Origin of the sequence: Rhizobium sp. Root1203 (assembly GCF_001424945.1) — a bacterium.
GTDB lineage: Bacteria > Pseudomonadota > Alphaproteobacteria > Rhizobiales > Rhizobiaceae > Rhizobium.
In genome coordinates, this window is record NZ_LMCW01000017.1 from 54,405 (window position 1) to 112,075 (window position 57,671).

Here is a 57,671-nt window from a genome sequence, read left to right on the forward strand (position 1 = left end):
CGTCTTCGTCGCGATGCTGACACGTTGCCAGCTTCCCGGCTTTCGGCGAAGGATGGAGCATAGGCCGGCGCCAAACGGTCATTGCCTAAAAATCTGCTGAATGCCAGCGGGGATCCTATTTCGACAAACGGCCTTCAAGATGCGCCGATGTAAAATCGTCGATCAGGACTTCGACGTCGACTGTCCAGCCTGTTGGGTTGCCAATTGCCAGAACCGTTCCTTCCCAGCCGCCTTCTGGCGCCTTTCGCAGCTCGTACTTGAGCGGCTCGATGCCTGCCCCCGGATTCGTCAGTCGAAGCATCACCGAACGCGGTCCTATCGGTCCGAAATCAGCCCCCATGACGACGACATACGCGCGGAACACCCCGACGGAATCGCGACCAAGCTCCAGTTGCGCCATGAGCTTGTCTGAATGGAGATGAAGAGACATTGCTGGTTCATCCACGGCCGCCTCGGCAGGTCCGGCAAAGCGCCAGAGGGACGCTGCGCCGACGATGGCGATCGCCAATGCAATCTCGCAGGCAATGCTGCGTCGAAGACGCGTGCGAGCGGTCCGGCTCCCCGCAAGCGCCGGCTTCGTGAGCCAGAAGCGATTGTATCCTACGAGGATGCAGAGGACCCCAACGAGCGCGATTTTGACAGCCAGGACCTGACCGTAGAGCGAAGAAAGCATCTGCGAAATTTCGGGCAGCTCGATTAATGCAAGAGCTGCGCCTGCTGCAAGCATGAGAACGAACGGTACCGGAATCGCGCGCGAGAAGCCCAGGAGGGCGCGCTTTCTGACTCGTGTTCTGCTGAGCTGCCACAATGGCATCAGACTGCCGATCCAGAAGAGCATGGCCGCTCCATGAAGGAAAATGCATGTTCTGGCCAGCCAGCGCGGTTCGACGACGTTGCAGTGACCCGTGAACGTAAAGGCCGTTGAAGCGGCCACCGTCGCCAGTACTGCGGCGATGAGATTGCCTCTACGGTTTTCAGCGAGAGGAAGCGATACAAGGACGATAGACAGAAAGCCGAGGCCCGCCGCAATCAACGCGTTGCCGTGCGCGGCGTCTTTGAGGGGTTCAATCCCCCGGAACGCGAGACCCATGCCCGTTTCGTCCAGACCCTGCAGGTAAAGGCCTGTCACGAGAAGAAGGCCGCCGGGAACCAGCGTCCCGAAGGATCGTAGAGGCCCTTCGCGGCCAGGATCGAGCCAACGATGGAACAGCGCTCCCCCAACGAGAACCGCCAGGTAGAGTATCGTCACGATATGGACGAGCCATATGGCGACGTTCAGACCGGACGTTGCGGCTTCGCGGACATCAGGCGACGCAGGCGATGCCGCGCCGACATGAAAAACGAGCGAACCGCCGACCGGATGTCCGTCTTCGGACTCGACGCGGTAACTCACGATCACCGAGCCTTTGCCAACTGGATCTTTAAGATGGAATGTTACTGCCCTGCCGGTGGTGTCCGCGATCAGATTCTGACTGGCGCCATCCGCGTTTCTGGCTGCAGCCCTGATCACTCTGACAGGCTCGTTGAACTGTAGCCTGACGACGGAAGGAGACGTCTTGACGGTCTCATCGCTGGCCGGCGAAGAACTGACAAGAACGGCATGGGCATGCGCGCTAACTGGGACGAGAATGCTTATTGCGATGACAAGCAGGAGGCTTGCAGGCAGAAGGAGCAACGTCGCCCAGTTTTGAAGCTTGGAGCACATGGGCGACTACTCGCATTTAAGAGCGGGGCTGCTCGATCACGTCAAAGTAGGGGGCAGGGGTCTCATAGTCATCGGATGTCTTGCCCGCTGCAGGGATTTCGATCCAGCGTTCGGAAGCCCCGTCGGTGCATTCCTGAACGACCGGAACGTAGATCCGCGTTCCTGCGGGAATCTCCTTAGCGACGGTCCCACGGAAGATGAATTCGTCATATTCGTCGTCGGCGAGGCTGCCGCCGGTCCACACGATCTCGGTGACGCCTTCCTTCACGGGCTTTCCGTAAAGATCGTAGCTCTTTTCATATGCCGACTTGACCTTCTCTTCGCTCCAGCCGGGTTTCGGCATCGGTTTCGCCGAGAGGAGACCCTCGGGTACCTTCACACGGACCTTGATCGTCGGCTTGCCTTCGCAACCATGTCCAATGCGAACGACGGCCTTGTAGGCCTTGCCGGAAATACCTTGGTTCTGCTCCAGTGTTGCGTGAGCATGTGCGGCGCCGACAGCAAATAGGCCTGCCACGACCGCCAGTGAGACTTGCTTGATCATGAGTTTTCTCCGTCGCGGGCTGGCGCACATTTCCGGCGCCGCCCGCTACGAGTTTAGTTACTGGGCGAGTTGTGCGAGATCGACGTCAAGCCGCTTGCGCACCATGTTCGGAACCTTGGCCGTCTTGATGGCCTCGAGGTTTGCAGGCGCGTCGCCAACTTGGATCAAGGCGACCATGCCCATGCCAGCGTGCGGCGTGCATTTCACGACGTAGGCGCCAGGCACGTCGAACTTTGCCTGGTACTGTTCGCTGGCCTTCGATTTGAACTCGGGAGCGCCGTCCGGAATGAGACCCTTGAACGTTTCGACGTTATGGCTCTTGTCCGTCGGAACGAAGGTGATCGTATCGCCGGGAGCGATCTTCACGAAACTAGGTTCGAATACCATTGCGCCGGCAGTGCCCTTGTTGAGCATCTGAACCTGGTGGTCAGCAGCCATCAACGGCGCCGTCGAAGCAATCAAGGCTGCCGTTGCAGCAATCAGACCGTACTTCAAACGCATTTGCATATCTCCTGTTCTTCGAGGCCGACTTGGCCTCTGGGACGCTTTCTAAGACATGCGATGGATGCGTTCTTTGACGCTCGTCAAACTGGGAAAAATGAAAGCTTCCGGATCAACGCTCGTCGAGGAGCTCGCGAACTTTCGAAGCAAGTTCTCGGGCCGTGTATGGCTTGCGAAGCCACTGCGAGCCAATGATCCCATCGGTTTCGGTCAGCCCTGGTTCCGAGTAGCCGGACGTAAAGAGAACGGACATGTCAGGACGAAGGTTGCGGGCCTCGCGGGCCAGTTCGTCGCCCGTCATTCCGCCGGGCATCACGATGTCGGTGAAGAGAAGTGCGATTTTGTCGTCGGCCCTTAGGACTTCCATCGCACGGCGTCCGCTATCCGCCTCGAGAACCGAATATCCCATCGAGGACAACCTTGCTACGGCGACGCGCCGGACGCGAGGATCGTCCTCGACGACCAAAACCAGTTCGTCGCCCTGAGGAAGGGGGCTTTCAACCGGCTCCGGCCCCTGTTGGACCTCCTGGGATCCGGAACTGCCGATGGCAGGCAGATAGATCCGGATCGTGCTCCCACGCCCAGTTTCGCTGTATAGCTGGAGGTGTCCACCGGACTGCTTTACGAAGCCATAGACCATACTGAGGCCAAGTCCGGTACCAGCGCCCACGTCCTTTGTCGTGAAAAATGGTTCTATCGCGCGTTTTTGCACTTCTTCGGACATGCCAGCGCCAGTGTCGGTCATCGAGATCAGAACGAAATTGCCGCTGCGGACTTCCGGGTACATCTTGGCGTAGTCGGCATCCAGATGCACTCGCGAGATTTCCGTCGTGAGACTTCCGCCCCTCGGCATTGCGTCTCGGGCGTTCAGCGCGATGTTCAAGATGGCGTTCTGAAGTTGCGAGCTGTCCACGAGCACGTTCAGGCCCGCGCCGGCAATCACAGTCGAGAGCTTGATGTTCTCGCCCAGCGTTCGCCTCAGGAGATCCGAAAAGCCGGAAACCAGCTGTCCGAGATCCGCGGGTTTTGGGCTTAATGGCTGCCGCCGTCCGAACGCCAGCAACTGCCCGGTGAGTTTCGCGCCGTCTGCGGCGGCGTCCTGTGCCTCTTTCAAGAGGCCCCTAAGCTGTCCCTGCGGCAGCTTGTCCTCAATCATTTCCAGATTGCCGCTGATCACCGTGAGCAGATTGTTGAAGTCGTGAGCGATCCCCCCGGTCAATTGGCCGACCGCCTCCATCTTTTGAGATTGGCGAAGGTCTTCCTCGATTCTGACCTTGCTGGTGAGGTCGCGCACGAACCCTGTGAAGATTCGCTCTCCATTGGCCGTCGCCTCGCCTACATGGAGCTCCATCGGGAAATGGGAGCCGTCGGCACGCTTGCCCGTTACGACGCGGCCGTAGCCGATGATACGCTTTTCACCAGTCTTGAGATAGTGATCGATATAGCCGTCGTGAGAGTCCCGGTAGGGATTGGGCATCAAGTTGCTCACGTTTCGTCCGCAGATCTGCTCGGACGACATGCCGAACAGTTTCTCGGCCGCCTTGCTGAAAGAAAGCACCATCCCGCTGTCGTCGATGACAACCATGGCATCGGGGACCGTGTCCAGGATCGAACTTAGATGGGCTTCCCGCGCGTTGACCGCTTCCTGGGCGCGTCTGAGAGCGCTGACATCGCTGTTTGTCTGGATGACGGCCAGATCTCCGTCGGTGAGGTTGACCAAGACGCAGCGCGTCGCGACGTGGATGAGATGTCCGCTCTTATGGCGGTCAATGATCTCGCCCTGCCAGAAGCCATGAGACTTGAGTTGGGCATGAATAGTGTCCGCAGGTTCTGGAAACTGCGTCTCGAGGAGCTCGTATACTTTCTCGCCGACAGCTTCCTCCCTCGTCCAGCCATACATGTTCTCGCACCCGATAGACCAATGGGTGATGGTGCCTTCAGAGCGATGTATAATTATGTCCGCCCCGTCGAGCACGTGCACCAGGGCATCCAGTTCCTTAGGTGATGCGGTGCGCGGCGATATCAGGCGATGGGGCATGGCTTACCTGGGTCTCTCTGCATTAGTGGAGCCTGACCCTATGGCAGGTTTTGTCCGAGAAATCATCAGCGTTCCCCGACAACTGCATCAGACGATTGAGGTTCACAATTCTCAGGTCATGTCGTCCTTCCGGGACGACGACATTCCGCGACGCAAGCTTTGTGATGGTTCTTGAGACGGTTTCGATGGTGATGCCAAGATAGTCCGCGATGTCCTGTCGGCTCATGGGGACCCGCAGCAAGCCCTGGCGCATCTGAGCGTCAGGACGGGAGGCAAGCTTCACGATGAAGCTGCAGAGCCGTTCCTCCGCGTTCAACTTGGACAACAGCACCATCTGGTCGTTGGCGGCCGCTGTTTCCTGACATAGCAGGTTGATGTAGACGGGACGGAGTAACTCCGATCGTGCGACTTCCTCGTGGAAGCTCTTTCGCGATACCCGTCGGATCTTGCAGTCGCTCACCGCCTCGGCTGTGAAGAGGAACGCATCCTGAAGCGACGCGCCTATGAGATCGCCGGCAAAGTGGAAAGCGGTGATTACACGACGGCCTTCGCCGATGATGCGATGCAGACGGACCACGCCTTCGACGACCTGAAACAGATGGCTGGCAGTGTCACCCTCCCAGCAGATCGCCTTCCCAGCTGCGATCGCTTCTGTCGCGGAGGTCAGAAAAAGAGACGAGAGCATGACATCGTGCGTTGGTCCTGCAGGCTCGAAGGCGGCGTTGTTCTGCATCAGCACGGCAGTATTCCCTCTTGTTTGGTGAGGGCACTAGATCGTCGCTACGTCACACAGAAATGATCGGACGGTTTCAAAAGGTGAAACTTTGTAACAGATTGTAATAGCGGCGGGCTTCGACCGAAACTGCGGTGTCGTTGATCTAAATCAAGGAGCCTCTCCCGCGCCCGTGACAGTCCTTCCCCAAAGTACGAGAGAGCCGGCCGCGACGCGGTCGACTGCGCACTGGGGACGACGTCATGAAGTATGCAACTGAAACGATGGTGGTCGCGGTGGGGGCATTCCTAGCCTTGCTGGGTGCTGCCTTCGCCCACGACCATCTATTTGCGATCCATATGAGCATTCTTTGCTTCTGCCTTCTCGCGGGCACCGTGCTGCTGATGAGAAACATGGATTTCTCGCCGGCAGGACGGATGCCGACGATAGAAGCGTCGGGCTATTTCGACGAAGTCATTCGCTACGGCCTTATTGCAACAGTCTTCTGGGGCGTGGTTGGCTTTCTTGTTGGAGTGGTCGTCGCTCTCCAGTTGGCCTTCCCCGATCTGAATCTGGCGCCGTACCTCAATTTTGGACGCCTGCGTCCGGTCCACACGTCTGCGGTCATCTTCGCCTTCGGCGGCAACGCCTTGATCATGACATCCTTCTACGTCGTCCAGCGTACCTGTCACGCGCGCCTGTTCGGCGGCAGCTTGGCCTGGTTCGTGTTCTGGGGTTATCAGCTCTTCATCGTCATGGCGGCGACAGGCTACGTGCTCGGGATCACGCAGGCACGTGAATACGCGGAGCCAGAATGGTACGTCGACATCTGGCTGACTGCCGTGTGGGTCGCCTACCTGGTCGTTTACCTCGGAACCATTCTGAAGCGCAGGGAACCACACATCTATGTCGCAAACTGGTTCTATCTGGGCTTCATCGTAACGATCGCGATGCTGCACGTGGTGAACAACCTCGCGGTACCCGCATCGGTTCTCGGCACCAAGAGCTACTCGGCGTTCTCGGGCGTGCAGGACGCATTGACGCAATGGTGGTACGGCCACAACGCCGTCGGCTTCTTCCTGACGGCCGGCTTTCTGGGGATGATGTATTACTTCGTCCCGAAGCAGGCCAACCGCCCCGTCTACTCCTACCGCCTGTCGATCATTCACTTCTGGGCCCTGATCTTCATGTATATCTGGGCAGGCCCACACCACCTTCACTACACGGCGTTGCCTGATTGGGCGCAAACGCTCGGCATGGTGTTTTCAATCATGCTCTGGATGCCGTCTTGGGGCGGCATGATCAACGGCCTGATGACCCTGTCGGGTGCATGGGACAAGATCCGCACCGATCCGATCATCCGCATGATGATCGTTGCCATCGCCTTTTACGGAATGTCGACCTTCGAGGGGCCGATGATGTCGATCAAGACCGTCAATTCACTCAGCCACTACACTGAGTGGACGATTGGCCATGTGCACTCCGGCGCTCTCGGCTGGGTCGGAATGATCACCTTCGGCGCCATCTACTATCTGACGCCAAAGCTCTGGGGACGCGAGCGTCTCTATAGCCTACGCATGGTCAACTGGCACTTCTGGCTCGCCACCCTCGGTATCGTGATCTACGCCGCCGTTCTTTGGGTCGCCGGCATCCAGCAGGGACTGATGTGGCGCGAGTACAATTCGCAGGGCTTCCTCGTCTACTCGTTCGCCGAGACCGTCGCTGCAATGTTCCCGTACTACGTACTTCGGGCCGTTGGCGGAGCGCTGTATCTGGCGGGCGGCGTCGTCATGGCATGGAACGTCTTCATGACGATCCGCGGCCATGTCAGGACCGAGGCAGCTATTCCGACAGCTTACGTGCCCCAGGCACAGCCTGCCGAGTGAGGTGAGAAATGGCATCGATATTAGACAAACACCAAATCCTCGAGAAGAACGCCACGCTCCTGTTGGTTGGGTCGCTTCTCGTGGTCAGCATCGGCGGCATCGTTGAGATCGCGCCCCTGTTCTATCTTCAGAACACCATCGAGAAGGTGGAGGGGATGCGTCCCTACACGCCCTTGGAACTGGCAGGACGCAACATCTACATCCGCGAGGGCTGCTATCTCTGCCACAGCCAGATGATCCGACCGTTCCGTGACGAAGTGGAACGATACGGCCATTACTCGCTGGCGGCCGAATCTATGTACGACCACCCCTTCCAGTGGGGCTCCAAGCGCACCGGTCCAGATCTGGCACGCGTTGGGGGACGTTACTCCAATGAGTGGCACGTTCAGCACCTCGCCGATCCGAGAGCCGTGGTGCCGGAATCGATCATGCCGAAGTACGCCTTCCTCAAGGAGCAGGATGTCACCGTCAAGAATGTTGGGATGGACCTCAAAGCCAACGCGGACGTCGGCGTGCCCTATACCGAGGCCATGCTCGCCAATGCGGAGGCGGACATGAAGGCCCAGGCCGATCCAAACGCCGACACGACCGAGCTTCTGGCTCGGTACCCGAAGGCGAGGGTCGGCGACTTTGACGGCGATCCGTCCAGGCTCACCGAAATGGACGCGCTTGTGTCCTACCTGCAGATGCTCGGAACGTTGGTCGACTTCTCGACCTACGACGACGCGACCGGCTACCGATGAGGTGATCCAAGTGGAAACTTACACAGCAATGCGGCACTTCGCCGACAGTTGGGGCCTGGTGGCCATGGCAGCTTTCTTCGCAGGCGTCGTGGTCTTCACCCTGCGTCCCGGCAGCAAGCAGATGGCACAAGAGGCCGCCGATATTCCCTTGAAGGATGACTGAAATGTCGGAAAAGCATATCGATGAAGTCAGCGGCGTCGAGACCACCGGTCACGAATGGGACGGCATTCGCGAACTGAACAACCCGATGCCACGGTGGTGGGTGTGGACGTTCTACGCGACGATCCTCTGGGCGGTCGGCTACGCCCTGGCCTACCCGGCGATCCCGCTGATAACCTCCACCACCAAGGGACTTCTTGGCTTCTCCAGCCGTGCTGAGTTGCAACAGGATCTTGAACTGGCCAAGGCTGGCCAGATCAAGTTTCATGACATGATCGCTGCGAAGACGGTGCAGGAAATCGACGCCGACCCCGCCCTTCGTGAATTTGCGATTGCAGGGGGCGCATCGGCATTCAAGGTCAACTGCGCGCCTTGCCATGGTTCCGGCGCGAGCGGAGGCCCCGGCTTTCCCAACTTGAACGACGACGATTGGCTGTGGGGCGGCGATCTGGATTCCATCCACACAACGATCTCGCACGGTATTCGCTTCGACACGGACCCCGACACCCACGTCTCCGAAATGCCGGCGTTTGCCGAAATGCTGGACCGCGCCCAGATCGGGCAGGTGGCAGCGTACGTCTGGGGAATGACCAACACGCCGAGCGACTCAGCGCGCGCCGGGTCGGGCAAGCAGATCTTTCTCGACAACTGTGCGGCCTGCCATGGCGAGGATGGCAGGGGCAAGGTCGACATGGGAGCCCCAAATCTCGCCGACGCAATCTGGCTGAAGGGCAGGGGGGAGGACGCGATTGCACGACAGGTCGGCGCGCCGAAGCACGGCATGATGCCGGGGTGGTCAGCGCGACTGGGTGACACGACCGTGAAGGAACTGACCGTGTTCGTCCATTCGCTCGGCGGTGGAACCTAGGAGACTTGAAGATGACGTCACACGACCACAATCCGCTACTCGGCCTTTATGGCACTCCACGCGCAGCGATTCATACACGCATCTCGGCTCGGGCAAAGTCGACGCAACCGCCGTGCGAACAAGAGGATCCAGAAAAGATCGGAAGTTCGATTATCAATCTGACCTGTCTCAAAGATCACAAGACCACAAGCCGCTAGTTTGGCACCGGCCCGGGAGCGCTCCTTAGGGCCGCGACTCATCTGAGTTGCGGCCTTTTTCGCAGTTTGGAAGCCAAGTCGACGACAGTTGCAAGGCACAGTCGCTGCTCAGTTGAGACGATCGAGTTAACGCTGGGGCAACCGAACCAAATATCGCACGCACATAACCAGTATCACGAGGGAAAACCCGCAAAACACCGCGCCTTCTGACAAGCGGTAGCCAAGCACACCGACCGTACCGCCGACGAGAAATGATCCTATCGTGGCGCCGTGCAGCTTAAGGCGGTCCCGAATATGCTTGGCGGCATGTGTATCATTTGTATCCAGCATCTGGGCCATTCCGACTCCAATATCGGTTGCGATGCCCGATACGTGCGTCGTCCTCACCTTGCTGCCGGATATTCTCGTGGACGCCGCGTTCTGAATGCCCATAGCGAAACTTATGACACCTACAATTCTGACGCCGCTGACATGAGTAACCGAGATCAGTGACCAGACGCCGATCGCCATAAGCAATGCTGCCTCGGTTAGAAGCGTAATCGCATAAATGGCCCCGAGATGCCGACGCTTGCCGAACTGGATAAACAATGACGCCGAAAATGCTCCTGCCATGAACATCGCAACAATGACAAGAAACGCTACCGCAAGATCGAAGTCTCCTATCGAAACGTAGTCGGAAACCAACGATACGTTACCGGTCATATTCGCCGAAAAGTAGCCGAAACCGAGGTAGCCGGCGCTGTTGACGCCTCCCGCAACAAAGGCCAGCGACGAGGCGAGGAAAATGTCCGTGGACAAGGTGCGGCTCTCGCCTTCTTTTACCAGCATGGCGTCGTTCTCATTGAACAACGATCTGAACAGATTCTAGGTGCACGGTCGAGTGGGTGAGACCTGCTGCCCCTAAATTGGGAGTTTGAAATTCACCTCCAATTTGACTTGCCTCAAAGAACCCTGCTCGCAGGCTGCTAAACTCGCGCCGGTCTAGTGGAGGTCAAATCGCGCAACATCTCCCCAATCCGACTCAAAGAAGAGAAGCCAAAGAGCCGCCATGCATTTGTCGCCTAGCTCCTCAAAGGCCGCGTCTCCTGTCCTGGGCGCGGCCTCTTTTTTGGCCGAACGTCCGTTCTTGATCTGCGTCAAGGAGCGGCGACCGGGAAGGTGCAAGAACGGGCGTGTGAAAATCGGATAAGCCCCATGAACCTCTACACAGCGCCTGATCCCCAGAACGTCGAGCGCCTCAATGTCGAGCCCGTCAACGCTCGCCGCAACCGCCAGCCGCTCTATGCAGCCCGGAAGAAGGTGTTCCCGAAGCGTGCCCAAGGTCGCTTTCGACAGTTCAAATGGATGGTGATGCTGGTGACCCTCGGCATCTACTATCTTGCGCCCTGGATCCGCTGGGACCGTGGTCCCTACGCGCCCGATCAGGCCATTCTCGTAGACCTGTCCTCCCGGAGGTTCTTCTTTTTCTTCATCGAGATCTGGCCACAGGAATTCTACTATATAGCCGGCCTTCTCGTGATGGCGGGGTTCGGCCTGTTTCTGGTGACGTCAGCGGTTGGTCGCGCGTGGTGCGGATACGCCTGTCCGCAGACCGTCTGGGTGGATCTCTTTTTGGTGGTCGAACGAGCCATCGAAGGCGACCGAAACGCCAGAATGAGGCTTGACGCCGGGCATTGGAATTTCGACAAGGTCCGCAAACGCGTGACCAAGCATGTGATCTGGCTGCTGATCGGGGTAGCCACCGGCGGGGCTTGGGTCTTCTATTTCGCAAACGCTCCAGAGTTAGTGATTTCGCTGTTGACCGGGCAGGCCGGAGCAATCGCCTACACCACTGTCGCGACACTCACCGCCACGACCTACGTACTGGGAGGCCTCATGCGCGAGCAGGTTTGCACCTACATGTGTCCCTGGCCACGAATCCAGGGCGCAATGCTGGACGAGAGCTCACTCGTCGTGACCTACAATGACTGGCGTGGTGAACCCCGCTCGCGTCACGCGAAGAAGGCCCAGGCTCAAGGCATCGCCCTCGGAGATTGCGTCGATTGCAACGCCTGCGTTGCGGTGTGCCCGATGGGTATCGACATCCGCGACGGACAGCAGATGGAGTGCATTACCTGTGCGCTTTGCATCGATGCCTGCGATGGGGTCATGGACAAACTCGGCAAGCCACGTGGCCTGATAGCGTATGCCACGCTGAGCGAGTACTCGAGCAATATGGCACTGGCGACAGACGCGGGGCGTACCCCGGTCCAGCCCGGCAATGTACGGCGAGAGGACGGGACGTTCGTTGATGCGGTTCGTCACTTCAATTGGCGCATCATTTTTCGACCAAGAGTCGTCTTCTATGCTGTCGTGTGGACGTTGATCGGCATTGCAATGCTCGTACATCTGGCCTTGCGCGATCGCCTCGAACTCAACGTCGTGCACGACCGCAATCCGCAATACGTGCTGGAAAGCGACGGTTCCATCCGTAATGGCTACACCCTTCGCATTCTCAATATGGTGCCGAGGCCCAGAAGGTTGGAAATCAGCCTTTCGGGCCTCGAAGACGCGACAATGCGTATCCCCGAGTTCAGCAAGGAAGACGCGCGCAGCTTCACGATGGACGTCCAACCGGACGTCGCCACCGCGCTGAAAGTCTTCGTTACCCGCAAGCAGACGGGCGCCCCGGTCAACGAATTCCTGTTCGTCATCGACGATTCCGGCCATTCGGATCGAGCAACTTACCGCGCCGCATTCAACGCCCCAGGAGAGGCCAAATGACCGTACGCGCTCAAGGATTCACTGGCCGTCACATGCTCCTCGCGACGTCGGCCTTCTTCGGGGTCGTGATAGCGGTCAACGTCACGATGGCCTGGTACGCGTCGTCGAGTTGGAGTGGTCTCGTCGTAGCAAACACTTACGTTGCCAGCCAGGAATTCAATCGGAAGGCCGAAGCAATGCGGGCGATGGCAGCGTCGGGCATTATCGGGGAGCTCTCGTTGAAGGATGGCGCAATTCATTACAGCATCCGCAACAAGGATCGGTCACCTACGATGGTTGACGAGGTGATCGCGAATTTCAAGCGACCCGTTGGCGACCACGAGGACTTCCAGGTCATGTTCAGGAAAACAGGCGAAGGTCTGTTCGAAGCCAATCACCGGCTCGCGTCGGGCGACTGGATCGTAGAAGTGATCTCGCGCAGGGGCGATAGGATCGTCATGCACGAAGCTGCTCGCATCGATACGGCGGGGTTCGGCCAATGACCTGCTGCGACATGAATACCGAGAGCGTGCTCGCAATGAGCACTACGTCCTTCAGTGCCCAGGAGATTGCGCTTGCCAGCCATCCGCTGGGCGACGGTCTTCAACAGCTCGATATCAGCGTGCCCGACGTGCACTGCGGAGGATGCATTTCGGCAATCGAGAAGGCGCTATACGCGCTGCCTTATGTAGCCAAGGCAAGGGTCAACCTTACGTCCCGACGCGTGACATGCGTCTATTCTCAGGATTTTGAAAATCGGACAACGGATCCGACCGGAATTATCAGCGCGATCACCGCGGCAGGATACCGGGCCCACCTGTTTACCCCGCTGGCTTCCGAGAACGATGTCACCAGAAACCAGCTTCTGCTTGCTGTCGGTGTCTCCGGGTTTGCGGCTACCAACATCATGCTCCTGTCGGTGTCGGTCTGGTCTGGAGCGGACGCCGCGACGCGCGACATGTTCCACTGGATCTCTGCGATGATCGCCGCACCCGCCCTGGTTTACGCGGGTCGTTTCTTCTTTCGGTCTGCCTGGAATGCGCTCAAGCATGGCCGCACCAACATGGACGTCCCGATCTCCCTGGCGGTGACGCTTTCCTATGCCGTATCGCTTTGGGAAACCATTCATCATGGGGAACATGCCTGGTTCGATGCATCGGTCTCTTTGCTGTTTTTTCTTCTGATTGGCAGAACGCTTGATCATATGATGCGAGAAAAGGCGCGAGCAGCAATCAATGGGCTGGCTCGGCTCGCGCCCCGAGGCGCCCTTCTCGCGATGCCCGACGGTTCGCGCCGTTATGTTGCGCTGGAGGAGATCTCGGTTGGGGATGAAATCGCGATCGCCGCCGGCGAACGCATTCCCGTAGACGGCGCCGTTGTCAGCGGGGAGAGCGACCTGGATCTTTCGATCGTTACAGGCGAAAGCAGTCCCGTTGCGGTGTTCAAGGGAAGCCAGGTCAGCTCGGGCGGGATGAACCTGACGGGTTCCCTGGTAGTCACGGCAACCAAGCTTGCGAAGAACTCGCTTCTGGCGGAGATCATCAGCCTCATGGAGGCGGCGGAAGGGGGACGGGCACGCTACCGTCGCATCGCCGACCGCGCCGCCTCCCTCTATTCGCCCGCAGTTCATCTCCTTGCGTTGGCTTCGTTTCTTGCCTGGGGCTTCATCGGCGGGGACTGGAAGCATGCAATGCTGGTCGCGGTGGCCGTCTTGATCATCACATGCCCATGCGCTCTCGGTCTTGCCGTCCCCGTGGTGCAGGTCGTCGCCGCAGGCGAACTGTTCCGAAAAGGCGTGATGGTAAAGGACGGTTCGGCCCTGGAGCGGCTAGCGGAGGTCGATACCGTCGCTTTCGATAAAACTGGAACGTTGACGATCGGAGTTCCAAAACTCGTCGCGACTGACACTCCGGACGAGGCAGCGCTTGCGATAGCCGTGGGACTGGCCGCCCATTCCCGACATCCGCTGTCGCAGGCACTGGTTCGAAGCATCCGCGCGGCGCCTGTGACATTCGACCGCGTGATCGAAATTCCAGGCGGCGGGCTTGAGTGTTCACATGGCGACACGACCTATCGACTGGGCAATACTTTGTTCGCCGGTGCCGGCGTCGGGCCGGAAAACGACAGCCCGCTTTCCGAAGTTGTCCTGTCAAAGGACGGAGCCATTCTGGCCCGTTTTTTCTTCGATGACACTTTAAGACCCGGTGCCGGTGAAGCGATCGGGCAACTCGAAGCGGCGGGTTTTGAAACCGTGATTATTTCCGGCGATCGGCAGAGCGTCGTAGACAACGCGGCGCTAGCGCTAAAGGTAGATCGCGCATTGGGCGCCATGACGCCCAAGCAGAAAGTCGTGGAATGCCAGCGCCTCAACTCGGCGGGACATCGCGTCCTCATGGTAGGCGACGGCATCAACGACGCACCGGCGCTTGCCGCCGCGCACGTTTCGATAGCGCCCGCCACCGCGTCGGACATCGGGCGCCAAGCCGCCGATCTCGTGTTTTTCAATGAAAGACTGGACGCAGTCCCTCAGGCGATCACCCTCGCAAGGAGGTCCGCAGCACTTATTCGTCAGAATTTCGCGCTCGCGATCGGCTACAATGTATTGGCGGTCCCGGTCGCAATCGCAGGATATGCGACCCCCCTTGTCGCCGCGGTGGCCATGTCGACATCGTCGATCATCGTCGTGACGAACGCCCTCCGGCTGAACTCGTTCGGAGCGACGAAGGCCCCCCCGAGGCTGGACCGGTTGCCGGTCGACGGCAGGAAGGTCTAAACCGCATGAACATGCTGATCTACCTCATCCCTATCGCACTGTTCATGGGCGGCATCGGCCTTGTCGCCTTCCTCTGGTCTCTCAGGAGCGGTCAGTACGAGGATCTCCAGGGAGACGCTTGGCGGATACTCGCAGACGATGAAGGTGAAAACCCGAAACTATAGACGCCACCACGAAAGGCAGGACGATGCTCGCTAAAAATCCCGTGCTCCTGCGATCCGAGCTGTTCGCAGGATTGGATCGACAAACCACAGAAAGGTTGTTGGCATTGGCAAGGGCGAGAACATTCTCCCCGCACGAACAGATCGTCGCGGAAGGTCAGAAGGCGATGTTCGTCGCCTGTGTGATGAACGGTCTTGTTCGACTTACCAAGAAGGAATCCACAGGACGGCAAGCCGATGTCTGCATCTGCGAACCCGGCGACATCTTCGCGGAATATCTTCTGGCTGGTGGGGAGGCGTATGTTCACGGGGCTTCGGCGGCGGACTTCACCGAAGTTGCGCTTTTCGACCTGGAAGGCCTGCGGTCCTTGGCGGAGAAAAATCGCGACGTTCAGGCCAATGTCATGCGCATCATGGCCCGGCACCTTGTGGGGTCAATGGACTGCATAGCGGGGGATCGTCTTCATACGGCCGCACAACGCGTTGCAAACTATCTCCTCGGGCGGTGCCCGCCGTTGGCGTCACGGGTAACACTCAGCTTGCCGTACCAGAAGCGGGTACTCGCGGGAAAGCTGGGCTTGGCACCGGAGGCTCTATCTCGTGCCTTCGCCTCTCTGGCGCCAGCCGGTGTCGTAGTCAGGGGAAAGACAATTTCCGTCGAGAGCGTAAACCTGCTCCGAGAAGAATGCTGAGTGGCCGACGGCGCTTTGGGGCCAATCTTATCTTGGGGTAGAGAGCTGAAATTCGCGGTCAGAGTTAAGCCTGCCCAGGATCGGCGGCCATCGAGAGGCAGGACTTCCAGGGATACCGGCCCCGAGCCTAAAGTTTGCAGACCGTTTGCTGGAATCCCTGCAAGCGACCTGTGGCGCTTGCAGCAATCCTGCGCTATTGCTCCGGTGCAAGTTCGAAGCGGAACGAAGACGAGATGGAACCCGATCGCATTCTGGTAGTCGACGACGACCCCCGGATCAGACAGATGCTGATCCGCTATTTCGAGGACAACGGCTATCGAGTGAATGCCGTGGGCAACGGCGCGGCCATGCGCGCGGAACTCGCGAAGGGAAAGTACGCTGCAGTCTTCCTGGATCTCGTCCTGCCCGGTGGCGAGAATGGCCTGGAGCTGTTGAAAGAACTCCGCAACACCTCGGACGTACCCGTACTGATGTTGACCGGCCAGGACGACGTGACCGACAAGGTCGTCGGACTGGAGGTGGGTGCGGACGACTATATCGCGAAGCCGTTTCATCTGCGAGAACTTCTTGCTCGTTTGCGGACGGTGCTGCGCAGGCGGGCACCGGCCGAACCAGGCAAGGCTTTCGGGAGCGGAGAAGAAAGCATCCTGTTCGATGGCTGGCGTTTGGACGTGCCCCGCAGAAAGCTCACCGCTCCTGATGGCGACGACGTACCGCTGACGACGGGCGAATTCGACATGATTCTGGTTTTCTGTCGCAATCCCGGCAGGGTGCTGTCGCGCGATACGCTTATGGACTTGACCAGAAACCGGAGCCTTGAGGCGTTTGACCGCGCGATCGACGCGCAAATCGTACGCTTGCGAAAGAAGATCGAGACCGATCCAAAGGCACCGGCCCTGATTCAGTCGGTGCGCGGTGTCGGTTACGTTTTCACGGGTCGGCTTCGGTGAGGATCGGCGGGATCAACATGCTTCGCTAATTGATCCTCATCAATGTTCCTTTGACGATAAGCGGTATGTTCAGGCGCACAATGGCGTCTGGACATATGATCATTTGGATACTCTTCGCGGTCATCACGACCGCTTCAACTGCGGCTCTGCTTCATCCGCTTACGACGACCCGCACCCGGCCCGCCTGCAATAGCCTGGAAGCCAGCGTGTATCGAGATCAGCTTCTCGAACTCGAGAGGGAAGTGAAAGCGGGCGACATCGGCTCAAGCGAGTATGAACACGCGCGAGCCGAAACGGCGCGACGGCTTATAAGAGCAAGCGGACCGATCGCCGCCGTGCCCGCACACCGGTCCCATCTCTGGCTGAGGCTTGGCGTCGTCGCGTTCTTGCCGATCGTCAGCATCGGCCTGTACGTGGGCGTTGGTTCGCCGGAAATGCCCTCGCGGCCATTGCAGGCGAGGCTGGCAGATCCCGGACAGGATCTTCCAATACTCCTCATGAAGACCGAAGGGCACCTTGCAAATGATCCGGATGATGGTCGCGGGTGGGATGTGATCGCTCCCGTCTACCTCAAAATGGGTCGAGTGGACGACGCAGAGAAGGCTTATCGCAACGCGGTCCGCATTCTTGGTCGTAGCGTCCAGCGGCTGGACGGTCTTTTGCAAGCCGCGATGGCACGGTCGAATGGACAGGTGACGGAAGAGGCACGCACCATCCTGCGTGAAATGCTGCAGCTTGAACCGCGCTATCCACGCGCGCGCTTCTATGTCGCTCTAGGCATCGAGCAGTCGGGCAAGAGGGCCGAGGCGCGGAACGCGTTCGAGGCGCTGGCTGAGGATTCGCCTGCAGACGCGCCGTGGCTAGCGTTGGTGAATGAACACATCGTCGCCAATGGCGGCGTTCTGTCCCACTCCACCACTGGGCCAAGCACCCCGGCTGACATCGCTGCAAGCCCCGCGGCTGTGGCTGGCGAGCGCAAAATGATCCACGCGATGGTCGAGGGATTGGACGCAAAACTCGCGATGCGGCCCGATGACATCGATGGTTGGCTCCGCCTGATCAAGTCCTACGCGGTTCTCGACGAGAAAAGGCAGGCCGCCGCCGCTCTGCAACGCGCCTTGTCCAGCTTTCCTGCAGCGACGGAAAAGGGCAGTCGGTTGGTCTCACTTGCCCAAGAATTTCAACTCGACTTGGAGGGGACGATCAAATGACACGCAAACAGAAGCGTCTCGTGGTCATCGGCGGTGGCATGAGCTTCATCCTTGCCGCCGTGCTGCTGGTCATGTTCGCCTTTAGCCAGTCGGTGGCGTATTTTTACATGCCCTCAGATATTGCGAATACTCATCTCACGCCTGGCACCCGTATCCGCCTTGGTGGCCTCGTAGGCGAGGGGAGCGTGGTGCGTGGAACCGGATCAGCAGTGCGGTTCGCAGTCACAGACCCAAATGGCGGCGTCGTGCGCGTGCGATTTGCGGGCATTCTTCCAGATCTTTTCCGGGAGGGCCAAGGTGTCGTGACCGAAGGCAGCTTCCAGGCAGGATCCGAGGTCTTTACCGCCGACACGGTATTGGCGAAGCACGATGAGAAATACATGCCGAAGGATGTAGCGGACAAGCTCAAGGAGCAGGGGCTTTGGCAGCATGCTGGAGCCGCGCAATGATCATCGAGATTGGTCACTACGCGCTCGTTCTAGCCCTTGCGACAGCCCTGGTGCTGTCCGTCGTCCCCGTGGTTGGCGCGCGTCTCCACGACTGCCGGATGATGGAGGTGGCGACACTCGGATCCGTCGTTTTCTTCTTGCTGGTCGCATTCTCCTTTGGCGTCCTGGTCTATGCCCACGTTGTCTCCGATTTTTCTGTCGAGAACGTCTGGGAGCACTCGCACTCCCTCGTCCCGCTGCTTTACAAGTACTCGGGCCTCTGGGGCAATCACGAAGGATCGATGATGCTCTGGCTGTTGATCCTGGCGCTGTTCAGCGCGCTCGTCGCCATGTTCGGTCGCAATCTTCCGGAGACTTTGAAGGCGAACGTGCTTGCCGTTCAAGCGTGGACTTCCGTTGCGTTCATACTCTTCATCCTTTTGACGTCGAACCCTTTCATGCGCCTTGATCCTGCCCCTGCCGAAGGTAAGGACCTCAATCCTGTTCTCCAGGACGTTGGGCTCGCGATCCATCCGCCTCTGCTTTATCTCGGTTACGTCGGGTTTTCTGTGTGCTTCTCGTTCGCCATCGCCGCGCTTCTTGAAGGTCGCATCGATGCAGCGTGGGCGCGCTGGGTGCGCCCTTGGGCGCTTGCTGCATGGACGTTCCTGACCTTGGGCATCGCAATGGGATCCTATTGGGCCTATTACGAGCTTGGCTGGGGCGGCTGGTGGTTCTGGGATCCGGTCGAGAATTCCTCGTTCATGCCCTGGCTTGCGGGAACCGCATTGCTACATTCCGCGCTCGTGATGGAAAAGCGCGAAGCGCTGAAGATTTGGACGGTCCTGCTCGCCATCCTGACATTCTCGCTCTCGCTTCTAGGAACCTTCCTGGTCCGGTCGGGAGTGCTGACTTCGGTTCACGCGTTTGCGAGCGACCCCTCGCGCGGCATCTTCATCCTATGCATTCTGTTTGTCTTCATCGGCGGCTCTCTCTCGCTCTTTGCCTACCGGGCACCGACCTTGACCGCCGGGGGGCTTTTCGCGCCGATCTCGCGAGAAGGTGCTCTCGTCTTAAACAACCTGATCCTCACAGTTGCATGCGGCACCGTTCTGACCGGAACCCTCTATCCTCTGCTGTTGGAGACGATCACCGGTGACAAGATTTCCGTGGGGGCGCCGTTCTTCAATATGACGTTCGGCACATTGATGATCCCGCTCGTCTTCGTCGTGCCGGTTGGTCCGTTGCTCGCGTGGAAACGAGGAGACCTTTTGGGGGCTCTGCAACGATTGTATGCGGTCGCCGGTATCGCCTTCGTCGGCGCCCTGGCGATCGTCTACGTCCAACATGGTGGACCCGTGCTTTCAGTGTTCGGACTGGCCGGGGGCCTCTATCTTGTGCTCGGCGCACTCGCCGACCTCTGGTGCCGATCGGGCGTCGGCAAGGTTTCAGCCTACGTGGCATGGCGCCGGTTCTGCGGCCTTCCTCGCTCTGCCTTCGGCACGGGGCTCGCGCATGCCGGGCTCGGGCTGACCGTTCTCGGAATTGTCGCCGTCACGACGTTTGAAACCGAACGCGTCCTAGAGATGAAGCCAGGCGAGACTGTCGAGGCGGGCGGATACTCGCTAAGGTTTGATGGACTGAAGCCCGAAAGGGGATCGAATTATACTGAGGATCGCGGGCACTTCAGCGTAAGCCGTGGCGACGACGTCGGCGAGGTCTGGTCAGCGAAAAGGGTCTACAGCGCAGGGAAAATGCCGACGACCGAGGCTGGCATTCTGACCTTCGGGCCAAGTCAGCTTTACGTCTCACTGGGCGACCCGACGAATGATGGCGGGATCGTCGTGCGTGTCTGGTGGAAGCCGTTCATCACCCTGATCTGGCTCGGCGCATTAGTGATGGCGGCGGGGGGCTTCGTTTCGCTCAGTGATCGCCGTCTGCGTGTCGGGGCGCCTCGTCGAAAAACGAGGGCTATTGTGAAGCTCGCGCATATCGCCGAGGCGGCCGAGTGACGCACGGTCGTGGTCGGGTACGTAGCCCACGCACCGCGGATGCGGGACAGGATATCGAAGCTCACGACCGAACGCGGCACGCGCTCACCCCCAATCCCGGACGATAGGGTCTTATTGTCGAACGTCTCATTAAGGCGAACGACAGCGCGGTAAAGCCGCCAATAGCTGTCGCGAAACCGGCGCATGTGCGCATCCTGAAAGCTGCCGGTTCACCGGCCGCCTCGAACAGCGGCTCTGGAAACGGGCTGATCCGCTTCGGTTGTGGTCCGAGCGGTGTGGGAGCGGACTTGGCCGAAGATCGAAAGCGGGGATCAATACTAAAAGACGCCGTCGGCCTGTCCTGAGTTTGATGGAGATCAAAGCAGGGATCCTGCGCCCGTGAGAGATTTGATCGAATCAAACGCCGATGAGTGTGTGAGGCAGTACGATGCAGGCGAAAGACATTATGACCACCAACGTGGTTTCGATCAGTCCGGCTGTGGGTGTACGCCACGCAGTCGCTGTGATGATCCAGAACGAGGTCAGCGGCCTGCCCGTGGTCGATGACGAGGGCCGGGTCTGCGGGATGCTTACCGAGGGCGACTTGCTTCTGCGCCGGGACATCAGGCTTGCTCCACGCCTTGCACATGGGCCCGAACTGATCTCGGAGATCGACCTCGAACGCTACATCTGCAGCAACGGATGGTGTGTAGCCGACGTCATGTCCCGGGACGTCATCGTAGCGCGGGCGGACAGCGAGGTGTCCGACATTGCCGAGAGCCTGCAGGCGCATCGCATCAAGCGCTTGCCGATCGTCATGGATCGAAAGCTGGTTGGGATAGTAAGCCGCCGGGACATCCTGCGCATAATCCTCGAAGCGCCATCGGCATCGCTCCCGAAGGAAGACGAATCCATCCGGTTGGCCGTCAGAACCCGACTGCGCGCGGATCTCGGCCTGACGCAACAGAAGGTGCAGGTTTCCGTAAAGAATGGACAGATCACCATCGACGGTCAGGTGGAATCCGATCTGAAGCGCAAGGCGATACGGGTTCTTGTCGAAAGCCTTGGTATCGGGGGCTACCGGGATCGGCTTCGCGTGACGCCCCCAGGGATTGGCGACTGAAGGGTGAGCCTCGTTGTGCGGCTAGACTTCTCAACACGCGCAAAAACCACCGTTACCCTACACACGTGAGACAGCCGAATTGGCCGTCTAACCGACCAATTCGACCCCAACGTTCCGTTCCCATACGAGCGCGTTGCCGTGAGATAATATTTGTCTCCCTCGTGCAAAAACCAATTGAACTTGACGGAGGTCAAATACGATTGGATCGCTGCGCTATAACGATCTGCTCTGCAGAGGAGCATATGATGGATTTCGAAGCATTCTTCAAAAACGAGCTGGATGGCCTGCATACGGAAGGCCGCTACCGCGTTTTTGCCGATCTTGAGCGTCATCGCGGCAGCTTTCCGCGGGCCACGCGTCACACGGCCGATGGCCCGAAGGACGTGACCGTCTGGTGTTCCAACGACTATCTCGGCATGGGCCAGAACCCGAAGGTGATCGAGGCGATGAAGAACGCCATCGACCACTGTGGCGCGGGTGCGGGAGGCACCCGGAATATCTCTGGCACCACCCACTACCACGTTCTGCTCGAGCGCGAGCTTGCCGATCTGCATGGCAAGGAAGCAGCGCTGGTCTTCACCTCGGGCTACGTCTCCAACTGGGCCGCCCTCGGCACGCTCGGTGCAAAGATTCCCGGCCTCGTGATCTTCTCGGATGCGCTGAACCACGCCTCGATGATCGAGGGCATCCGCTATGCCAAGTGCGACAAGGTGATCTGGAAGCACAACGACATCCAGGACCTCGAAGCCAAGCTGGCGGCCGCCGATCCGAAGGCACCGAAGCTGATCGCGTTCGAGAGCGTCTATTCGATGGACGGCGATATCGCCCCGATCAAGGAGATCTGCGATCTCGCCGACAAATATGGCGCGATGACCTATCTCGACGAAGTCCATGCCGTCGGCATGTACGGCCCGCGCGGCGGCGGCATTGCCGAGCGCGAAGGGCTGATGGACCGCCTCACCGTTATCGAGGGCACGCTCGGCAAGGCCTTCGGCGTCATGGGCGGCTATATCGCCGCCTCGACCGCGCTCTGCGATTTCATCCGCTCGTTTGCCTCGGGCTTCATCTTCACCACGGCGCTGCCGCCGGCGCTGGCTGCTGGTGCGGTCGCTTCGATCCAGCACCTGAAGGTCAGCCCCTTCGAACGCGCCCGTCATCAGGAGCGGGTGCGCGCGCTGCGCGCCCTCCTCGACAAGCGCGGCATTCCGCACATGCCGAACCCAAGCCACATCGTGCCCGTCATGGTGGGCGATGCGGCCAAGTGCAAATGGATCTCGGACCTGCTGCTCGACAATTGCGGCGTCTACGTCCAGCCGATCAACTATCCGACGGTGCCGAAGAAGACCGAGCGCCTGCGCATCACGCCGACGCCGCTGCACACCGATGCCGNTGCTCGACAATTGCGGCGTCTACGTCCAGCCGATCAACTATCCGACGGTGCCGAAGAAGACCGAGCGCCTGCGCATCACGCCGACGCCGCTGCACACCGATGCCGATATCGAGCATCTGGTCGAGGCGCTGCACTCGCTCTGGGCGCGCTGCGCGCTGGCCAGGCACGCCGCCTAGCTTGGCTGATCCATACCGCAATCAGGCGGCTGTGCCAGTGGTGCTTACCAACCAAGCTGACGTGTCAGCTTGGTTGGCATGAACATCTCCCACAAAAATAGGTCGATGCACTTGCGAAGAGTGAAGGGCCTAGATGCCGATCAAAGCGATCGCGACGCCGATGGCGTTTCGCGTCAGAATACCTCGGCAGGATGAGCGCATTTCACCGGACTAGTTGATCGCGATCAAAGACGCGGTCCACCAGTAGGTGGACAAGGACATCATCCAATTCCCAGGAGACAACGGCGTTGATGATAGCCCAGCACGACCGAGAGCCCGAACGCGTGAATGAACAACCAGCCGACAACGGCAGCAGTCAATCACTGGGGCCGACGAGGAAACAAACTCTGGCGCGCCTCGTCCCGCTGGTGCCTTTCCTGCGTCGTCATGGTCGGCTTTCGATAGGTGCGCTGTTGGCTCTCACATGCGCCGCGGTTATCTCCCTCGCGCTGCCCATGGCGGTGCGCCGCATGATTGACAATGGATTCGGACAGGCCGATAGCGCGTTCATCAACCGCTACTTCCTGATGGTTATGGCGCTCGCTGTCGCATTGGCCGTAGCCAGCGCGCTGCGATACTATTTAGTGACCGCTCTCGGCGAGCGATCTTCGGACCCAGGTCTTCAGCCACATCTTGCGCCTTCCTGCTCGTTTCTTCGACGCCAACCGCTCGGGAGAACTAGCCTCACGCCTTACGGCCGACGCCACGCAGATCAAAACCGCGGTCAGCTTGTCCGCGTCAGTCGCGCTGAGAAATTCTATTCTCTGTGTGGGCGCGATCGGGATGATGTTCGCTACCAGCCCCAGACTTTCGGCCATCGCGATCGGTGTCATTCCGCTCATCATTGCACCGCTGATCATTTTCGGCCGCGCCGTTCGCAGGAAGTCGCGATCCGCGCAGGATGCGCTTGCCAATGCCACCGCATATGCCAGCGAGATCATCGGGGCAAATCGAACTGTCCAGGCGTTCAATGGAGAGGACGCCGCCCGGCAGAGGTATGCGCGTGACGTCGAACTGTCTTTTGACAGGGCCTGCACCGCCGCCCGTGCGCGCGCTCGCCTGACCGGCGTCGCGATCGCATTGATTTTCGGCAGCGTTGTCGGGGTGCTATGGCTGGGCGCGCAGAGCGTCCTCGGGGGCACCCTGTCTCCGGGAAATCTAAGTCAGTTCTTGATCTACTCGGTTATCGCCGCCGGATCTTTGGGGTCGCTTTCGGAGGTTTGGGGCGAACTGGCACAGGCAGCGGGCTCGACCGGTCGATTGTTCGAGCTTTTGAACGAACAGACCGACGAGCCTGAGGAAGCCATACAGGTTCCACTGCGTATTCCAGTTCGAGGTTCCATCGAAATCTCCGAACTGCACTTCTCCTATCCGGGCGCCCCGGAGAAGCAAGTGCTCGATGGATTGTCCATGAACATCGCGCCGGGGGAAACCATCGCCCTCGTCGGGCCTTCTGGGTCGGGGAAGAGCACCGTTTTCTCCCTGTTGCTTGGATTTTACCATCAGGAGGCAGGGAGTCTCTCGATCGACGGAAGGGATCTGCGGGCCCTCGCCCCACACGATCTTCGCAAGCAGATCTCGATCGTCCCACAGGATGTGACCATCTTCGCGACCTCGATCCTCGACAATATCGCCTTCGGCCGGCCCGACGCGACGCGAGAGGAAGTCATTGCAGCCGCCATGAAGGCTCAGGCTCACAACTTCGTAGTGGGGCTACGGGACGGATACGAGACAATTGTCGGCGAACGCGGTCTCACGCTGTCGGGAGGACAAAGGCAGCGGCTCGCTATCGCTCGAGCAATCCTCAAGGACGCGCCGATCCTCCTCCTGGACGAAGCTACGGCGTCGCTCGATGCTGACAACGAGCAACTGGTTCAGCAAGGATTGGAGCAGTTGATGGACAATCGCTCTACGGTCGTCATCGCACATCGACTCGCGACTGTGCTCAAGGCGGACCGTATCCTGGTAATGGAGGATGGCCGGATCGTTGAGCAGGGTACGCATGCCTCTCTTATGCGAGGCAGCGGGCTCTACAAGCGCCTGGCGGAACTGCAGTTCAAGATACCTGGCGATTCCGAGCTCGCGCAAGACGCCGCCTGATGACCAAGCTCAATCGAGCCTGCACGACAACGCTGCGGATCTGGCCGGGGTTCTGACGCCGAAGGAGTTCTCTACATCTTGAGGAGGGGAACGTGGAAAGCTCGGCGGCGCCTAGTCTCGCCGGGGAACGTTGGCCCGTTTCGGCTGCAGGCTTGGCCGCAACGACGGTTCCGGCTTCTATGCCGATTGGCCGGCACCATCAAGCCGAGCGAGCGTACGATTTGGGGAGGCGCAGGAAGTGTTCTACGCCTGCCGCAGGCGGGATCGCCACGCGGCTGACCGAAAAGGTCACACGCCTCGCGGTGCTGCTGTACACGGGGTACTTCTGTGTGTCCTGTCACCAGGCCAAAGGGGATATTCAGTCCTTCAATCGTCTCGATGCCTCCATGGACGGCGAGGCGCCGAAATGACATCGGATCGAGGCAACGACTGTGATTTCAACTAGGAACTAAACGGATTTACGCCGAGCGATCCGCGACATGCGTGGGGAGATCGCCATCTCGGGTCACAGGCGTGCAACGACTTGGTGATCGTTTTGCAAAGAGCGTCTTCGCCGGCGCGAGATCTCTCGCCGGTGGAAGTCAGAGATCCGCTGATTGACGTCGCGGCCGGCTGTACGATCCTGCAAGACGGACATAGGAACGAGTTCCACGTCCTCGGCTGGGCATTTGACTGACGACGCGGGCCTCAGCAACTTTCGCAAGCGCGCGCTCACACCGCGATCTCACGACAAGCCTTGGGCGGCATCCCCATGATGGGCTGTCTGCTGATATCGTCATAACGGGCATTCAAGCAAGCCGCGCGAGCTCCCCCCGCTAAGACTGGCCGCTCGCCAGATTCGAGTGTCCTCCTGTGAAACGACTGCGCATGAGCGAATCGTTCAAAAAAACAAACGCGACTCACAAGCCGTTTCGCTTCGCCGCTCTGTAGAAGAGATCAGGCTTGGAGCGATACTTACAAGCACTTGTCATCTCTCGCTTTGATGCGCGAGGCAAGTCTGAACGGCACGACGAAATCGATAACCCTGCAAGCCGCAACATAGGATGAGGCTAGGATGATACCCAGCAGACCGCCTGCACTGATGCTGTCCGGAGTTGAGAAGTCGTACGGGCGCGTCAAGGCTCTCGATGGTCTTTCCCTCGAGGTCGCAGCGGGTCGGTTCTTCGTGCTCTTCGGTCCGAGCGCGGTCGGCAAGACGACGACGCTGCGTGCAATCGCGGGGCTCGTTCATCCGCAAGCGGGCCGCATCGAGATTGACGGGAAGGACGCGACGACCTCGCCGATCACGGGGCGAGGCATTTCGATGGTGTTCCAATCCTTTGCGCTCTATCCCCACCTCACCGTCTACGACAATCTCGCCTATCCGCTGCGCGAGGAGGGTATCGCTGGCGCCGATGTCGATCGACGTGTCCGGGAAACCGGTGCGATGCTCAAGCTGTCGCATCGGCTCGACAGGAAGCCTTCCACTCTTTCCGGCGGTGAGCAACAGCGCGTGGCGCTCGGCCGCTCCATTATCCGCCGCCCCAGTATCTTGCTTCTTGATGAGCCGCTGACGAACCTGGACGCGAAGCTGCGGCACGACATGCGGGCCGAACTGAAACGCCTGCATCGCCAGTTCGGAATGACCATCGTCTACGCAACCCCTGACGAGCTCGAAGCGCTGTCAATGGGAGAAGAGATCGCGGTGATGCGCGACGGGCGGGTGGTGCAGTCCGGAACAGCCGATGAGCTCTACGATCACCCAGTCGACACTTATGTCGCCAGCAAGATCGGAGCTCCGCACATGAACATGATTGACGGGGTGGTTGCGGCCGATGCTCGCTCCTTCGACACGCCGCTAGGCCGTCTTGCGGCGTTGACCCGGAGACGGACAGCATCCGCCGGCGACGCGGCAATTATCGGCATTCGGCCACACGACATCAGGCTGGCTGCGGGCGGCGAGGTGGCGCTTTCGACGAAAGTTCGCCTTCTGGAGCCCCAAGGCGATATCACTGTCGTCTCCGTGGAGGCTGGCCGAGAAATCATACGCTTTGTCCTGCCTGAGGCGTCGGCGGCGACGCTGGCGATCGGTGAACCAGCCAATCTGGTGATCGATCCCGAGAAGATTCACGTTTTTAGCCGAGCCGATGGTCGGGCCATGGCCTGACCGAAGGCAACTATTTTTTCCGGTTTCAATGGGAGGAGCACCAAATGACCGTGAATAGCAAAATGAAGGTTCTTTCGGCAATCGCGAGTGTCGTGGTGCTGCAGATTGCGGGGGGCGCAGCGAGCGCCGCTGCAGAGGAGGTCGTGCTGCGAATGGCAGTCCCCGATTGGCCGCCGACCCACGTCATGAAGGATTTTTTCGACTCCAGATATGCGCCGCCATCCGGCAACAAGGTGAAGCTGGAATTCGACTTCATCCCGTGGCCGGATTACTTCACGAGGTTGAACGCATCTCTTACCTCGGGGGAGCAGGCCTACAACATGGCTGTGTCCGATTCTCAGTGGCTCGGGGCCTTTATCGAAGGCGGCTATTATCGGAAGATCAACGATCTGATTGATGGTGATCCCGAACTCAAGAAGATCCTGGCGGACATCGATCCGGCGACTCTCGCGGCCTATTCGACCTATCCGCATAAGTCGGAAAACTACTATGGTTTTCCGCAGATGCCGGACATTCTCGTCAACTATTATCGGTCGGACATCTTCTGTCACGAGGATGAGCAGAAAAACTTCCAGGCCAAATACGGCCAGAAGCTGCCATGCACCCCTGAGGAGATGGATAACGTCGATTGGGATCTCTATGGCAAGATCGGTGAATTCTTCAAGCGCAAGAAGGGGGACATGCTTGCAGGATCCCCGGCGGAAGACGATTTCTACGGCGTCGCCTTTCAAGCGGGCAAGGCCTATGACTACTCGAGCATGCAGGTCAACGCCTTCGTCTGGCAGCATGGCGCCGACATCTGGGATGAAACCAAGGTTCCCAATGAACACGCGCAAGGCGTCGTTAATTCCCCCAGGGCTGTCAAGGCGCTCGATCACTATCTGAGCTTTCTGCAATACATGCCGCCAGTGGTGAAGACCGGCGGCATGGATATCTTCAAGACCAACGAACTGTTCATGCAGGGCAAGCTTGCCTCCAACATCGAGTGGATCGGCTTTGCCGAAAGCGTGCTTGATTCAAAGACATCAAAAGCCGCCGGCAAGGTCGCCTTCTCGCAGATGCCGGCTCTGCGCGGTGCCGACGGCAAGAGCGTCCGCTGGTCCAACATCGGCGGCCAACCCTTCGTGCTGATGACTTGGAACTCAGATGCGCAAAATCGCGAGATCGTCGACTTCGTGAAGTGGTGGCTGTCGTCCGACATCCAGCACGCCTTCGCGGCGGCGGGTGGCCAGAGTGCTGTCCGGTCGGTCTACAACGATCCAAAATACGTCGGCTACCGGCCATGGAACCGGACCTGGGCCGCCGGTCTGAAATGGCAGAAAGACACCTGGCACGTTCCCCAGTTCTTCGAGCTGCTCGTCCAGCAGCAGGAACAGTATGACTTGGCCATCACTGGCAAGCAGGATGCCAAGACGACTCTCGATAACATTGCCGGCTTTCAGGAAAAGCTCCTGACGGACGCGGGCCTGATCCAAAAGTGATTGGACCATGGTGGGTGCGGGCCATCTGACCTGCACCCACAGTTGAAATTTGAACCCGTTTTGCAATTTTCCAGGCCCGGCCGATGTCTCACATGACCCATACACTCCCGAAAGACGCTTCGGCGACCATCGGTTCGCCGCTGGCGCGCTTTCTTGAACCTCGCCCTGACAATTGGCCTTTGATGATGCTTGTCGCATTTGCGCTCGCAGTTCCGGCGCTTGCATTTTTGTCGCCAAAAGCCTCATTCTGGACTTGCCTCTTGTTAGTAGCCTTCGCGTCGGGTTCGGTCGTCTACAACGCCTGGGGGCGATACCAGGGCGGGCTTTTGATCGCGCCCGCCATTGCGCTCCTGTTCGTGATGAACATCTTCCCGCTGCTCTGGTCCTTGGGGCTTTCCTTCTTCAGCTACAAAGCGAATGTCGCCGTCCCTCCGATCTTTGTCGGCCTTTCGAATTATCAGAAGGTGCTGACCGATCCGACCGCGTGGGACCGGCTTCAGAATACAGCCATCATGGGGCTTTTGACCGTCAGCATCCAAATGGTGGTGGGCTTCTCCTTGGCCATGCTGTTTTCCAAGCAGTTCCCCTTGCGGCGATATCTCTTGATACTCGTGCTGACGCCGATGATGCTTTCCTATGTCGCGATCGGCGCCTTCTTCCGTTACTACTACGAACCCACCTTCGGTCTGCTTTCCCAAGCGACGAGGTTTTTCACGGGCGAGCCGTACATTCTCCTGGGAACGGCGGGAGGCTCAATCGCAGGCATTGTCATCGCCGACGCCTGGATGTGGTCGCCTTTCGTCATGCTGTTGGTGCTGGCGGGCCTGGTCAGCGTGCCGAAATATCTTTACGAAGCGGCGGCAATCGACCGGGTATCGGCCTGGCGGCGTTTCTGGACGATTACATTTCCCTTTGTCCGAAGCCTGCTGCTCCTGGCGTTGCTCTTCCGCACCATCGAAGCGTTCAAGCTTTTCGACGTGGCCTTCCTGCTCACGGAAGGAGGACCGGGCACATCGACGGAGACGATCGCAATATATGTCTACCGGCAAGCAATCCAATTCAACAAAACCTCGGAGGCAGCCGCATTGTCCTACATCCTGCTGTTTACCGTGATCGTGCTCACCAATCTCTATCTCTACATCGCCAACCGGCGCACGACGGAGGCTTGAGCCATGATCGGGATCACAAGATCATTTCGCCGCCACTCAAGCGTTGGTGAAGCCGGCTGGGGTCGGACAATCATTGCCGGCTTCATCAGCTTCATCTACTTCTTTCCGGTCCTATGGATTATCCTTACGGCCTTCAAGACCCATAGCGACGCGTTGGCGGTACCGCCCAAATTCTTCTTCACGCCGACGCTCGACAATTTCAGGCAGGTGTTTTCCCGCGCCTATTCCGCCGGCGCGGTCGCCGAGGACACCGGTTTTGCTCTCTTCTTCTTCAATTCGATTTTTATTGCGGGCGTCAGCGTATTCCTAGCGCTCATTATCGGCACGCTCGCGGCATTCGGTTTCTCGAGATACCCGCTGAAGGGCAACGACACCTATCTGTTCGTCATCCTCACGACCCGAATGCTTCCCGCGATTGTCGTCATCATACCCGTGATTTTGATGTTCCGGGTGATCGGACTTTCCGGGACTTACGCAGGCATCATTGGCCTATATACGGCCTTCAACCTGCCGTTCACGATCTGGATGATGAAAAGCTTCTTTGACGAGCTTTCCTTCGATGTCGAAGATGCCGCACGCATCGACGGCTCCACCAATATGCGCGTGTTCTTCAAGATCTGTCTGCCGCAAGTCTTAGCAGGACTGGCTGCGACGTCCGTCTTCGGTCTCATCCTTACCTGGAATGAGTATCTTCTGGCGCTGCTGCTGACCGGCGTGGGCACGCGCACCGTCCCGGTGGCCATGGCTCAGACCATCGGCGGCGATATCGGCGTACGTTGGGGCCTGCTGGCCGCGATCGAAACCCTCTTCCTCATCCCCGTATTCCTCGCAACCTTTTTCCTCCAGAACCAGCTCTTGCGGGGCGCAACCTTCGGAACGGTAAAACGCTGACATGTCGACCATCGAGCTTCGCAAAGTGACCAAGCGGTTCGGCAGTTTCAACGCCGTGCGCAATGTTGATCTATCGGTTGCCGCCGGGGAGGTCGTGTGCCTCCTTGGGCCTTCTGGCTGCGGCAAGACGACGACCCTTCGCATGATCGCTGGGCTTGAGCGCCCCACGGCGGGGGATCTCTTCACTGCCGGCAGGCGGGTGAACGATCTGCCGCCCGAAAAGCGCAACATCGCCATGGTATTCCAGTTCTATGCGCTCTATCCATCCCTCAGCATCAGCGACAATATCGCCATGCCGCTCCAGTATGAACGTGTGTCACGCGAAGACAAAGAGCGGCGTGTACGGCGTGTCGCGGAGATCCTTCAGTTGCTGCCGGTTCTCGATCGCAAACCGGCGGAATTGTCCGATGGTGAGAAGCAAAGGGTAGCCGTGGCGCGCGCCATCGTTCGCGATCCGGATTGCTTCCTTTTTGACGAACCGCTGTCGCGCCTGGATGTCGAGCTGCGCCACTCGATGCGGGGCCAGATCAAGGAAGTGCTGTCCGACCTTTCAAAGGCGACGGTGATCGTCACCCATGACCAGCTCGAGGCACTGACGATGGCTGACCGGATCGCCATCATGAAAGATGGAATGGTCGAGCAGGTGGGTAGCCCGCATGACGTGTTTGCGCGCCCGGCCAATGTCTTCGTGGCAAGTTTCATTGGAACACCTCAAATGAACCTGATCGAGGCTGAGATCAAGGGTTTGGACGCGGGTGCCGCATGTCTTCGGCTTGATGGGGGCCAAATTCGGCTCGCAGCGCCAGCCGCACTTGGAGGGCTGGGCTCGCCGAACGTGACTGTCGGGGTAAGACCGCGTGCGTTCGCCCTCGTTGCCGAAGCCGATAAAGAGACCGTTGCCGCCCAGGCAGAACTCATTGAACCGATGGGAGCGGAGACGCTTATCCACGCAAAGACATCGGGCGGTATCAATATCCGCGTGGTCGTCCCACGGGAAAAACGTGTTCGCGCGGGTGAGGCCATGCATCTCCGGCCGGATCCAAAACAGATCTATTTCTTCGACGCGGATGGGGAGGCGGTTCACGCATGAGACAGGGTATGACAGCCAGTTCCGCGTTGCGGCTTGAAATAATCATCATTGGGTTGGGGCTCCTGGCGCTTTCGCTCATCTTCCAGCCGTTTCACCTGACGCTCTTTGCCGTCGGAAGTGCGCTTGTCGTATTGGCGGCCCTTCTCAACAACCTCTTGCCATTGGCCGCGCCGGGTGTTTCTGCGCGATCCGTCGTGACTGGCGGATTGATCGTTGCGCTGATCTTCTTCGTGGTGGTGCTGGTCGCTATCGCGGCGGCGCATTTTTACGGCGCGTTTTTCCTCAAGCAGCCGGATTCCGCTACATATTCCGGCAAGTCCTACTACGCCGCGACGCCGTTCTATCTCACGTCGTTTTATTGGGTCGTGGCGGCGATTGCCTCGGCCCTGGCATTGACTATCGCCTGTTTGGTAGCTCGCCGGCCTTAGGGCCGCGAACAGACCGCCCGCCAGACTGCCGAGGTACTATGTTCCACGTGCTGCCGACATGATACATCATGAACCGACACGGCGCGCTTCGTCACTGAGCGAAAAGAAGATGTGTGGTCATGGCTGCATCCAACCCGAAAACGATCGAGCCGCTATTCCCGATACCTGAGAATTTCAGCGAGATTTTCGATTTCATTCCCGACGTCAATTTCTATCTGAAGGACCGCGACTCCAGATGGCGTGCGTGCAATAGCGCGGCTCTCGCGTCCTTCAACGCCAGGACAACGGAAGATATTCTCGGCCGCTCGGAATTGGAGCTGTTCCCCCTCCACATCGCGGAGCCCATCCTCAAAGACGATCGCCACGTCATGGACACGGGACAGCCGATCGTGAACAAGATGGAGGTGGTCGTCGATGAGCATGGCCATCTTGTCTGGGTTACCACCACCAAATTGCCGACGCGCTCGACGGACGGCTCGATCACGGGCATCATGGGCATTACTCGGATCCTCCGGCGGACCGAAATGTTGCCGGAGGGTTATCGGCAATTCTCCAAAGCTGTTTGCTTTATTCAGGAGAACTACAGCCGTGTCATCGATATCAAGGAATTGGCGCGTTTGTGCTGCCTTTCCGACAGCCAGTTCCGAAAGAAGTTCCGCAAGCTTTTCCGCACCTCTCCGCAAGATTTCATCCTCGGCGTGCGGATGCAGGCAGCGGCTCGGCTGCTGGTGTCGACCGACCAGCCCATTGTGGAGATAGCCCTGAAGAGCGGCTTTTGCGATCAAAGCTATTTTACCAGAAAGTTTTCCATGTTCTTGGGCGACTCACCGAAGAAATATCGCGATCGATGGCAAGGTCAGCGTCGCGGAAAAGAGTAGTGCGCGACAATCCCAATGCGATCGTTCCGGTGATCTGAAGGCGACGACGTCGCAGTCCTCGGCCGTGCCGATCGCACACCGACTGCAAACCGTCGTCGACGTGGGGGCGAGTTGAGATCCGGCTCAATAATCAGATCGTTATAAAAAAGCGCCCTGCTGCACAATGCGGACAACGTCGTGCTCGCTAACCTGCAAACACCAATCGCGGGGAGGAGAATGTGATGTTGCTCGGTTTCAATATGCTGCTCTGGACGCCGTTCGTCACGGAGGTCGACTTTCCGACCTTTGGCGAGCTGAAGAAGTCTGGCTATGATGGCGTTGAGTTGCCAATTTTCGAGGGTTCTCCCGAGCACTATCGAAAGGTGGGGCAGGCGATACGGGATAATGGACTTCGCTGCACCGCGGTCGGCATCATTCCAGAAGAAGCGAAGAACTGTACGAGCAATGATCCGAAAGTCCGCGCGGCCGGCCTTGATCATCTCAAATGGTTGATCGACTGCCTTGAGGCGGCGGGCGGTGAGGTACTCTGCGGCCCGTTCTATCAGCCGCTGGCAACATTCACCGGCGATCCGCCTACGGCTGATGAAATGGCCGGCGCGGTCGAGGTTCACAAGCAGGCAGCCCGCTATGCGTCGTTGAAGAACATCAAGCTCTCGGTCGAGCCGCTCAATCGCTTCGAGTGCTATCTGCTCAATACCGTGCAGGACGCAGCGGCGTTGGTCGCCAAGGTCGATGAGCCGAATTATGGGCTCCTCTACGACACCTTCCACGCCAATATCGAGGAGAAGGATCCGGTCGGCGTGATCAAGCCGAACATGGCGTGCATTAACCACGTGCACCTGTCGGAGAACGATCGCGGGACGCCCGGAAAGGGACATATCCCTTGGGCCAGCACGTTCGAAGCGATCCGCTCGACCGGCTACGACCAGTGGTACGTCATCGAGGCGTTCGGGCGGTCATTGCCCGAAGTGGCAGCCGCCACGCGAGTCTGGCGAGATTTCTTCCCGACCAAACAGGAAGTTTATCAGTTCGGTCATGACTTCCTGCGCGACCAGTGGTCTCGCGCTGCCTAGGCGAAAATCAGAGGTGAATATATGAAGACGATCAAAGGCCCGGCGATCTACCTGGCGCAATTCGTCGGCGACCAGGCGCCCTTCAACACGTTCAAGGACATTTGCGGATGGGCCGCCTCGCTCGGCTTCAGGGGCGTCCAGATCCCGGTCTGGGACACGCGGCTCATCGACGTCACCAAGGCGGCCGAAAGCAAAGCCTATTGCGATGATCTCAGGGGCGTTGCGGCTGAGCAGGGAGTGCAGATCACCGAACTTGCCTCGCATCTGCAGGGGCAGCTCGTCGCCGTTAATCCGGCCTTTGACGAGGCGCTCGACGCATTCGCGCCCGTGCATGTTCGAGGAAATCCGAAGGCAAGACAGGAATGGGCCGTGCAACAGGTCAAGGCGAGCGCCATCGCAAGCCGCAATCTCGGCCTGAAGTCTCATGTAACATTCTCCGGCGCTCTTGCATGGCCATTTTTCTATCCTTGGCCGCCTCGACCCGCCGGTCTGGTCGACGCCGCCTTTGAAGAACTTGCCCGCCGGTGGAGACCGATCCTCGATCTACATGCGGAGCATGGTATCGACGCGTGCTTCGAATTGCATCCTGGCGAGGATCTCTTCGACGGAACGACCTTCGAACGTTTTCTGAAGGCGGTGGACAATCATGAGCGTTGCTGCATCGCCTATGACCCGTCGCACTTCCGAATGCAGAACCTCGACTACGTCGGCTTCATCGACGTCTATCACGAACGGATCAAGGCCTTCCATGTAAAGGATGCTGAGCTTCGCTCGACCCCCAGTCAAGGCGTATATTCCGGCTACTCTGAGTGGCCGGATCGCGCGGCGAGGTTCCGCTCGTTAGGCGACGGCGATATCGATTTCCGGTCGATCTTCGCTCAGCTCTCCGTGCACAATTTCGACGGGTGGGCCGTGCTCGAATGGGAGTGCGCGATCAAGGACCGGATGGACGGTGCCCGTGAGGGGGCCAAGTTTATCGCGGATCATTTAATCCGCGTCAGTCAATCGACCTTCGACGACTTCATCGAGCAGGGGGCTGACGACAAGGCGGTCAAGCGCGCTCTTGGGCTGATCTGAGTTTCCCCATTGATTTGAAACCCGCTGACGACCTTCCTAACAGGTGTAACAAGAATGCATTCCCGCACGGATCCAGCATACGTCATCGGCTTCGACTACGGCACGAATTCTTGCCGGGCGGTGCTGATGCGGCCAGACGCCCCCGCCGAGCTAGCGCTGGCCACATATGCCTACCCTTCCGGCAAGGATGGTGTTCTCTATGACCCGCGTCATGTTCATCTGGCGCGCCAGCGTCCGAGCGACTATCTTGCGGGGGTGCAAGCCTGCGTCTCGTCGCTCCTTGAGCAGGCGCGACGAACCATAGTTGGCTTCGACGCCTCGCAGGTGCGTGGACTTGGCTTTGCAGCAACTGGCAGCACGGTCATCCCGGTTGACGCCGATCTCCACCCACTGGCCGATCGGCCGGAATTTTCAGAAAACCTGGACGCGATGTCGTGGTTGTGGAAGGACCATACAAGCGAGGCTGACGCCGAACGATTGACGCAGGCCTTCCGCGATCGGCGACCCGAGATGATCGCGCGTTGCGGTGGCGTCTATTCGCCCGAATGGTTCTGGGCCAAGGTCCTGCGGTTAAGCCACAGCGACCCCCACGTATTTGGTCAGGCTGCCGGTTTCGTCGAGCTATGCGAATTTCTTCCAGGAACACTCTCCGGCGCCAAAGCGAATGACGTTGTTCGCAGCGCCTGCGCGCAGGGTCACAAACTCCTCCACAATAGCGACTGGGGCGGCTTGCCGGACGCAGGCTTTCTTGGTCAGGTCGATCCTGTCTTGGTGAAGGTGCGCGAAAGTACCAACACCCGCGTCGAGACGGGAGATCGGTCTGTCGGCACGCTGACGTCGACCCACGCGGCTTGGCTCGGCCTTTCACCCGACGTTGCAATTGCCGGTGGCGCCTTCGACGCGCATTTCGGCGCGGTCGGCGCCGGGATTGGCCCCGGCAAGTTGGTCAAGGTCATGGGAACCAGCACCTGTGACATCATGATTTCATCGGCTGACGCAAAGATCTCCGGTATATGCGGCGTCTTTCGCGACACTGTCCTGCCTGGCTTTTTCGGCATCGAGGCTGGCCAAAGCGCTGTCGGCGACCTGTTCAAATGGCTTGTCCAACAACTCGTGCCCGACCGCTACGGCACAACCGACGAGGAAAAATTTGCCAACCTGAGCAGCGTGGCCGAACAGTTGCTGCCAGGCGAATCCGGCCTGGTTGCGCTGGATTGGAACAATGGCAACCGGTCCGTTCTGGTCGATATGGACATAAATGGGTTGGTAGTGGGCCAGACGCTCCATACTACTGCCGCCGAAATCTTCAGGGCGCTAATCGAGGCGACTGCCTTCGGCTCACTGCTCATCATCGAGCAGATCGAGGGGGCGGGCGTCGCCGTGGACGAGATTGTCTGCTGCGGCGGGCTGGCGCAGAAGAACCCGTTCGTGATGCAGATTTATGCCGACGTGACCGCTCGGCCGATCGTCGTGGCAGACAGTCACGAAACGTGTGCCAAGGGTGCGGCAATCTTCGCCGCCGCGGCGGCGGGCCTCGGTTCCGTCGTGGAATTGCAAAGGCGCATGGTGTCGCTGCCACAGTCGAAATATCGCCCGAATGCTGCTGCCACTGAGGTCTATAGGCGCCTCTATGAGGTGTATCTGACATTGCATGATGCGTTCGGCCGCCGTGGAAATGCCGACGTCTATCACGTCATGAAGACGCTCAACGCCATTCGTCGGGAGGCCTCTCGTGGATGAGGAGATCCTGCACGACGTGCTCGAGGCGAACCGCCGCTTGCCGCGCGAGGGCCTTGTCAGCCTGACCTGGGGCAACGTCAGCGGCCGTGATCCGAAAAGCGGCCTGGTCGCCATTAAGCCAAGCGGCGTCTCCTATGACGAGTTGCAGATTGACAGCCTCATCGTGCTAGATCTTTCGGGCGCCATTGTATCCGGAACATTGCGTCCGTCGTCGGATACCGAAACCCATCTCGAACTCTATCGGCGGTTTGCCGGCGTCAACGGCATCGTGCACACGCACAGCCCGCGCGCAACAGCACTTTGCCAATTGGGATTGGAACTGCCTGTTCTGGGCACAACCCATGCCGACCATTTTGACGGAACGGTGCCTTTGGCGCGGGAACTGACTGCGCAGGAGATCGAGGCCGGCTATGAGCTTTTTACCGGCAAGGCGATCGCCGATTGTTTCGAATTATCCGGCGTCGATCCGGTTCGCATACCCGCCGTGCTTCAGCGATATCACGCCCCATTCGCCTGGGGTCGCAGCGTTCGGGCGGCAATGGATAATGCGGTCGCGCTCGAAGTCTGCGCCGATATGGCCCTCGCCATGTTGGCCGCCGGTCGCCCGCTTGAGCCGATACCAACGCATATCACGCGCAAACATCAAGATCGCAAACACGGCCCGAACCAGACGTATGGGCAGACCGCCAAGCGGTCAGCGACGGGAGGCTGAACATGCCGATTGCAAAAAGTGGCGACCTTGAGGTCTTCTATGAGGTCACCGGCAGCGGGGATCCCATGATACTCATCATGGGACTGGGGGCCGATCAGAGCGTCTGGGAAATGCACCGAGCCGCTTATGCCGAGCATTTCCAATGCTTCGCCATCGACAACAGAGGAATTGGCCGAACGTCAAAGCCCGGCGGTCGCTATACCACTGCGGACATGGCCGAGGACGTGCGCGCCGTCATGGACCACGCCCGTGTCGGCCGCGCCCATGTCGCGGGGATCTCGATGGGTGGAGCTATCGCGCAGCAGCTCTGCCTGAGTGCGCCCGATCGGGTTCGCTCACTGATTCTGGTCAGCACCTGGGCGCGACTGCCGCTCTTTCATCGCAACGTGTTCGAACACTTCAAATCAGTTCGAGCTCATACGTCGCCGGGCGATTTCATGCGTTGCCTGCAACTGTGGATTTGGGGCCCCGAATATGTCGAGACGCATCAAGCTGAGCTGGAGCAGGCGCGCCACGATGCCGACGCCAAGCTCGCGCCCCAGCCACAATCTGCATTCGAAGCGCAGTGCGACGCCTGCATTGGCCACGACACGTTTGACCGGCTTGGCGAGATCAAGGTCCCGACACTGATCACAGCGGGGCGGGAGGACATTTTTACGCCGTTCGCACTTTCAAAAATCCTGCACCAGGCGATAGCTGGCTCGGAGTTGCTCGAATTCCCGAACTGCGCGCATGCCCATCACTGGGAAGATCTGGAAACATTCAATGGTGAGACCCTGCGCTTCATGCAGCGCAATTGACGGCGCGCGTGATGGGACCGGTTCGTTTTTGGAAAGAGGACCATGACTAAAATCAAGATGGGGTGCCAGACTTACACTTGGCAGATGAGCGGCGAACTCTACCTCGGCAAGCTCGATCACATCATCTCGGTAGCTGGTGCAGCCGGCTTCCAGGGTGTCGAGCCCGAGACCCGGTTCTTGGGTGCACTGCGCGACCCTGCGTTGATGCGAGAGCACCTCGACCACGCGGGCGTCGAACTGGCTTCGGTTTGCCTCGTCGAGACATGGTGTCAGCCAAAGGAGACCGACGCCGAGCGCGAGGACGCCGACTGGGTTATCGACTATCTGGCGCGCAATTTCCCAGACACAATATTGAATGTCTGCCCCTATCCGGGCAGCGACCGCTCCGATCTCGAAGAACGTCAGGCGAACCAGCTCGCTTGCATGAACGCCCTCGCGGCCCGCGCCGCGCAAAGGGGCGTCCAGGCAGCGTACCATCCGAATTCGCCGGCAGGATCGGTATGCCGGACACATCAGGACTACGACCGCATGCTGAACGGTCTCGACGCCCGAGTGTTGAAATGGGTGCCGGATGTCGGCCACTTGGCCAAAGGGGGAATGGACCCGCTCGAGATCATTGGAGCCTTCCGGCCGCTGATCGCGCATGTCCACTACAAAGACATGGCAGCCAGTGGCGAGTGGGCGATGATGGGCAAGGGCGTGATCGATTTTGAAGCGATCACGACCTTCCTTCACGACACTCACTATCAGGGCTGGCTCGTGGTCGAGGACGAAAGTCGAGAGGCCGAAGTCGCGCCTGATACCGTCGCCGCGTTCGATGGCCGATACATGAAGGCGCGCCTGGCGCCTATCGTCGCAAGGTGACGGTGCCTGCTAGCGACGCATCCGAGCGAAGCCGTCTGCGACGCCTCAATCCAGATTTACGGAAACAGCCGGGAGAGACGGTCAATGCAACAGTATCCTAAACTTCACAATGCCATGTGGCCCGGCCTCGTCGGCAAAGGTAGCGACGGCGAGCCGGAAATTGACCTGGATACGATGTTGCGCCTGACCGCCGATGCAGAAGTTGATGGACGGCGGTTCGACGGTGTGGACCTCTTTCTAGCGGCCCCGCACGTGCCGATCGACGCCACCGATGCCGAGGTCAACGAGATCGGGCGGAAAATTGCCGGCCACGGCCTCGCCGTCGGTTCGGTCGTCGCCCCCGTCTGGCCCTTCAGCGGGGGTGGTTCGGCTATGGGTGACGCGCAGGAGCGCGACCGCTTCGTCGAGATGGTTCGAAAAGCCTGCCGCATTGCCGGACAGTTCAGAAAGAGCGGTTTGCGCACCTATGGTGTTATTCGCATTGACTCGGCGGCCTCGGTGGAGGATTGGGCAAAGGATCCGGCCCACAACACCGCAATGATCGCGGATACCTTCCGGCGCGCGTGTGACGTTGCTGCGGAATTCGATGAGCGCCTCGCGATCGAGGGCGAAATATGCTGGGGCGGCATGCACAGCTGGAAATCAGCCCTTGAACTTCTGGTGGCCGTCGATCGCCGCAATATCGGCTTTCAGGCGGATATGGCGCACACGCTTCTCTATACAATGGGCTACAACGCGTCGGAGGCGCGCCTTCTCCCGAATGATTATGAATGGTCTGATCGCACTCCGATGCGCGAGGCCTTCGCAAAGGTTTCCGCCGCGCTGCGCCCCTGGACCATCGATTTCCATGTCGCCCAAAACGACGCAACCGTGAAAGGCGGCGGAGACCATGACCTCACGGGCAGACACTGCCAGGTCAACGACCCGAATGGCAAGCTGGATGTTGTCCGGGATGCCGGGTTCTGGCTTCGTGACGAGAATGGCAGCCTCACCAAGGCATTTCGCCATATCTGTTGGGACGGATGCATGTTCCCGAATGACGTCATGCTGCAACAGCAAACCTGGAACGATGTCCTAGCAGAGATGATCGAGGTGCAATCCGCGCATGGTTGGCGTGAATAACCCTGAAGATGGAGTAAGCAGCTTGAAGACCGTGCTTTGCTATGGAGATTCACTCACCTGGGGCTATTCCCCCACGGGTCTGGGGCGTCACGCCCATATGGATCGCTGGCCGAGCGTACTGGCCGCAGCCCTCGGTCCAGATGTCTCGGTCATTGCCGAGGGCCTCAATGGCCGCACCACGGCGTTCGACGACCACCTCGCGGACTGCGACCGCAATGGAGCGCGCATTCTTCCAACGATGCTGCAGACCCATGCGCCGCTCGATCTGGTCATCATCATGCTGGGCGCCAATGATATGAAGCCGTTCATCTGCGGTTGCGCCATTGGCGCCAAGCAAGGCATGGCCCGGCTGGTTGGGATCACCCGTGGCCATGCCTATCCCCACGATGCCAAGCCGCCCAGGGTGTTGCTGGTTTCGCCTCCGCCGCTTACGGCGACGAAGGATGCCGATTTTGCTGCGGTATTCGACGGTGGCGTGGCCGAGTCTGGAAAACTCGCGGGGCTTTACGCCGAAGTCGCCACCGAGATGGACTGCGGCTTCTTTGACGCGGGATTGGTCGCCCGTGCGACGTCGCTGGACGGGGTTCATCTCGATGCCGAGAACACGAGAGCAGTCGGGAGGGAGCTGGCGCCAGTTGTCCGAGGCATGCTCGGACTTTGACGCGGCGGAGAATATCGCTTTTCCGCTGGCCGGCATTGATATCCGAAGTGCGACCCGACGCATCGCGTCGAGTGCAGCTTGGCGGAAGCGTCGGTGACGCCTGATCGACAAACGTCTCAAGGCCAGGCGGCGATGGGCGACCGACAGGGGTTGCGTTCTCACGACATGCGAAAGAACTGCTTCCCGCTTTCAGGTACCCGCAACGTCGCTTCAACTCCTTTGCGCCATTCGCCAAGCGATAAAAATCCTCCAACAGAGACTTTGAAGTCATCGCTGCTAGACTCCAGGGCGATCCTCGCCAGCTCTTCCATGTCCTCCGGCTTCGGGGGATCAAAGAAATAGCGATAAACATGCGATCGGATCTCCAGCCCATTCAGTAACACGTCGAAATTGTGCAGCTCGAACCGTTCGGGGCTCATGCCGCCGTTGATGACCACCTGACCGCCGAACCGCATGGTCCGAATAATGTCGCCTGTGAGAGGCCCGCCAACGTTGTCAATTAGTGCCGCAATTCCGACACCAGATGTGATTTCGGCAATGCGCTCTCCGATGGGCTCCTTAAGTTGGCTGAGATCTATGACCGCGGCCGAACCTCTCGTCAAAAGATCAGTATGGACGCGACGCGTTGTCGATATCACATGGACGCCGCGCGCGGCAGCAAACTGGGCGACCATCGAGGAGACTGTGGCGTTGCCTGCTGTGACCGCGATCCAGTCGCCCGCCCGAGCCTTAGCGGCTGCAAGCAGATCCCATGCAGTGATGATGTTAAAGAATTGCGCAGCTTTCTCGGGCGCAAAGTCGTGGGGCAGGGGGATAAGCCACTGAACTGGCAGCGCTGCATACTCTGCCCAGCTGTTATAATAGCTGAAGGCAACGAGCGTTCCTGGTTCTAGTCCTGTCCCGGGGGGAGCGCGCTCGACGATTCCAGCGCCGTGGTTTCCGCCGATTTGCGCCGGAAATACTGGTTTCTTCGGCTCAGGATAGAGGTTGGCGATAAAAAGGAAATCTCCCGGACTGATTGGCGCAGCTACCATACGCACAAGAGCTTCACCATCCGCCAAAACTGGTACGTGCACATCCTCGGCCCGCAAAACATCGAGCGGATCGCCGTATCGATCGAACAAAACAGCCTTCATTTGTTGGTTTCTCCATTTTGGGATTTGCTCCGCAAATTAAAAGCCCGCGGACAATGGTAATGATTTCTTGCGGGCGCTCCTCAAAGTAGAGTGGCCCGTATCCTCTAAAGCAATTGCACGGCATCGAGGGTCGACGCTCGGATGACTTGCGTCACATAAATTCCGAAGGTGATGTCCCCGCTCACCGTCAGCACTGGCATCTGCAAAGGAATGTGTGCAAGCGAAGCGATATCCTTTGCATCCCGATCAAAGACCGCGAAATGCAAGAGGCCGGCGCGCATCGCGGCAATCTCCCTCGGACCAGTATCGACGGAGCCATGAACACGAGGTGCGACTATGCCGCCAAGTCGTGTTCCACATGGTTGCTCGATCCACGCCGAGCAACATTAGAGCCACTAGCTGGCTGACCATTGTCGCGGCCAAGGCGGGCCTCTGTATTTGCATTGCGTCGTCTCCTCGAGCATTCAGGGGAGCATAAGTTGGTATGTCCGTGATGTGTAATGGCGCAAAAGACAAATAACTTGCGAAACGCGCCAAAGATCGTGAAGATCCGGGTTGTAACGATGGAGATTGATGTGGTTCAGACGAGAGTGGCCGTGCGTGCCGAGCCAGGGACGCCGCGGCATCATATTGCCATCTGGCTACCGAGCTTTTTCTATGCGGCCGTGGCTGCGACTCTCGCGGAAATGTTCACCCTGGTGAACACCATCCGGGGCGACAGTATATTTTCCGTCGAATTCCTTGGTTCGGCGGATCAGGCAGTGGCAGAGTCCGGTATCTCCTTTCCAACCCAGCGACGTCCTTCGCGTCGAGTAGACGCGTTCGTGATACTGGCGGTACCCGGTCTGCCAAGCCGGCAACTCACCGCAGACCTCGATCGGGAGAGCGGTTTCGTTCGACCGAACTTGACTCAAGCCGCAGAAAACGGCGCAATTATCGCCGCTCATTGCTCGGCAAGCTGGTTTCTTGCGGACGCCGGCATGCTCGATGCCCGCAGTGCGACAACCTCGTGGTGGTTGAAGCACGATGTGAATATGCGCTTTCCAAGGGTCCGCTGGGACGTCTCGCGCCTGCTGGTACGTGATGGCCTTATCTATACCTGCGGGGGCGGCTTTTCCGGGATCGAACTGGGGAAAGCCCTACTTAGGGAATTCGGCTTTCACGAGGAGGAGAGGCACGTTCGCAAGTTGCTTGTACTGCCGCCCACTCGGTACTTGCAGACGCCTTATGAGATGGTGCTTGAAGAGCTGCCAGCTTCCTTCCGTTCGCTGCGGGAGCGACTAACAAGCATTGATGAAAGCAGCATCCTCGGAATGAATGTCACCGCGCTCGCGGAACGGCTCGCGCTTTCACCGCGTACGCTGGTGCGCCGGTTCTCTGACGAAATGGGCTTGACCCCACAACAGTGGCTGACCGAACGGCGTCTCGCGGTTGCTAAGCAATTGTTAGAGGCGACCGACCTAGCGGTGACCGAGGTCTGCCAGCGGGTAGGATACCTGGATGCTCCTTCCTTCAACCGGCTTTTTTCGCGGCAGACCGGAATGACGCCAGGCGCTTACCGGCGACAGAGCCGGTGATCAAAGTGTCTCGCTTTCAGTTTCGGCTCGATTCCGGCGTTTCACCGGAGGACCGAGAAACCGTCCGAAGGTAGATTAGTCTGCCAAAGCTCATCGACGGCCACTCATTTCGGGTTATCCGATATCTTAAATCATGCATCCTTCTCGGCTCACGACGTGAACGCGTAGCCAGATGGATCCTGGCCGAGCGACAGTGGGCAAGAGCTGGATTATTCAACGCGGCAAGCCCGCGATGCGTACCGCCTTATCTACGCAATTTGCATTTTGTCGGAACCGCTCGTCCACGACTCGAGGGCACGACTTGAACAAATCTCAGTCCCCACTGGCAGCGATCAACGCGTGGGCAGCATGTCGAAGCAGTTCGGTTGCCTCGCCGGCTTCGAACAACGGCATGCTCACAAATGCGCCATTGATTATTACCGCAAGTTGCCCGGCGAGCCTATCTGGCCTCGCTACCTGTAGTTTTTCCGCGATGACGTTCAATCGCCGCCGCATCTCACGCATATGGGTTTCAGCGACAATGCGAGCGGGGTGGTCAATTTCCGGAAACTCAGCTGCCGTATTGATTTGTGGGCAGCCGCGATAATTCCTTCGCCCAACCCGTTCCCCGATCCATTCACAGTGAGCATCAAGCTCAGCCAAGGCATCGTCCGAGTGTCGTTCGCTCACTCGATCCCACGTGCCCCAAAAGTCCTGGTCCTCACGTTTGAGAAACGCGGCCACCAGGTCATTCTTCGTACCGAAATGGCGATATAGGCTGGTCTTGGCTACACCAGATCGTTCAACCACCAGATCGACCCCAACCGCGCGTACGCCACGACGGTAAAACAACTCAGACGCTGTCTCCAGGATTCTGTCGCGCACCTCGCTGCCCCCATGGGCGGGGGCGGTTTTCACGTTTTTCGACATCGCGTAGCTCCATTTTTTATCAGCTTAGCAGAAACCGAGTTGACATCATACAGACCGGTATGTTTTAGATGCTACAGACAGGTCTGTAGCATCGGAGAAAACAATGGGCATCCGTCTTTCTAATCCTTCAAACGCATCTCGGGCCGTGGCAGTCATAGGAGCAAATGGCCACACGGGGCGCTTCGTCGTCGCCGAACTGCTGCGACGCGGATTTTCGCCCATCGCGATCGGACGCGATATTCGCCGGCTTGATGAGGCTGGTCTCCTCCAGCGCGGCATCGAATGCCGGGAAGCCATTGTCGAGGACGATGTCACGCTGGACAAAGCGCTTGCCGGAGCATCGGCAGTCATCAATTGTGCGGGCCCGTTTCTGGATACTGCTGACGCTGTGATCCGTGCTGCACTGAGAGCCCGTATCCATTACCTCGATGTCACGGCCGAACAACCAAGCGTGCAAGCCACTTTGTTACGGTATGGAGCGATGGCTCTTGAAGCTGGCATAGCGGTCATTCCAGCCATGGGCTTTTACGGCGGCTTGGCAGATTTGCTCGTGAATGCTGCCATGCAGGAGTGGGATTACGCCGACGGGATCGAAATTCGAGTTGCACTTGACAGCTGGCTGCCGACGAAGGGCACACGGGTAACGGGACAAAGAAACACCGCACAGCGCCTGGCGGTCAGCCATGGACAGTTGGCACCGGTTCAACAACCGCCCACACAAAAAGAATTCATACTGCCACCTCCCTTCGGCACGCAGACATTCATCGAGGTCCCGTTTTCTGAAGTTCCACTGATTGCCAGTCACGTCCGAACCCAGGAACTGCACACCTTTCTCGGCACCATCGCGCTGCGCGATGTTCGCGATCCATCAACGCCTCCACCGCAGGCAGTCGACGAAACCGGGCGGTCGGCTCAGCGCTTCGCCGTGGAGGTGATGGTAACAAGGCACGGCGAGCATCGCAGTATCCTTGCCCAAGGACAGGACATTTACGCGATCACCGCGCCAATCATTTGTGAAGCGGTCGAGCGCATCCTGTCGGGCCAAACCAAAGATATTGGCTCGAAGGCGCCGGCAGTCATTTTCAACGCAGCCGATTTTCTGGAGGCACTTGGCCCATTCTTGTCGGTTGAGACTTCGAATCGCTAGTCCAGGAACCTTTTGAGGGCCAAGCTACGCCGATATTCTAATTCGATCATTGAATTTCCGACACTAGGTCTGATCCAATTTCGGATACCGATTGACATTCACTCCAATGAAGCCAGCAGCGCCACCAGCTGACCCTGGCGATGTGTGTCGGTCTTCTGGAAGACAGCCTTAATCCTGCTTCGTGCGGTCTCACGAGTGATGCCGAGAGTATCTCCGGCTTCTTCGAGAGAACTGCCGCCCGACAGAAGTGCCGCAAGGCGCGCCTCTGCTGGAGTGAGCCCGAAAGCGCGGCCGAAGACCTGCCACTCGTTCCTGCCCAGCCGAGGCAGTTCGTTGAGAAGCAGCAGGGCTCGGGCGCAAACGAAGGGCGTCTTCGCCGCACCGTCGACAGACAGAAACCTGATCACGAGCGGGGTCGCATTCTCCCGCCTTACAATGATCGGGGCCGCGCGCAAGGCCCTGCCCTCGCGAAGCCCCTGCAGGCGGCTGAGCACCCTTTGGTATTCGGCTGCGGCATGCCGGTCACGAAGCATCAACCGCCCGCCGGTGATCTGGATGGAACCATCCAACAGCCGTTGGGCCGTGGCGTTGGCATGAATGAACCGCCCTGCCTGGTCGATTGCGACCACGGCCTTTCCGATCTGGTCGAACGATGTTGCGACTGTGGACAGCGTCACGCGCCCCGCCAGATGCGCGAGGCAACCGACTTCGTTCAGCCTCACGGAAAACTGCTGGAGCACGGCCCTCTCGGCTTCTTCGAATGGCCCCTGGCGGGGTGATCGGTGCAATGTCAGCGACCAGAAATCGGGGCCGGTGCGAAGGCCGATGCCCGCCCAGCCCTTGCCGTCGAAGCGGGGCATGAAATCGTCGAAGAACGGCGCGTAGCGGGCGTTGCTGTCGATCAAGTCACGGTCCAGCGCTACCTCGCCCCGCATGGTGATCGCCCGCGCGCGTCGATGGCTCTCCCTGTCCTGTTCCACCCAGCTCTCGCTGACATAGGTTTGGAGGCAGTCTCTAAGGCTGGCAGTCGTCATCGCGCCTTCGGAGGTGGACTGGGGGATCAGGCTCGCGCCCATGGCGCCGAGCGAGGCCGCCAGCTCGTCGAGTATCCCGATCCAGCACGATGGATCAGCGATCACGTCTGACAGGTTCATGGATGCACGCTGCAACCGATCGACGTCAAACGCCACGGCCTTACCCCCCCGCTTTGTTGGCATGCACAAACAGATATAGGAGATGAATAATAGGCAGATCAACAACCAGTCCCGCAAGCTACGCCGCAAGAGGCGGCGTGTCCATGGCCAGGCTTCGCAGGCATTGACAGCATATCTGCCCGCTCAACCCCCAAACGGGGGTCTTCTGCAATCGTTTCCTCGCCGAAGCTTTTGTCATACAGGCGACGATGCCCGGTTACACACTGCAATCGTCCCGCAGGAGAAACGGTGAGGGGTTCATGAACACTTGGCTATGCACAAAACTGGCGGCTGCGATTGTGGTCACGTCGGCGATTGGATCCGCGGCGCTCGCATCCGGAACTGATCACGCACAGGCGAGCGACGTCGACGTCGCCGTGGTCTTCGCCGTCGATTTCTCGTCCTCAATCGATCCTGCCACCGCGGACATGCAGCGGAATGGTCATGCCGCCGCCTTGACATCCCCCGAGATATTGAAGGTGCTTTCCAGCGGCCGGCGGGGGTGCATAGCAGTCAGCTATTTCGAATGGGCAAGCCCGTCGAGCATAAGGTCAATCTTGCCCTGGACGAGGATTTGCGGACCCAAAGACGCAGAAGCGGCAGCCGGCATTATCAGCAGTACCGGTGACAGGGGCGTCGGTCGCAGGATCAGGGGTGGAACATCCATCTCCTCGGCCATCGCCGTCGGCAGCCTGCTTCTCGACAGGTTTCCGGACCGCGCGGACCGGATGGTCATAGATATATCCAGCAACGGCGAGAACAATGCAGGCCTGTCCGTTCAGCAGGCTAGGGCGAAGGCGATTGACAAGGGCTACACGATCAACGCGATCGCCATCCCGTCCAGGGAATTCCAGAATCCCGACCGCCCGCTAGCCTCTTATTTCGCGGAGGAAGTCATCGGCGGCGACCAGGCCTTCGTGATGGTACCGAAGGCGTTAAGCGATTACACCTTGGCCCTGCGTCACAAGCTGGTGACCGAGATATCCTTGAAATTAACCCCGAATTCGCGTTCGCAGGACGGGCAGCCACGGGTGAGCATCGCGGACACTCGATTGGCGAGGACCCGGGAAGGGGGGACGGAGTAATCGAACGTGACTGCCCTTAGTGCGCTGTCACACGCCTCAAGGGAGAATAGGTCCCCCCAACTGTCGAGATGGTACTGAGGGAGAGATCGGCCGCCAAGCGAGTGGTCGCTGTCGCAAGGCAAGTTGTCTGGTCGCGCAAGCCTCGATTCCGATCAGGCACGGCAGCAATTCCCTGAAAAATCCAACGACATCGTGGTGGCGCAGGCCTGCGACGGCTGACATAAGCGCCAGCACCATTGATCCCGTGAACCTGCAATACTTGCTTCGCGATATTCAGACCAATTGTGGTAACCTGCTCCATGAACGGCTCTCAGCATGTGACTTCCACAGCCACACTGTGGCACATCGCGATGCCGGGAGAGCGGACGCCGTCGACCACTGCAAGCTTCCAGACGAGATTGCGAGCGTCGGCGATTACCCTTGAACCCACCCCATGGAGTGATCAGATGTGCCGCGTCGCCCAGAGGAAGATATGCCAGTGGCGATAGCGGTCAGCCACCCCGAACCCGCGTGTTCCAAGGCGAGCGGTATCGGAGCGTAACCGGAATATCAGTTCCGATCGCCGCCTCGACAAGGTGGTGGGGTGGCCATCGGAAGCTGATGCGAAGCTCCCGACGGTACTGTGCGCGTCACACCGTGTGTCATGATCACCGACAAGCCCATGCCCTACGACGCACCCAAAAGGCAAATTATGCTCGGTGTCGAGCATCCTGCACATAAGCGCCTCAACAACTGAGCGGAGAACAGGCATCTGGTCATTCGACAACGAAGCACCCTTACTGGGGAGGTCGGCACCACCCCATCTTGCCCCCGAACATCGAACGCCTCGTTAAGTTTCGACGGAGCAAGTCTTAACGGTTCGTTGCTCAGAATCGTCGTAAGCGCGGCGGCATTGTTCGACGTGGGCCAAGTTGTCCGTGATCCAAAAATTGACACCTTCGAGGGCGCTCAAGATACCGGCCCCCATGTCGGTCAATTCATATTCGACTCTCGGCGGCACTTCGGGAAAGTAATGACGCACAACAAGGCCATCTCGCTCCAGATTTCGCAGTGTGAGCGTGAGCATGCGCTGGGTGATGCCTTCAATCTCGTTCTTGAGCGCCGAAAAACGGAGCCGCTGCCCACTCGCGACTGAGAGGTGCCAGATAACCGGAACAGTCCATTTGTCGCCGAGCCGCGTACAGATTCCGTTCGACGGAACCGGTCTGAAGGGCCGACCGCCTTTGTTCTGTTTATCGAACCTGCTCCCTATCGGTTTTTCCAAGCGTATCATCCTTGTGCCTGAGGCTGGAAAATGTGCCGTCTTCCGGTGTCAACCTCATAGCTATATATGGATTCCCTCGGCAAAACATGAGGGTGTCCACATGACGAAAGAAAAACGTTCGATCCTGGTCTTCGGCGCGACAGGTCAACAGGGCGGGTCGGTCGCCGCCGAATTGATGAGGGCAGGCTGGCGAGTGCGTGCACTGGTTCGCGATCTCGCCTCTCCCAAATCAGAAGCACTTCGCCGCGCGGGCCTCGAACTCGTGCACGGATCGTTTGCGGATATCGAAGTGATCCGCGCCACCATGAAGGAAAGTTATGGCGTCTTCAGCGTGCTGCCGGGCAACTTGCCCGAAGAGGAAGAAGTGCGTTTGGGCAGCGCGATCGGGGATTTGGCAGCAGAGTGCGGTGTTGCACACCTCGTTTATTCCTCGGGCGCCAGCGCCGGTGAGAAGCCGACTGGCGTAGCGCGTTTCGACGCCAAGCCTCGTATCGAAGTGCACATTCGCAAACTGCCGATTATCGCAACCATCGTCAGGCCGATGATTTTCATGGAGATGCTTGCAAGGCCCGGGTACGGGTTGGAGGAGGGGCAGTTCAAATTTTTCCTCAGACCCGACCAGTCGATGCAAGTCATCGCCGTGGATGACATCGGAAAATTTGTTGCCGCTATCTTCGCCGACAAGGTGCGGTTCGGAGGAGAAACATTGAAGATTGCCGGCGATACCGTCACCGGCCGCGAACTGGGAGAGATTTTTACGGAGGCCGCCGGTCGTCCGATTGTCTACGCGCGCTTTTCCGATAAGGTTCTCGCTGCCAATTCCACTCTTGGGCAACTGGCCGCAAGCCTGGACGAAGGCCCCCTTGCAGACCACGTGGATCTGAATGTCATGAGGAGAATAAATCCGGAAATTATCTCTTTCCGATCCTGGCTAGCTGGGAGTGGGCGGAAAGCCTTCGACGACGCCATCAGGCTTGGTGTGCGATGAGAGCCTGACCCATTAGCCAAATAAAAGCGGATAAACACTGCCGTTGTGCTGGGCCATCGCCGTCAAATCTCAGCACTGTAGTGGTTTGATCGCCCTATGTCAGTGACCCGCTCACCTTGGCCTGAAAAAACAGTCGGGTGATCCGCTCGCATTTCGGCGTTTGTCGTTTACCGATACAAGTTGCGGCTTCCGCGTGCGGCTCGAGATCGGCGCCGGCCGTGAAGGCGCCCCTGGCAACTCAGGCCTGATCACGCGTCGCGCGCTTTCGTTGCGGTTAGTCGGGCTCTCGGGCAGTCGGTAATGCGCCTGCAATCTCTGCCTCGTAGCAAGCTGCAAAACCAACTGGAGCGGCTGCGTTGCGCAACGAATCACCCCGGAAGACATACCGAACGCGTTCACGTCTTGCTTTTGCAGGTGCCGCCTTCGCGTTGGTGGGGACTGCGCTGCTTGCGAGCTGTGCCTCCCAAGTGATGAAAAACTATGTCGGCGGGCCGGGTTACGTCAAGGAGACCGAGTGCTTCTACACATTCTATGCGCGCGCAGCCGGGACGCGATGGATCGTCACGAATTTCCGCAAGCCGAAGCTCGAATGCGAATGACGACTTTGCAGTAGCGCGTGAAGGTTGTCGCAGATGCTCGGTTAAACAAGGAGCGAGAAGCATGCTCAGGCATTTGTCCAGATTGCGGGGCGTATTCCGTCCGATGCGCCCTGATCCAGGCGGATCGGAGAGACTGCTCGGTGCAGTGCTGATCTTTTTGATGTGTCTGATGTTGGTGCTCTTTGCGCGCCATGCGATAGCGCGTGATGCGGCGCTTGCACGTGGTCCCTTGATGAGTGCAGCGGCCGAGTGTTCAAGATCAGCGTCGGGCACGAGCTGTAGCAGTTTGAGCCAGTAGGATTGCCGACAGCGCGAGTCTTGTTCTCATCGAAGGCGATCATCCCTGAGGATGATCTGCGTGCTGCGATGCCACGCCGATGGTCCTATAGCCGCGACGGCGAACGTCCGGGGGTCGAAGATGCCTTCTCGGCGCGGCACTCCACCCGGTATTGCGGCGCATCCTCACTCTCAATTACGGGTGACAGCCGCCTTATCCGGCGGGCGTTCGTGCCAGGTCGAGCATCGGGTTTTCACTCTTCCTACGACCAGTACCTCTATATCCCGGCATGCCACATAAGGGCCTGCCAGTTGGGCATGAGGAGGCCCGCTGCCTCAATTTCTATCTTGATCTAGACGGTTTCGCGCAATGGCTGCACCTGACCCAGGAAACTTAGCATCGTCCAAACCCGCGTTGCCACGATCCCACCTGCGAAGGCGCGTATCACCTCGCGACTGCGCCTTGAGGAAATTACTTGCTCGCTGCCCGGAAAATTACGCTGTGCGCAGTTCCGCGCAATGTTCCTGCAACCCAGCAGTCGGATGTTTAGCCCAGCACCTTCACCAACCAACGACGGGAGACTATCCGATTGTTAGGACGGTGCTTTGAATCGTCGGCCCCACAGCCTTTCAGTCCACGCTCAGAGGCGCCACGACCTCATCGCCTCCTTACGATGTCCAAGAACGTTCGACAGATGAACTTAGGAATACGATCTCTGTCACTCCTTGCCGCTACGGTAGTAGTTTGCGTGGCGTGGGCGGGCGACAAACTCACGGGGAAGAGGACACATGTCGAGGCGGTCATACCACTATATCTCTCCTCCAGTCGCGTCCTCGTGATGATGCGGCTTGGCGATCATTCACCCTCGCCGGTGGTTTTCGACACTGGAACTAACGACAATGTCCTGGATACTGTCTATGCCGAACAGTTCAACCTGCCACGCATCGGCCCATCGACATCGACTGACGGCAGCACCGGGCGGCCGGTCCCGGGCTACCAGACCCGATTGGTCGGAGTTCAGCTTGGTGGCATCCCGATCGCAGACGCACCAGCCAACGTATTTGACTACCACAGCACCGATGAGGTCGGTATTTTCGGACCTAATAGCTTCCCCCAGAAGCTGGTGCTGCTCGATCTGCGAAATGCGGAGTTGCGTATTTTGTCAGGCAGTGCTGTCGATACGATGGACGGGCCGGGCGCGCCCTATCTTGGAGAAGGGGCCGCAGGCCTTCCTTCCTTGCAAGTCGAACTCCCAAGTGGAGTGGTCCACGCCATTCTCGATACCGGCAACGATTCCGCGCTGCTGCTTCCGCTGGAATTCTCGGAGAAGCTCAGCCTCGCCGGCGGTCTAGAGCAGATCGGATCGGTCGTTTCGGCTTCGGGGAGCCAGCCCATGTATGAAGCTCAGATCGCAGGCGATATTAGGATCGGCGCGATCACCGTGAACAATCCAACAATCCGATTTATCAAGGGCGGCTACCCGAACGTCGGCCTGCCGCTACTGCGGCAAATGACTCTTGCTTTCGACCCGACTGACGGCCGCACCTGGGTGATCGATGATACGGCGAGTAATGCGGCACGCGAATAGACTGCCACGTGGATGAGCCGACTCCGGGAGGCGGTAGCTCTGGCGAAAGACGAGCCTTGAACTTAGCGAGAGAACCGACGGATTTCCAACCCTGACCACACTTTCATGGTATCGCCCTCAGCAAGGATCTCATGTGTACACCTGATAGAACCTCTGGAACCGATAGACCCGGAGACGAAAGGCGGAATTGTAGACTGCGTGATTATCGAGCAACCGACCGCCGAGTAGCCGTCCGAGCCACCGTTCCCCGGGACGGAAGCGTGTCATGCATCGCAATGCCGATCGGAAACGAAGGATGAGCTTCCAATCTCCTATGAGACTGAGGTGCGCGACACGAATATAATTATTGATGACGTTAAGGTATCGACCCACTGTTGATCGAAGCTTAGGCACATAAAAAGTCGAAATGAAAACTACGAAAGCGAGGGGCTAACTTTGAGAAGCGTAAATTGCGCAGGAAGCACATCTTAGGAAGCAAGGGAAAATTCCACCGAGGCGTTTCATTCTGAAATGACGTCGCAGCGAGTTTGAGGTTGGAGATAGTGGCAGCGATGCAAGAGGGCAGATGCTCGCAGCTGGGCGATGAAATGTTGGGAATCTGCATTGCCGAGAATTTTCGGTATTATGCTGCGCTTTTATTCCCTCAGGCTGACAGGACCAGTTTCTACGAGAATGTGATCGCCACCAATTGGCCGGATGACCTTGTTACAAAATATAGGCAGTCCGATCAGTTTTTTGCGAGCTCGTTCATGGATCAGTGTCGGCAGACGACGTTGCCCGTTGTCGCGTGTTCATCTGCATTGTACTCGGGATTAAACCGCGATGTGGACTTGCGTCAAATCGGAACCGAGATCTGTGGCTTTAGTCTGCATTGTCCAAGCGGAACACGGTATCTTGCGATATTCAGCGGCGCTTCGCTAAGCGAGCGCAACATTCATAATGCCTTCATACAATCACTGGGAGCCGTAAATCACTTCTCTAAGAAGGTCAGGTTGGCATCGAAAGGCCATCCTCTTTCGCGCCGGGAAGTCGAGTGTTTGCGCTGGACGGCGGCTGGCAAAAGCAGCGAGGAAATTTCTATAATCCTCGATCTGTCTGCCACGACGATAAACGCGTATTTCAAGTCCGTGATGAGAAAGCTCGATGTAATGAATCGAACCCAAGCAGTTGCGCTGGCCTGCCGGTTGCGGATTATTTAATATTGCTCAGATGGACAATTTCACCACTATACTTTAATGGCCATAGGCAGAGGATGGCCCCCGCGTAGTTTGCCTCCGATTCCGTTCTAGATGAGTTGCAAATCCTGCCGGAATAGTTTTGGCACCGTCCCTGTCAGCGCCTTGAATTCCCTGGTAAAATAGGCAGGACTCGCGTAGCCTAGATCGTCCGAAATAGTCGCAATCTTCGTCCTCGAATTTCGCAGCATTTTCTTTGCGCGGTTTATTCGTTCGTACCTTACGTATTCCTGCGGCGACGTGTAGAGCGTTTCCTTGAATATCTTTGAATAGTATTGCCTGCTCATGTTGGCCATTGAACAGAGATCGCCAATCAGTAGTTTTTTTTCGATATTGGCATGGATGTATTCCAGAGAGGGCTTGAGACGTTGAAGGTCACGTTTCTTATTGACTAAGGTTTCCGCTCCATCGTCTGTAAAATGCGCTGCCAGCAGCTGAAGCAGGTTGCCAGATGCCTCCAGTCGCGCAGCAAAGGTCAATTTTTCCGATGTGGCGTGAATTTTTCTCATTTTTTCAGTGACGAGTTGCATATCGAGGGGACGTACTTGTCGACGGTAGGGCTGAACTGAAAGGAGATCGATGTGAGACTGCCCCCGCATTTCAAAACACACGTTCAGCAGCCAGAAATACGTCGAGCATCTGTATGCGAATCTGATGGTGTGTGGAAACAGATAACTGCAGCCTTGCTCAAGAACGACGATTTCATCGTTAACCTCCACTTCAGCTTCGCCTTCGATCACCACATACAGCCGATTGTAGGCATCATTCAAACGCAAGCCCGACCATTCGGAACCGTACCGGGTATCGTCGGTCCGCAGGATCTCTATATCGATCGGAAATGGAGGTGAGGCCATCTAATGTGCGCTCCAGCTACTTCTCTACCATCACGTTGGCAACCCGTCCGCAGTTGTGAAATAGGTGCGGCCGGCCATCGCCACAAACAACTGCGTAGCGGTGGATGAACTGCCACGGTTCGAAGCGTTACGCATGTTGGCTAAGCCCGAAACCTCGCAATTGCAATCGCAACTAAAGTGGCGAGCCGGCCTTTAGGGCTCGCCACTTAATCTGGGCTATCGCATCTGAGCTCTATTCACCGGGATATGCGAGGCCGATCTGCTTCCTTACCGAATCCAGCACCTCCATGATGGCCAGACTCTGTTCCGGAGCCAGGATCGATGAATTATTTCCTGTCCGGACCAGACCTTCCATTTCGAATGCCTGGAACTGCATGCCACGGCCGGAAACCTCTTCCGCGAACTCCTCCAACACGACGCCATTTTGATCGACGATCTTGAAAGAAGTCGGCATGTACCACACGGAAGCGATCTCGATCCGCGCTTTGGTGCCGTAGACGACCGCAACATTGGGACCGGCACAATCGAGCGCCGAGACAGTCGTCGAAATCGCACCCCCTTGATGCCGCATCACTGTCGCGATTTCCGCATCTACGCCCGTGCCAGAGAAGCGAGCTGATGCATGGATAGAATTAGGGATGCCAAGAAGATCGCAGGCGAAGGAGATCGGATATATTCCGAGATCAAGGAGCGCGCCCCCACCGAGTTCGAGCCTGTTCAACCTGTGCTTCGGATCAGAGGGAAGAAACTGGCGGTGCTCGGCTGAGATGGAAAGCACTTCACCTATGGCTCCCGATTCCACAATCTCCCGGATTTTGAGCATGTGAGGCAGGAACCGCGTCCACATCGCTTCCAGGACCACAAGGTTCTTTTCGGCCGCCCGTTCGACAACCCGTCGGGCCTCTCTTGAATTCAATGTAAATGGCTTTTCGACAAGCACATGCTTACCAGCGTTCAGGGCAAGAAGTGCCGCTTCGACATGGTTGGGATGTGGTGTCGCAACGTAGATAATATCGACATCTGGATCGGCAACAAGAGCCTCGTAGCTGCCGTGAAAACTCGGTATTCCGAATTGTTCGGCAAAATCCTTTGCCCTACCTGGTGACCTAGATCCCACTGCAGCGACCCTTAGGCCTGCCAGGATGAGATCCTGCGTGAAGAGCTCAGCGATCCATCCGGTCGCCAGTATACCCCAACCAAGTTTGGTATTCATTCGTAGTCCCTTTTCAAAAAGCGGTTACAAAATCAGAGAGATACGAGGTCCATTTTCGAAAACGAACCTTCAGTATGCTCGAACAATTGCGACGGGTGTTGTATCGACTTTGTTGTAGCCAGCCTTCGTCGAATCCCATCGAGAAGCCAGAGTTGCACAATTACAGCGTCGACATGGTATCGCTACCATCTTATTTGTCAAGCAGGGAGTGGTGTGAAGCTTGACCCTCCAAACAGGGAGCCGACCCACGACGGAAGGGATAACTTTTGGCGGCTCGCGCACGAAGGCCACGGCGGCGTTGGCACTGATCGATCCTCGAGGGGTCTGGGGATTTTGCGATCGAACGTTCTGTAAGGATGTCACGTCGCCACCGTTCTAGCGCGATGCCATGGTGGCAGTTTTTCAACCGGAAGGACCTATCAAGGCGGCCAACTCAGAAGCGCGCCGTGCGTTGTTGCCATGCGAAAACATTGCCGCTCCGACGACTGCTGTCTCGACGTGCAACTCGGCAAGACGGCCAAAGTGCGAAGGGTCGATCTTGCCATCCACAACGGTCTGAAGCCCCGGCGGTCGAGCGGAGAGGCGCTTAAATGCGTTCTCATCGAAGGGCCCGCCGCCAGCTGGCGCCGTGAGGAACAGGAAGCCGTCTGCGAAGTCGGTGACTTGCTCTAATTGGCTGACATGCGTTCCGTGGCGGATCGCTGCAAACGCACGGGCGCCGTTTGATTTGATCGCGGCGGCGATTTCACTCGAACAGTGATCGCCTTCAAGATGGAAGGCGACGGAGCGCACGCCCATTTCCGAAAACCGAATGGCGGCGTTCATCGGGTGGCGCAGCATAAGGTGAACATCCAACGGAACCTTCGTATAGTCCTGAATGTGTTCTACCAGACGCCCATACAGCCCGAATTCGGGAGAAAACCAACCGTCCATTATATCGATATGGAAGGAATCCACGTATGAGGAGACGCTATCGATGTTATCTGCAAGTCGAAGCGGATCTGCAGCGTAGAGAGATGCCGAAAGTTTGATCATGCCGCGGGAGCCCACGCCGCTTCGCGCAATTGGCCGACGGTAAGGTCTGAGACAGCGGATGCTTGCCCATTGCACCTGCCATGTTGAAACACCGCGATCCGATCGCAAATGTCCATCAACTCCTCTTCCTCACTGGATACAACGATAATGCACTTGCCTTGATCTGCCAGTGTCTGGATAATCTGGTAGATGTCAGACTTCGCGCCGATATCAACACCCTTTGTCGGCTCGTCGAGCAGGATCAGATCCGCGTTTTGTTCTATGATGCGAGCGAGGAGGACCTTTTGCTGATTTCCACCGGAAAGTGAT

53 protein-coding genes and 4 pseudogenes (1 of these 57 only partly in view) are annotated in these 57,671 nt (G+C 58.5%); 40 read left to right on the forward strand and 17 right to left on the reverse strand.

From position 1 onward, the window contains the following. Positions 1–115 precede the first annotated feature (115 nt). The 5 genes from ASC97_RS18580 to ASC97_RS18600 all read right to left on the reverse strand — a co-directional run bounded on the left by ASC97_RS18580 (position 116) and on the right by ASC97_RS18600 (position 5,527). On the reverse strand, positions 116–1,705 hold the full coding sequence (locus tag ASC97_RS18580) for a copper resistance CopC/CopD family protein (RefSeq protein ID WP_057469827.1): 1,590 nt from the start codon (positions 1,703–1,705) through the stop codon (positions 116–118). A 16-nt stretch (positions 1,706–1,721) separates the two neighbouring features. Continuing rightward, positions 1,722–2,249, reverse strand: a complete 528-nt coding sequence (locus ASC97_RS18585) for a YcnI family copper-binding membrane protein (RefSeq protein WP_057469828.1) — start codon at positions 2,247–2,249, stop codon at positions 1,722–1,724. Between the two features lie 57 nt (positions 2,250–2,306). Further along, positions 2,307–2,750 (reverse strand): pseudoazurin, encoded by a 444-nt coding sequence (locus ASC97_RS18590; protein WP_057469829.1) that lies wholly within the window; start codon positions 2,748–2,750, stop codon positions 2,307–2,309. A 112-nt stretch (positions 2,751–2,862) separates the two neighbouring features. Next, positions 2,863–4,788: a hybrid sensor histidine kinase/response regulator gene (locus ASC97_RS18595; RefSeq protein ID WP_057469830.1), complete on the reverse strand. Its 1,926-nt coding sequence runs from the start codon at positions 4,786–4,788 to the stop codon at positions 2,863–2,865. Positions 4,789–4,810: 22 nt separating this feature from the next. Beyond that, complete coding sequence (locus ASC97_RS18600; protein WP_057469831.1) at positions 4,811–5,527, reverse strand: Crp/Fnr family transcriptional regulator; 717 nt, start codon at positions 5,525–5,527, stop codon at positions 4,811–4,813. 236 nt (positions 5,528–5,763) lie between these two features. Between ASC97_RS18600 and ccoN the strand changes: the two genes are divergently transcribed. The 5 genes from ccoN to ASC97_RS35405 are packed head-to-tail and all read left to right on the forward strand — an operon-like array spanning position 5,764 to position 9,354. Further along, positions 5,764–7,386, forward strand: coding sequence for a cytochrome-c oxidase, cbb3-type subunit I (gene ccoN, locus ASC97_RS18605; protein ID WP_057469832.1), 1,623 nt, complete (start codon positions 5,764–5,766; stop codon positions 7,384–7,386). A gap of 8 nt (positions 7,387–7,394) precedes the next feature. After that, positions 7,395–8,129 carry a cytochrome-c oxidase, cbb3-type subunit II gene (gene ccoO, locus ASC97_RS18610; RefSeq protein ID WP_057469833.1) on the forward strand — a complete coding sequence of 245 codons (735 nt, stop codon included), beginning with the start codon at positions 7,395–7,397 and terminating at the stop codon, positions 8,127–8,129. Positions 8,130–8,139: 10 nt separating this feature from the next. Continuing rightward, the gene (locus tag ASC97_RS18615; protein WP_057469834.1) at positions 8,140–8,292 is read left to right on the forward strand and encodes a CcoQ/FixQ family Cbb3-type cytochrome c oxidase assembly chaperone; all 153 of its coding nucleotides are present in this window, start codon (positions 8,140–8,142) and stop codon (positions 8,290–8,292) included. A 1-nt stretch (position 8,293) separates the two neighbouring features. After that, the gene (gene ccoP / locus ASC97_RS18620) at positions 8,294–9,157 is read left to right on the forward strand and encodes a cytochrome-c oxidase, cbb3-type subunit III (protein WP_057469835.1); all 864 of its coding nucleotides are present in this window, start codon (positions 8,294–8,296) and stop codon (positions 9,155–9,157) included. Positions 9,158–9,168: 11 nt separating this feature from the next. Further along, a complete protein-coding gene (locus ASC97_RS35405) occupies positions 9,169–9,354 on the forward strand; it encodes a hypothetical protein (RefSeq protein ID WP_057469836.1) in 186 nt (61 codons plus the stop codon). Between the two features lie 126 nt (positions 9,355–9,480). On the opposite strand, the gene ASC97_RS18630 is transcribed toward ASC97_RS35405, so the two are convergent. Next, the gene (locus tag ASC97_RS18630; protein WP_057469837.1) at positions 9,481–10,182 is read right to left on the reverse strand and encodes a YoaK family protein; all 702 of its coding nucleotides are present in this window, start codon (positions 10,180–10,182) and stop codon (positions 9,481–9,483) included. A 366-nt stretch (positions 10,183–10,548) separates the two neighbouring features. On the opposite strand from ASC97_RS18630, the gene ccoG reads away from it, so the two are divergent. The 9 genes from ccoG (at position 10,549) to ASC97_RS18675 (ending at position 20,323) form a co-directional block, all read left to right on the forward strand. Further along, complete coding sequence (gene ccoG / locus ASC97_RS18635; protein WP_057469838.1) at positions 10,549–12,117, forward strand: cytochrome c oxidase accessory protein CcoG; 1,569 nt, start codon at positions 10,549–10,551, stop codon at positions 12,115–12,117. Then, positions 12,114–12,599: a FixH family protein gene (locus tag ASC97_RS18640; protein ID WP_057469839.1), complete on the forward strand. Its 486-nt coding sequence runs from the start codon at positions 12,114–12,116 to the stop codon at positions 12,597–12,599. The genes ccoG and ASC97_RS18640 overlap by 4 nt, the downstream gene beginning before the upstream one ends. Then, a complete protein-coding gene (locus ASC97_RS18645; RefSeq protein ID WP_057469840.1) occupies positions 12,596–14,869 on the forward strand; it encodes a cation-translocating P-type ATPase in 2,274 nt (757 codons plus the stop codon). Before ASC97_RS18640 ends, ASC97_RS18645 begins: the two co-directional genes overlap by 4 nt. Before the next feature lie 5 nt (positions 14,870–14,874). Next, positions 14,875–15,033, forward strand: coding sequence for a cbb3-type cytochrome oxidase assembly protein CcoS (ccoS, locus tag ASC97_RS18650; RefSeq protein ID WP_057469841.1), 159 nt, complete (start codon positions 14,875–14,877; stop codon positions 15,031–15,033). 23 nt (positions 15,034–15,056) lie between these two features. Further along, positions 15,057–15,722: a Crp/Fnr family transcriptional regulator gene (locus tag ASC97_RS18655; RefSeq protein ID WP_057469842.1), complete on the forward strand. Its 666-nt coding sequence runs from the start codon at positions 15,057–15,059 to the stop codon at positions 15,720–15,722. A 233-nt stretch (positions 15,723–15,955) separates the two neighbouring features. Next, entirely contained in the window at positions 15,956–16,672 is a 717-nt protein-coding gene (locus ASC97_RS18660; RefSeq protein ID WP_057469889.1) for a response regulator, read from the forward strand. A gap of 95 nt (positions 16,673–16,767) precedes the next feature. Then, the gene (gene ccmI, locus ASC97_RS18665) at positions 16,768–17,883 is read left to right on the forward strand and encodes a c-type cytochrome biogenesis protein CcmI (RefSeq protein ID WP_057469890.1); all 1,116 of its coding nucleotides are present in this window, start codon (positions 16,768–16,770) and stop codon (positions 17,881–17,883) included. After that, positions 17,880–18,332: a cytochrome c maturation protein CcmE gene (gene ccmE, locus ASC97_RS18670; protein WP_057469843.1), complete on the forward strand. Its 453-nt coding sequence runs from the start codon at positions 17,880–17,882 to the stop codon at positions 18,330–18,332. Before ccmI ends, ccmE begins: the two co-directional genes overlap by 4 nt. After that, a complete protein-coding gene (locus tag ASC97_RS18675; RefSeq protein ID WP_057469844.1) occupies positions 18,329–20,323 on the forward strand; it encodes a heme lyase CcmF/NrfE family subunit in 1,995 nt (664 codons plus the stop codon). Before ccmE ends, ASC97_RS18675 begins: the two co-directional genes overlap by 4 nt. A gap of 38 nt (positions 20,324–20,361) precedes the next feature. Here ASC97_RS18675 and ASC97_RS35410 read toward each other — a convergent pair. Beyond that, positions 20,362–20,639, reverse strand: a pseudogene (locus ASC97_RS35410) (hypothetical protein); the annotation flags it as partial. A 111-nt stretch (positions 20,640–20,750) separates the two neighbouring features. Between ASC97_RS35410 and ASC97_RS18680 the strand changes: the two are divergent. From ASC97_RS18680 to ASC97_RS18770, 19 genes and pseudogenes are all read left to right on the forward strand, one after another. Further along, the gene (locus tag ASC97_RS18680) at positions 20,751–21,425 is read left to right on the forward strand and encodes a CBS domain-containing protein (protein ID WP_057469845.1); all 675 of its coding nucleotides are present in this window, start codon (positions 20,751–20,753) and stop codon (positions 21,423–21,425) included. Positions 21,426–21,670: 245 nt separating this feature from the next. Next, positions 21,671–22,814: 5-aminolevulinate synthase (gene hemA / locus ASC97_RS18685; protein WP_156390400.1), on the forward strand; the 1,144-nt coding region annotated here is incomplete at its 3' end. Position 22,815: 1 nt separating this feature from the next. Continuing rightward, positions 22,816–22,991, forward strand: a pseudogene (locus tag ASC97_RS34065) (aminotransferase class I/II-fold pyridoxal phosphate-dependent enzyme); the annotation flags it as partial. Positions 22,992–23,281: 290 nt separating this feature from the next. After that, a pseudogene (locus tag ASC97_RS18690) lies at positions 23,282–25,130 on the forward strand (ABC transporter transmembrane domain-containing protein). A 1,054-nt stretch (positions 25,131–26,184) separates the two neighbouring features. Then, positions 26,185–27,276 carry an ABC transporter ATP-binding protein gene (locus tag ASC97_RS18700; RefSeq protein ID WP_057469847.1) on the forward strand — a complete coding sequence of 364 codons (1,092 nt, stop codon included), beginning with the start codon at positions 26,185–26,187 and terminating at the stop codon, positions 27,274–27,276. A 44-nt stretch (positions 27,277–27,320) separates the two neighbouring features. Next, positions 27,321–28,757, forward strand: coding sequence for an extracellular solute-binding protein (locus ASC97_RS18705; protein WP_082530054.1), 1,437 nt, complete (start codon positions 27,321–27,323; stop codon positions 28,755–28,757). Positions 28,758–28,849: 92 nt separating this feature from the next. Next, positions 28,850–29,926, forward strand: coding sequence for a carbohydrate ABC transporter permease (locus ASC97_RS18710; protein ID WP_200959500.1), 1,077 nt, complete (start codon positions 28,850–28,852; stop codon positions 29,924–29,926). A 3-nt stretch (positions 29,927–29,929) separates the two neighbouring features. Further along, complete coding sequence (locus ASC97_RS18715) at positions 29,930–30,817, forward strand: carbohydrate ABC transporter permease (RefSeq protein ID WP_057469848.1); 888 nt, start codon at positions 29,930–29,932, stop codon at positions 30,815–30,817. 1 nt (position 30,818) lies between these two features. After that, on the forward strand, positions 30,819–31,907 hold the full coding sequence (locus tag ASC97_RS18720) for an ABC transporter ATP-binding protein (RefSeq protein ID WP_057469849.1): 1,089 nt from the start codon (positions 30,819–30,821) through the stop codon (positions 31,905–31,907). 8 nt (positions 31,908–31,915) lie between these two features. Further along, positions 31,916–32,335 (forward strand): hypothetical protein, encoded by a 420-nt coding sequence (locus tag ASC97_RS18725; RefSeq protein ID WP_244481523.1) that lies wholly within the window; start codon positions 31,916–31,918, stop codon positions 32,333–32,335. 119 nt (positions 32,336–32,454) lie between these two features. Next, positions 32,455–33,213: an AraC family transcriptional regulator gene (locus ASC97_RS18730; protein ID WP_057469851.1), complete on the forward strand. Its 759-nt coding sequence runs from the start codon at positions 32,455–32,457 to the stop codon at positions 33,211–33,213. Between the two features lie 221 nt (positions 33,214–33,434). Further along, positions 33,435–34,286: a sugar phosphate isomerase/epimerase family protein gene (locus ASC97_RS18735; RefSeq protein WP_057469852.1), complete on the forward strand. Its 852-nt coding sequence runs from the start codon at positions 33,435–33,437 to the stop codon at positions 34,284–34,286. 21 nt (positions 34,287–34,307) lie between these two features. Further along, positions 34,308–35,363: a sugar phosphate isomerase/epimerase family protein gene (locus ASC97_RS18740; RefSeq protein WP_057469853.1), complete on the forward strand. Its 1,056-nt coding sequence runs from the start codon at positions 34,308–34,310 to the stop codon at positions 35,361–35,363. A gap of 54 nt (positions 35,364–35,417) precedes the next feature. Further along, positions 35,418–37,103 carry a ribulokinase gene (locus ASC97_RS18745; RefSeq protein WP_057469854.1) on the forward strand — a complete coding sequence of 562 codons (1,686 nt, stop codon included), beginning with the start codon at positions 35,418–35,420 and terminating at the stop codon, positions 37,101–37,103. Beyond that, a complete protein-coding gene (araD, locus tag ASC97_RS18750) occupies positions 37,096–37,815 on the forward strand; it encodes an L-ribulose-5-phosphate 4-epimerase AraD (RefSeq protein WP_057469855.1) in 720 nt (239 codons plus the stop codon). Before ASC97_RS18745 ends, araD begins: the two co-directional genes overlap by 8 nt. Before the next feature lie 2 nt (positions 37,816–37,817). Continuing rightward, positions 37,818–38,615 carry an alpha/beta fold hydrolase gene (locus ASC97_RS18755; protein ID WP_057469856.1) on the forward strand — a complete coding sequence of 266 codons (798 nt, stop codon included), beginning with the start codon at positions 37,818–37,820 and terminating at the stop codon, positions 38,613–38,615. Positions 38,616–38,657: 42 nt separating this feature from the next. Further along, positions 38,658–39,479, forward strand: a complete 822-nt coding sequence (locus tag ASC97_RS18760) for a sugar phosphate isomerase/epimerase family protein (protein ID WP_082530055.1) — start codon at positions 38,658–38,660, stop codon at positions 39,477–39,479. Positions 39,480–39,563: 84 nt separating this feature from the next. After that, a complete protein-coding gene (locus ASC97_RS18765; RefSeq protein WP_057469858.1) occupies positions 39,564–40,601 on the forward strand; it encodes a sugar phosphate isomerase/epimerase family protein in 1,038 nt (345 codons plus the stop codon). 22 nt (positions 40,602–40,623) lie between these two features. Then, on the forward strand, positions 40,624–41,262 hold the full coding sequence (locus ASC97_RS18770; RefSeq protein ID WP_156390395.1) for an SGNH/GDSL hydrolase family protein: 639 nt from the start codon (positions 40,624–40,626) through the stop codon (positions 41,260–41,262). A 158-nt stretch (positions 41,263–41,420) separates the two neighbouring features. Here ASC97_RS18770 and ASC97_RS18775 read toward each other — a convergent pair whose 3' ends face one another. Together ASC97_RS18775 and ASC97_RS34070 are read right to left on the reverse strand one after the other, a co-directional pair. Further along, the gene (locus ASC97_RS18775; RefSeq protein WP_057469860.1) at positions 41,421–42,398 is read right to left on the reverse strand and encodes a quinone oxidoreductase family protein; all 978 of its coding nucleotides are present in this window, start codon (positions 42,396–42,398) and stop codon (positions 41,421–41,423) included. Between the two features lie 104 nt (positions 42,399–42,502). Then, positions 42,503–42,679: a hypothetical protein gene (locus ASC97_RS34070; protein WP_156390396.1), complete on the reverse strand. Its 177-nt coding sequence runs from the start codon at positions 42,677–42,679 to the stop codon at positions 42,503–42,505. A 219-nt stretch (positions 42,680–42,898) separates the two neighbouring features. Here ASC97_RS34070 and ASC97_RS18780 point away from each other — a divergent pair, with 219 nt between their 5' ends. Next, entirely contained in the window at positions 42,899–43,975 is a 1,077-nt protein-coding gene (locus ASC97_RS18780; protein ID WP_057469861.1) for a GlxA family transcriptional regulator, read from the forward strand. A gap of 312 nt (positions 43,976–44,287) precedes the next feature. Here the strand turns inward: ASC97_RS18780 and ASC97_RS18785 are convergent, their stop codons facing one another. Then, positions 44,288–44,884, reverse strand: a complete 597-nt coding sequence (locus tag ASC97_RS18785; protein WP_057469862.1) for a TetR/AcrR family transcriptional regulator — start codon at positions 44,882–44,884, stop codon at positions 44,288–44,290. 103 nt (positions 44,885–44,987) lie between these two features. Here ASC97_RS18785 and ASC97_RS18790 point away from each other — a divergent pair, with 103 nt between their 5' ends. Next, a complete protein-coding gene (locus ASC97_RS18790) occupies positions 44,988–46,031 on the forward strand; it encodes a saccharopine dehydrogenase family protein (RefSeq protein WP_057469863.1) in 1,044 nt (347 codons plus the stop codon). Positions 46,032–46,129: 98 nt separating this feature from the next. On the opposite strand, the gene ASC97_RS18795 is transcribed toward ASC97_RS18790, so the two are convergent. Then, positions 46,130–47,221 (reverse strand): helix-turn-helix transcriptional regulator, encoded by a 1,092-nt coding sequence (locus ASC97_RS18795; protein ID WP_156390397.1) that lies wholly within the window; start codon positions 47,219–47,221, stop codon positions 46,130–46,132. 263 nt (positions 47,222–47,484) lie between these two features. Between ASC97_RS18795 and ASC97_RS18800 the strand changes: the two genes are divergently transcribed. After that, positions 47,485–48,309 (forward strand): DUF1194 domain-containing protein, encoded by an 825-nt coding sequence (locus ASC97_RS18800; protein WP_057469865.1) that lies wholly within the window; start codon positions 47,485–47,487, stop codon positions 48,307–48,309. A 129-nt stretch (positions 48,310–48,438) separates the two neighbouring features. Here the strand turns inward: ASC97_RS18800 and ASC97_RS34075 are convergent. Beyond that, positions 48,439–48,610: pseudogene (locus tag ASC97_RS34075) on the reverse strand (IS110 family transposase); the annotation flags it as partial. Between the two features lie 528 nt (positions 48,611–49,138). Continuing rightward, positions 49,139–49,582: a winged helix-turn-helix transcriptional regulator gene (locus ASC97_RS18805; protein ID WP_057469866.1), complete on the reverse strand. Its 444-nt coding sequence runs from the start codon at positions 49,580–49,582 to the stop codon at positions 49,139–49,141. Here ASC97_RS18805 and ASC97_RS18810 point away from each other — a divergent pair. The 4 genes from ASC97_RS18810 (at position 49,473) to ASC97_RS18825 (ending at position 54,224) form a co-directional block, all read left to right on the forward strand. Then, complete coding sequence (locus tag ASC97_RS18810; RefSeq protein WP_244481524.1) at positions 49,473–50,561, forward strand: NmrA/HSCARG family protein; 1,089 nt, start codon at positions 49,473–49,475, stop codon at positions 50,559–50,561. The genes ASC97_RS18805 and ASC97_RS18810 overlap by 110 nt on opposite strands. A 356-nt stretch (positions 50,562–50,917) precedes the next feature. After that, on the forward strand, positions 50,918–51,160 hold the full coding sequence (locus tag ASC97_RS18815) for a hypothetical protein (RefSeq protein WP_057469868.1): 243 nt from the start codon (positions 50,918–50,920) through the stop codon (positions 51,158–51,160). 971 nt (positions 51,161–52,131) lie between these two features. Then, positions 52,132–53,025, forward strand: a complete 894-nt coding sequence (locus tag ASC97_RS18820) for an aspartyl protease family protein (RefSeq protein WP_162246703.1) — start codon at positions 52,132–52,134, stop codon at positions 53,023–53,025. 551 nt (positions 53,026–53,576) lie between these two features. Then, positions 53,577–54,224 carry a helix-turn-helix domain-containing protein gene (locus ASC97_RS18825; RefSeq protein WP_057469870.1) on the forward strand — a complete coding sequence of 216 codons (648 nt, stop codon included), beginning with the start codon at positions 53,577–53,579 and terminating at the stop codon, positions 54,222–54,224. Between the two features lie 86 nt (positions 54,225–54,310). Here the strand turns inward: ASC97_RS18825 and ASC97_RS18830 are convergent, their stop codons facing one another. The 4 genes from ASC97_RS18830 to ASC97_RS18845 all read right to left on the reverse strand — a co-directional run. Beyond that, complete coding sequence (locus ASC97_RS18830; protein WP_057469871.1) at positions 54,311–55,114, reverse strand: helix-turn-helix transcriptional regulator; 804 nt, start codon at positions 55,112–55,114, stop codon at positions 54,311–54,313. A 232-nt stretch (positions 55,115–55,346) separates the two neighbouring features. Further along, positions 55,347–56,327: a Gfo/Idh/MocA family protein gene (locus ASC97_RS18835; RefSeq protein WP_057469872.1), complete on the reverse strand. Its 981-nt coding sequence runs from the start codon at positions 56,325–56,327 to the stop codon at positions 55,347–55,349. A 402-nt stretch (positions 56,328–56,729) separates the two neighbouring features. Further along, a complete protein-coding gene (locus tag ASC97_RS18840; RefSeq protein ID WP_156390399.1) occupies positions 56,730–57,362 on the reverse strand; it encodes a hypothetical protein in 633 nt (210 codons plus the stop codon). Continuing rightward, positions 57,359–57,671: the final stretch of a sugar ABC transporter ATP-binding protein gene (locus ASC97_RS18845; protein ID WP_057469874.1), read on the reverse strand. Its footprint extends 1,187 nt past the window's final position; 313 of the gene's 1,500 nt are visible here — the last part of the coding sequence; its start codon lies beyond the right edge, outside the window — the gene reads right to left on this strand; it ends in the stop codon at positions 57,359–57,361. Before ASC97_RS18845 ends, ASC97_RS18840 begins: the two co-directional genes overlap by 4 nt.

Coding starts and splice junctions, on each gene's coding strand:
- ASC97_RS18580 (WP_057469827.1), bottom strand. CDS start 1,705: ATGTGCTCCAAGCTTCAAAACTGGGCGACGTTGCTCCTTCTGCCTGCA.
- ASC97_RS18585 (WP_057469828.1), bottom strand. CDS start 2,249: ATGATCAAGCAAGTCTCACTGGCGGTCGTGGCAGGCCTATTTGCTGTC.
- ASC97_RS18590 (WP_057469829.1), bottom strand. CDS start 2,750: ATGCGTTTGAAGTACGGTCTGATTGCTGCAACGGCAGCCTTGATTGCT.
- ASC97_RS18595 (WP_057469830.1), bottom strand. CDS start 4,788: ATGCCCCATCGCCTGATATCGCCGCGCACCGCATCACCTAAGGAACTG.
- ccoN (WP_057469832.1), top strand. CDS start 5,764: ATGAAGTATGCAACTGAAACGATGGTGGTCGCGGTGGGGGCATTCCTA.
- ccoO (WP_057469833.1), top strand. CDS start 7,395: ATGGCATCGATATTAGACAAACACCAAATCCTCGAGAAGAACGCCACG.
- ccoP (WP_057469835.1), top strand. CDS start 8,294: ATGTCGGAAAAGCATATCGATGAAGTCAGCGGCGTCGAGACCACCGGT.
- ASC97_RS35405 (WP_057469836.1), top strand. CDS start 9,169: ATGACGTCACACGACCACAATCCGCTACTCGGCCTTTATGGCACTCCA.
- ASC97_RS18630 (WP_057469837.1), bottom strand. CDS start 10,182: ATGCTGGTAAAAGAAGGCGAGAGCCGCACCTTGTCCACGGACATTTTC.
- ccoG (WP_057469838.1), top strand. CDS start 10,549: ATGAACCTCTACACAGCGCCTGATCCCCAGAACGTCGAGCGCCTCAAT.
- ASC97_RS18640 (WP_057469839.1), top strand. CDS start 12,114: ATGACCGTACGCGCTCAAGGATTCACTGGCCGTCACATGCTCCTCGCG.
- ASC97_RS18645 (WP_057469840.1), top strand. CDS start 12,596: ATGACCTGCTGCGACATGAATACCGAGAGCGTGCTCGCAATGAGCACT.
- ccoS (WP_057469841.1), top strand. CDS start 14,875: ATGAACATGCTGATCTACCTCATCCCTATCGCACTGTTCATGGGCGGC.
- ASC97_RS18655 (WP_057469842.1), top strand. CDS start 15,057: ATGCTCGCTAAAAATCCCGTGCTCCTGCGATCCGAGCTGTTCGCAGGA.
- ASC97_RS18660 (WP_057469889.1), top strand. CDS start 15,956: ATGGAACCCGATCGCATTCTGGTAGTCGACGACGACCCCCGGATCAGA.
- ccmI (WP_057469890.1), top strand. CDS start 16,768: ATGATCATTTGGATACTCTTCGCGGTCATCACGACCGCTTCAACTGCG.
- ccmE (WP_057469843.1), top strand. CDS start 17,880: ATGACACGCAAACAGAAGCGTCTCGTGGTCATCGGCGGTGGCATGAGC.
- ASC97_RS18675 (WP_057469844.1), top strand. CDS start 18,329: ATGATCATCGAGATTGGTCACTACGCGCTCGTTCTAGCCCTTGCGACA.
- ASC97_RS18680 (WP_057469845.1), top strand. CDS start 20,751: ATGCAGGCGAAAGACATTATGACCACCAACGTGGTTTCGATCAGTCCG.
- ASC97_RS18700 (WP_057469847.1), top strand. CDS start 26,185: ATGATACCCAGCAGACCGCCTGCACTGATGCTGTCCGGAGTTGAGAAG.
- ASC97_RS18705 (WP_082530054.1), top strand. CDS start 27,321: ATGACCGTGAATAGCAAAATGAAGGTTCTTTCGGCAATCGCGAGTGTC.
- ASC97_RS18710 (WP_200959500.1), top strand. CDS start 28,850: ATGACCCATACACTCCCGAAAGACGCTTCGGCGACCATCGGTTCGCCG.
- ASC97_RS18715 (WP_057469848.1), top strand. CDS start 29,930: ATGATCGGGATCACAAGATCATTTCGCCGCCACTCAAGCGTTGGTGAA.
- ASC97_RS18720 (WP_057469849.1), top strand. CDS start 30,819: ATGTCGACCATCGAGCTTCGCAAAGTGACCAAGCGGTTCGGCAGTTTC.
- ASC97_RS18725 (WP_244481523.1), top strand. CDS start 31,916: ATGACAGCCAGTTCCGCGTTGCGGCTTGAAATAATCATCATTGGGTTG.
- ASC97_RS18730 (WP_057469851.1), top strand. CDS start 32,455: ATGGCTGCATCCAACCCGAAAACGATCGAGCCGCTATTCCCGATACCT.
- ASC97_RS18735 (WP_057469852.1), top strand. CDS start 33,435: ATGTTGCTCGGTTTCAATATGCTGCTCTGGACGCCGTTCGTCACGGAG.
- ASC97_RS18740 (WP_057469853.1), top strand. CDS start 34,308: ATGAAGACGATCAAAGGCCCGGCGATCTACCTGGCGCAATTCGTCGGC.
- ASC97_RS18745 (WP_057469854.1), top strand. CDS start 35,418: ATGCATTCCCGCACGGATCCAGCATACGTCATCGGCTTCGACTACGGC.
- ASC97_RS18755 (WP_057469856.1), top strand. CDS start 37,818: ATGCCGATTGCAAAAAGTGGCGACCTTGAGGTCTTCTATGAGGTCACC.
- ASC97_RS18760 (WP_082530055.1), top strand. CDS start 38,658: ATGACTAAAATCAAGATGGGGTGCCAGACTTACACTTGGCAGATGAGC.
- ASC97_RS18765 (WP_057469858.1), top strand. CDS start 39,564: ATGCAACAGTATCCTAAACTTCACAATGCCATGTGGCCCGGCCTCGTC.
- ASC97_RS18775 (WP_057469860.1), bottom strand. CDS start 42,398: ATGAAGGCTGTTTTGTTCGATCGATACGGCGATCCGCTCGATGTTTTG.
- ASC97_RS34070 (WP_156390396.1), bottom strand. CDS start 42,679: ATGCGCGCCGGCCTCTTGCATTTCGCGGTCTTTGATCGGGATGCAAAG.
- ASC97_RS18780 (WP_057469861.1), top strand. CDS start 42,899: ATGGCGCAAAAGACAAATAACTTGCGAAACGCGCCAAAGATCGTGAAG.
- ASC97_RS18785 (WP_057469862.1), bottom strand. CDS start 44,884: ATGTCGAAAAACGTGAAAACCGCCCCCGCCCATGGGGGCAGCGAGGTG.
- ASC97_RS18790 (WP_057469863.1), top strand. CDS start 44,988: ATGGGCATCCGTCTTTCTAATCCTTCAAACGCATCTCGGGCCGTGGCA.
- ASC97_RS18800 (WP_057469865.1), top strand. CDS start 47,485: ATGAACACTTGGCTATGCACAAAACTGGCGGCTGCGATTGTGGTCACG.
- ASC97_RS18805 (WP_057469866.1), bottom strand. CDS start 49,582: ATGATACGCTTGGAAAAACCGATAGGGAGCAGGTTCGATAAACAGAAC.
- ASC97_RS18820 (WP_162246703.1), top strand. CDS start 52,132: ATGAACTTAGGAATACGATCTCTGTCACTCCTTGCCGCTACGGTAGTA.
- ASC97_RS18825 (WP_057469870.1), top strand. CDS start 53,577: ATGCAAGAGGGCAGATGCTCGCAGCTGGGCGATGAAATGTTGGGAATC.
- ASC97_RS18830 (WP_057469871.1), bottom strand. CDS start 55,114: ATGGCCTCACCTCCATTTCCGATCGATATAGAGATCCTGCGGACCGAC.
- ASC97_RS18835 (WP_057469872.1), bottom strand. CDS start 56,327: ATGAATACCAAACTTGGTTGGGGTATACTGGCGACCGGATGGATCGCT.
- ASC97_RS18840 (WP_156390399.1), bottom strand. CDS start 57,362: ATGATCAAACTTTCGGCATCTCTCTACGCTGCAGATCCGCTTCGACTT.